Annotated in this window: 51 protein-coding genes (2 of these 51 cut by a window edge); 18 read left to right on the top strand and 33 right to left on the bottom strand. The window is 76.2% G+C overall.

Annotation, left to right across the window (positions count from 1 at the left end; translation table 11 throughout):
* Window positions 1–1,080: the 3' portion of an FAD-dependent monooxygenase gene (locus ACH5AR_RS00565; protein ID WP_396299143.1), read on the top strand. It extends 54 nt beyond the left edge of the window; the window shows 1,080 of its 1,134 coding nt (coding positions 55–1,134); the start codon falls outside the window, past its left edge; its stop codon occupies window positions 1,078–1,080.
* Window positions 1,081–1,215: 135 nt separating this feature from the next.
* Here ACH5AR_RS00565 and ACH5AR_RS00560 read toward each other — a convergent pair whose 3' ends face one another.
* From ACH5AR_RS00560 to ACH5AR_RS00550, 3 genes are all read right to left on the bottom strand, one after another.
* The gene (locus ACH5AR_RS00560; RefSeq protein ID WP_396299142.1) at window positions 1,216–2,427 is read right to left on the bottom strand and encodes a transferase; all 1,212 of its coding nucleotides are present in this window, start codon (window positions 2,425–2,427) and stop codon (window positions 1,216–1,218) included.
* A gap of 115 nt (window positions 2,428–2,542) precedes the next feature.
* A complete protein-coding gene (locus ACH5AR_RS00555; protein WP_396299141.1) occupies window positions 2,543–3,352 on the bottom strand; it encodes a serine hydrolase in 810 nt (269 codons plus the stop codon).
* A gap of 105 nt (window positions 3,353–3,457) precedes the next feature.
* Window positions 3,458–4,111, bottom strand: a complete 654-nt coding sequence (locus ACH5AR_RS00550; protein ID WP_396299140.1) for a DUF1707 domain-containing protein — start codon at window positions 4,109–4,111, stop codon at window positions 3,458–3,460.
* Window positions 4,112–4,537: 426 nt separating this feature from the next.
* On the opposite strand from ACH5AR_RS00550, the gene ACH5AR_RS00545 reads away from it, so the two are divergent.
* Complete coding sequence (locus tag ACH5AR_RS00545) at window positions 4,538–6,139, top strand: hypothetical protein (protein WP_396299139.1); 1,602 nt, start codon at window positions 4,538–4,540, stop codon at window positions 6,137–6,139.
* 119 nt (window positions 6,140–6,258) lie between these two features.
* Here the strand turns inward: ACH5AR_RS00545 and ACH5AR_RS00540 are convergent, their stop codons facing one another.
* Window positions 6,259–6,540: a hypothetical protein gene (locus tag ACH5AR_RS00540; protein ID WP_396299138.1), complete on the bottom strand. Its 282-nt coding sequence runs from the start codon at window positions 6,538–6,540 to the stop codon at window positions 6,259–6,261.
* A 209-nt stretch (window positions 6,541–6,749) separates the two neighbouring features.
* Entirely contained in the window at window positions 6,750–7,322 is a 573-nt protein-coding gene (locus tag ACH5AR_RS00535) for a TetR family transcriptional regulator (RefSeq protein ID WP_396299137.1), read from the bottom strand.
* 217 nt (window positions 7,323–7,539) lie between these two features.
* Between ACH5AR_RS00535 and ACH5AR_RS00530 the strand changes: the two genes are divergently transcribed.
* Window positions 7,540–8,730 carry an MFS transporter gene (locus ACH5AR_RS00530; protein WP_396299517.1) on the top strand — a complete coding sequence of 397 codons (1,191 nt, stop codon included), beginning with the start codon at window positions 7,540–7,542 and terminating at the stop codon, window positions 8,728–8,730.
* A 93-nt stretch (window positions 8,731–8,823) separates the two neighbouring features.
* Window positions 8,824–9,213 (top strand): nuclear transport factor 2 family protein, encoded by a 390-nt coding sequence (locus tag ACH5AR_RS00525; protein ID WP_396299136.1) that lies wholly within the window; start codon window positions 8,824–8,826, stop codon window positions 9,211–9,213.
* A gap of 892 nt (window positions 9,214–10,105) precedes the next feature.
* On the opposite strand, the gene ACH5AR_RS00520 is transcribed toward ACH5AR_RS00525, so the two are convergent.
* From ACH5AR_RS00520 to ACH5AR_RS00485, 8 genes are all read right to left on the bottom strand, one after another.
* The gene (locus ACH5AR_RS00520; protein WP_396299135.1) at window positions 10,106–10,555 is read right to left on the bottom strand and encodes a nuclear transport factor 2 family protein; all 450 of its coding nucleotides are present in this window, start codon (window positions 10,553–10,555) and stop codon (window positions 10,106–10,108) included.
* A 103-nt stretch (window positions 10,556–10,658) separates the two neighbouring features.
* Window positions 10,659–11,426 (bottom strand): HAD hydrolase family protein, encoded by a 768-nt coding sequence (locus ACH5AR_RS00515; protein ID WP_396299134.1) that lies wholly within the window; start codon window positions 11,424–11,426, stop codon window positions 10,659–10,661.
* Between the two features lie 295 nt (window positions 11,427–11,721).
* Window positions 11,722–12,192 (bottom strand): DIP1984 family protein, encoded by a 471-nt coding sequence (locus ACH5AR_RS00510; RefSeq protein WP_396299133.1) that lies wholly within the window; start codon window positions 12,190–12,192, stop codon window positions 11,722–11,724.
* Between the two features lie 561 nt (window positions 12,193–12,753).
* A complete protein-coding gene (locus ACH5AR_RS00505) occupies window positions 12,754–13,275 on the bottom strand; it encodes a hypothetical protein (RefSeq protein WP_396299132.1) in 522 nt (173 codons plus the stop codon).
* Window positions 13,272–13,757 (bottom strand): hypothetical protein, encoded by a 486-nt coding sequence (locus ACH5AR_RS00500; protein ID WP_396299131.1) that lies wholly within the window; start codon window positions 13,755–13,757, stop codon window positions 13,272–13,274. Before ACH5AR_RS00500 ends, ACH5AR_RS00505 begins: the two co-directional genes overlap by 4 nt.
* Window positions 13,758–13,869: 112 nt before the next feature.
* On the bottom strand, window positions 13,870–14,130 hold the full coding sequence (locus ACH5AR_RS00495; protein ID WP_396299130.1) for a hypothetical protein: 261 nt from the start codon (window positions 14,128–14,130) through the stop codon (window positions 13,870–13,872).
* A 126-nt stretch (window positions 14,131–14,256) separates the two neighbouring features.
* Complete coding sequence (locus tag ACH5AR_RS00490) at window positions 14,257–15,024, bottom strand: leucyl/phenylalanyl-tRNA--protein transferase (protein WP_396299129.1); 768 nt, start codon at window positions 15,022–15,024, stop codon at window positions 14,257–14,259.
* Window positions 15,021–18,467, bottom strand: coding sequence for an amino acid adenylation domain-containing protein (locus ACH5AR_RS00485; protein ID WP_396299128.1), 3,447 nt, complete (start codon window positions 18,465–18,467; stop codon window positions 15,021–15,023). The genes ACH5AR_RS00490 and ACH5AR_RS00485 overlap by 4 nt, the downstream gene beginning before the upstream one ends.
* 229 nt (window positions 18,468–18,696) lie before the next feature.
* Here ACH5AR_RS00485 and ACH5AR_RS00480 point away from each other — a divergent pair, with 229 nt between their 5' ends.
* Entirely contained in the window at window positions 18,697–21,930 is a 3,234-nt protein-coding gene (locus ACH5AR_RS00480) for a putative bifunctional diguanylate cyclase/phosphodiesterase (RefSeq protein ID WP_396299127.1), read from the top strand.
* A gap of 9 nt (window positions 21,931–21,939) precedes the next feature.
* Here ACH5AR_RS00480 and ACH5AR_RS00475 read toward each other — a convergent pair whose 3' ends face one another.
* Both ACH5AR_RS00475 and ACH5AR_RS00470 read right to left on the bottom strand, forming a co-directional pair.
* Window positions 21,940–22,173, bottom strand: coding sequence for a hypothetical protein (locus ACH5AR_RS00475; protein ID WP_396299126.1), 234 nt, complete (start codon window positions 22,171–22,173; stop codon window positions 21,940–21,942).
* 115 nt (window positions 22,174–22,288) lie between these two features.
* Window positions 22,289–22,717 (bottom strand): CocE/NonD family hydrolase C-terminal non-catalytic domain-containing protein, encoded by a 429-nt coding sequence (locus ACH5AR_RS00470; protein ID WP_396299125.1) that lies wholly within the window; start codon window positions 22,715–22,717, stop codon window positions 22,289–22,291.
* 167 nt (window positions 22,718–22,884) lie between these two features.
* Between ACH5AR_RS00470 and ACH5AR_RS00465 the strand changes: the two genes are divergently transcribed.
* A complete protein-coding gene (locus ACH5AR_RS00465; RefSeq protein ID WP_396299124.1) occupies window positions 22,885–24,003 on the top strand; it encodes a DUF3592 domain-containing protein in 1,119 nt (372 codons plus the stop codon).
* Entirely contained in the window at window positions 24,000–24,878 is an 879-nt protein-coding gene (locus ACH5AR_RS00460) for a DUF3592 domain-containing protein (RefSeq protein ID WP_396299123.1), read from the top strand. The genes ACH5AR_RS00465 and ACH5AR_RS00460 overlap by 4 nt, the downstream gene beginning before the upstream one ends.
* A 22-nt stretch (window positions 24,879–24,900) precedes the next feature.
* Here ACH5AR_RS00460 and ACH5AR_RS00455 read toward each other — a convergent pair whose 3' ends face one another.
* Complete coding sequence (locus ACH5AR_RS00455; RefSeq protein WP_396299122.1) at window positions 24,901–25,284, bottom strand: VOC family protein; 384 nt, start codon at window positions 25,282–25,284, stop codon at window positions 24,901–24,903.
* 234 nt (window positions 25,285–25,518) lie between these two features.
* On the opposite strand from ACH5AR_RS00455, the gene ACH5AR_RS00450 reads away from it, so the two are divergent.
* Window positions 25,519–26,340 carry a methyltransferase domain-containing protein gene (locus ACH5AR_RS00450; RefSeq protein ID WP_396299121.1) on the top strand — a complete coding sequence of 274 codons (822 nt, stop codon included), beginning with the start codon at window positions 25,519–25,521 and terminating at the stop codon, window positions 26,338–26,340.
* Between the two features lie 52 nt (window positions 26,341–26,392).
* Here ACH5AR_RS00450 and ACH5AR_RS00445 read toward each other — a convergent pair whose 3' ends face one another.
* On the bottom strand, window positions 26,393–26,659 hold the full coding sequence (locus ACH5AR_RS00445; protein ID WP_396299120.1) for a hypothetical protein: 267 nt from the start codon (window positions 26,657–26,659) through the stop codon (window positions 26,393–26,395).
* Between the two features lie 247 nt (window positions 26,660–26,906).
* Here ACH5AR_RS00445 and ACH5AR_RS00440 point away from each other — a divergent pair, with 247 nt between their 5' ends.
* On the top strand, window positions 26,907–27,875 hold the full coding sequence (locus tag ACH5AR_RS00440) for a phosphatidylinositol-specific phospholipase C (RefSeq protein ID WP_396299119.1): 969 nt from the start codon (window positions 26,907–26,909) through the stop codon (window positions 27,873–27,875).
* A gap of 122 nt (window positions 27,876–27,997) precedes the next feature.
* A complete protein-coding gene (locus ACH5AR_RS00435; protein WP_396299118.1) occupies window positions 27,998–29,272 on the top strand; it encodes an acetylhydrolase in 1,275 nt (424 codons plus the stop codon).
* A gap of 88 nt (window positions 29,273–29,360) precedes the next feature.
* Here the strand turns inward: ACH5AR_RS00435 and ACH5AR_RS00430 are convergent, their stop codons facing one another.
* The 3 genes from ACH5AR_RS00430 to ACH5AR_RS00420 form a co-directional block, all read right to left on the bottom strand.
* Window positions 29,361–29,534 (bottom strand): hypothetical protein, encoded by a 174-nt coding sequence (locus ACH5AR_RS00430; RefSeq protein ID WP_396299117.1) that lies wholly within the window; start codon window positions 29,532–29,534, stop codon window positions 29,361–29,363.
* Window positions 29,535–30,000: 466 nt separating this feature from the next.
* Window positions 30,001–30,768 (bottom strand): hypothetical protein, encoded by a 768-nt coding sequence (locus ACH5AR_RS00425; RefSeq protein WP_396299116.1) that lies wholly within the window; start codon window positions 30,766–30,768, stop codon window positions 30,001–30,003.
* A gap of 186 nt (window positions 30,769–30,954) precedes the next feature.
* Window positions 30,955–33,000: an FAD-dependent oxidoreductase gene (locus ACH5AR_RS00420; RefSeq protein ID WP_396299115.1), complete on the bottom strand. Its 2,046-nt coding sequence runs from the start codon at window positions 32,998–33,000 to the stop codon at window positions 30,955–30,957.
* A gap of 266 nt (window positions 33,001–33,266) precedes the next feature.
* Here ACH5AR_RS00420 and ACH5AR_RS00415 point away from each other — a divergent pair, with 266 nt between their 5' ends.
* Entirely contained in the window at window positions 33,267–34,562 is a 1,296-nt protein-coding gene (locus ACH5AR_RS00415) for an FAD-dependent monooxygenase (RefSeq protein ID WP_396299114.1), read from the top strand.
* 40 nt (window positions 34,563–34,602) lie between these two features.
* On the opposite strand, the gene ACH5AR_RS00410 is transcribed toward ACH5AR_RS00415, so the two are convergent.
* Both ACH5AR_RS00410 and ACH5AR_RS00405 read right to left on the bottom strand, forming a co-directional pair.
* On the bottom strand, window positions 34,603–35,178 hold the full coding sequence (locus ACH5AR_RS00410) for a TerD family protein (protein WP_396299113.1): 576 nt from the start codon (window positions 35,176–35,178) through the stop codon (window positions 34,603–34,605).
* A gap of 113 nt (window positions 35,179–35,291) precedes the next feature.
* Window positions 35,292–35,711, bottom strand: a complete 420-nt coding sequence (locus tag ACH5AR_RS00405; protein ID WP_396299112.1) for a hypothetical protein — start codon at window positions 35,709–35,711, stop codon at window positions 35,292–35,294.
* A gap of 92 nt (window positions 35,712–35,803) precedes the next feature.
* On the opposite strand from ACH5AR_RS00405, the gene ACH5AR_RS00400 reads away from it, so the two are divergent.
* Window positions 35,804–36,097 (top strand): hypothetical protein, encoded by a 294-nt coding sequence (locus ACH5AR_RS00400; RefSeq protein WP_396299111.1) that lies wholly within the window; start codon window positions 35,804–35,806, stop codon window positions 36,095–36,097.
* A 57-nt stretch (window positions 36,098–36,154) separates the two neighbouring features.
* Here ACH5AR_RS00400 and ACH5AR_RS00395 read toward each other — a convergent pair whose 3' ends face one another.
* Together ACH5AR_RS00395 and ACH5AR_RS00390 are read right to left on the bottom strand one after the other, a co-directional pair.
* Window positions 36,155–37,723, bottom strand: coding sequence for a glycerol-3-phosphate dehydrogenase/oxidase (locus ACH5AR_RS00395; RefSeq protein WP_396299110.1), 1,569 nt, complete (start codon window positions 37,721–37,723; stop codon window positions 36,155–36,157).
* Complete coding sequence (locus ACH5AR_RS00390; RefSeq protein ID WP_396299109.1) at window positions 37,720–38,328, bottom strand: TetR/AcrR family transcriptional regulator; 609 nt, start codon at window positions 38,326–38,328, stop codon at window positions 37,720–37,722. The genes ACH5AR_RS00395 and ACH5AR_RS00390 overlap by 4 nt, the downstream gene beginning before the upstream one ends.
* A gap of 74 nt (window positions 38,329–38,402) precedes the next feature.
* Here ACH5AR_RS00390 and ACH5AR_RS00385 point away from each other — a divergent pair, with 74 nt between their 5' ends.
* The 3 genes from ACH5AR_RS00385 (at window position 38,403) to ACH5AR_RS00375 (ending at window position 42,309) form a co-directional block, all read left to right on the top strand.
* The gene (locus ACH5AR_RS00385; RefSeq protein ID WP_396299108.1) at window positions 38,403–39,971 is read left to right on the top strand and encodes an FAD-binding oxidoreductase; all 1,569 of its coding nucleotides are present in this window, start codon (window positions 38,403–38,405) and stop codon (window positions 39,969–39,971) included.
* Window positions 39,968–40,876, top strand: coding sequence for a diacylglycerol kinase (locus tag ACH5AR_RS00380; RefSeq protein WP_396299107.1), 909 nt, complete (start codon window positions 39,968–39,970; stop codon window positions 40,874–40,876). Before ACH5AR_RS00385 ends, ACH5AR_RS00380 begins: the two co-directional genes overlap by 4 nt.
* 278 nt (window positions 40,877–41,154) lie before the next feature.
* Complete coding sequence (locus ACH5AR_RS00375) at window positions 41,155–42,309, top strand: Cmx/CmrA family chloramphenicol efflux MFS transporter (protein WP_396299106.1); 1,155 nt, start codon at window positions 41,155–41,157, stop codon at window positions 42,307–42,309.
* Window positions 42,310–42,586: 277 nt separating this feature from the next.
* On the opposite strand, the gene ACH5AR_RS00370 is transcribed toward ACH5AR_RS00375, so the two are convergent.
* The 4 genes from ACH5AR_RS00370 to ACH5AR_RS00355 all read right to left on the bottom strand — a co-directional run bounded on the left by ACH5AR_RS00370 (window position 42,587) and on the right by ACH5AR_RS00355 (window position 47,781).
* The gene (locus ACH5AR_RS00370; protein ID WP_396299105.1) at window positions 42,587–45,112 is read right to left on the bottom strand and encodes an FtsX-like permease family protein; all 2,526 of its coding nucleotides are present in this window, start codon (window positions 45,110–45,112) and stop codon (window positions 42,587–42,589) included.
* Entirely contained in the window at window positions 45,109–45,933 is an 825-nt protein-coding gene (locus ACH5AR_RS00365) for an ABC transporter ATP-binding protein (RefSeq protein WP_396299104.1), read from the bottom strand. The genes ACH5AR_RS00370 and ACH5AR_RS00365 overlap by 4 nt, the downstream gene beginning before the upstream one ends.
* 104 nt (window positions 45,934–46,037) lie before the next feature.
* Entirely contained in the window at window positions 46,038–46,832 is a 795-nt protein-coding gene (locus ACH5AR_RS00360; RefSeq protein WP_396299103.1) for an aminotransferase class IV, read from the bottom strand.
* Window positions 46,825–47,781 carry a GNAT family N-acetyltransferase gene (locus ACH5AR_RS00355; RefSeq protein WP_396299102.1) on the bottom strand — a complete coding sequence of 319 codons (957 nt, stop codon included), beginning with the start codon at window positions 47,779–47,781 and terminating at the stop codon, window positions 46,825–46,827. The genes ACH5AR_RS00360 and ACH5AR_RS00355 overlap by 8 nt, the downstream gene beginning before the upstream one ends.
* A gap of 283 nt (window positions 47,782–48,064) precedes the next feature.
* Here ACH5AR_RS00355 and ACH5AR_RS00350 point away from each other — a divergent pair, with 283 nt between their 5' ends.
* Window positions 48,065–49,261, top strand: coding sequence for a glycosyltransferase family 4 protein (locus ACH5AR_RS00350; RefSeq protein ID WP_396299101.1), 1,197 nt, complete (start codon window positions 48,065–48,067; stop codon window positions 49,259–49,261).
* On the opposite strand, the gene ACH5AR_RS00345 is transcribed toward ACH5AR_RS00350, so the two are convergent.
* The 4 genes from ACH5AR_RS00345 to ACH5AR_RS00330 form a co-directional block, all read right to left on the bottom strand.
* Window positions 49,233–49,595 carry a hypothetical protein gene (locus ACH5AR_RS00345; protein ID WP_396299100.1) on the bottom strand — a complete coding sequence of 121 codons (363 nt, stop codon included), beginning with the start codon at window positions 49,593–49,595 and terminating at the stop codon, window positions 49,233–49,235. The genes ACH5AR_RS00350 and ACH5AR_RS00345 overlap by 29 nt on opposite strands.
* Window positions 49,596–49,663: 68 nt before the next feature.
* Window positions 49,664–50,320: a LuxR C-terminal-related transcriptional regulator gene (locus ACH5AR_RS00340; protein WP_396299099.1), complete on the bottom strand. Its 657-nt coding sequence runs from the start codon at window positions 50,318–50,320 to the stop codon at window positions 49,664–49,666.
* Window positions 50,305–51,603: a sensor domain-containing protein gene (locus ACH5AR_RS00335; RefSeq protein ID WP_396299098.1), complete on the bottom strand. Its 1,299-nt coding sequence runs from the start codon at window positions 51,601–51,603 to the stop codon at window positions 50,305–50,307. Before ACH5AR_RS00335 ends, ACH5AR_RS00340 begins: the two co-directional genes overlap by 16 nt.
* A 9-nt stretch (window positions 51,604–51,612) precedes the next feature.
* Window positions 51,613–52,530: a DMT family transporter gene (locus ACH5AR_RS00330; protein WP_396299097.1), complete on the bottom strand. Its 918-nt coding sequence runs from the start codon at window positions 52,528–52,530 to the stop codon at window positions 51,613–51,615.
* Window positions 52,531–52,626: 96 nt separating this feature from the next.
* Between ACH5AR_RS00330 and ACH5AR_RS00325 the strand changes: the two genes are divergently transcribed.
* Both ACH5AR_RS00325 and ACH5AR_RS00320 read left to right on the top strand, forming a co-directional pair.
* The gene (locus ACH5AR_RS00325; protein WP_396299096.1) at window positions 52,627–53,520 is read left to right on the top strand and encodes a LysR family transcriptional regulator; all 894 of its coding nucleotides are present in this window, start codon (window positions 52,627–52,629) and stop codon (window positions 53,518–53,520) included.
* Between the two features lie 265 nt (window positions 53,521–53,785).
* Complete coding sequence (locus ACH5AR_RS00320; RefSeq protein ID WP_396299095.1) at window positions 53,786–55,075, top strand: carbohydrate-binding protein; 1,290 nt, start codon at window positions 53,786–53,788, stop codon at window positions 55,073–55,075.
* A gap of 107 nt (window positions 55,076–55,182) precedes the next feature.
* On the opposite strand, the gene ACH5AR_RS00315 is transcribed toward ACH5AR_RS00320, so the two are convergent.
* Window positions 55,183–55,547, bottom strand: the end of a protein-coding gene (locus ACH5AR_RS00315; RefSeq protein ID WP_396299094.1) for a hypothetical protein. The gene runs 2,686 nt beyond the window's last position; the window shows 365 of its 3,051 coding nt (coding positions 2,687–3,051); its start codon lies off the right edge, out of view; the stop codon is at window positions 55,183–55,185.

Here is a 55,547-nt window from a genome sequence, read left to right as displayed (position 1 = left end):
CTCGCCACCGCCCTGGCCCGACGCGGCCACCAGGTCGACGTCGCCGAGCTGCGCGAGCAGCTGGAGGCCCTCGGTGTCGGCATCATCCAGCCGTCCAACGCCCTGCACGTGATGCGCGAGATCGGCGCGCTGGACGACTGCCTCGCCGTCGGCTTCGAGTGGGAGGTGCTGACCATCTGCGACCCGGCCGGCGCCACCCTCGCGAAGATCCCGCAGCCCCGGATGGGCGACGCCCCCGCCAACAACGGCATCCCGCGCCCGGCACTGGCCCGCGTCCTCGCCGACGCCGCCGCGAAGGCCGGCGTCACCGTACGCTTCGGCACCACCATCGGCACCCTGTGCGAGGACGCCCACGGCGTCGAGGTCGCCCTCACCGACGGGCACGCCGGCCGCTACGACCTGGTCGTCGGCTTCGACGGCATCGGTTCCCCGCTGCGCCGCCACCTGTACGGCGACGCGTACGTCCCCGAGTACACCGGCTTCGCCAACTGGCGTGTCACGCTGCCGCGTTCGCCCGAGGTGCAGGGCGTGGTGATGTCCTCCGGCAACCTCCGGGCCAAGGCGCTGCTCACCCCGATCAGCGCGGAGCAGATGTACCTGGGCGCGGTCTTCGCCGAGGCCGAGGACTTCCGCCCGGACCCGGAGCGCGCCCACGAGCAGCTGCGCGAGCGGCTGGCCGGCTTCGGCGGCCCGATCGCCGAGGCGCTGGCGCAGGTCACCGACCCGGCGGACGTGGTGTACTCGCGCATCTCCCAGGTCACCGTCGAGGAGCCCTGGCACGTCGGCCGGATCGTCCTGGCCGGCGACGCCGCCCACGCCTCCACCCCGCACCTCGCCCAGGGCGCCGCGATGGCCGTCGAGGACGCCCTGGTGCTCGCCCAGAGCCTGGACGCGGAGGACACCGTCCCGGCCGCCCTCGCCGCCTGGGAGGAGCGCCGTCGCCCGCGCGCCATGTGGGTCCAGGCCCTGTCCCGGGCGATCCTCAAGCAGGAGACGGGGACCGCGACCACGCCGGAGGAGGACGAGCTGCTCAAGGTCGGCATCCCCGGCGCGGCGCACGTCCTGGTCCAGCCGTACTGACGGCGGCCGGGCTCAGCGGTGCGCCCCGGCGCGCCGCTGGGCCTGCCGGCTGCCGACGCGGTGGATGGCGTAGCGGACGATCACACCGGCGACCACGTCGCACACCCGTGCTTCCCACCCCTCAGGGCCCCGGCGTCACCGCAGACCGGCCAACTGCAGAACCCGATAGCCCAGCCAGCCCGCCAGGAGCACCGGCACGCCCAGCCGGAGCCCCAGCAGGGCCGCCCTGCCCACCCCGAGCCGGGACCTCCAGACCATCGTCCGGTGCCGGCGCCCCGTCGTGGCCAGCGCGGTCCGGATCGCCTGGGCGACCTGGGCCGTGGGCGTGTCCGTCCCGGCGAGCCCCGTCCTGGCGATCCGGGCCCGCAGACCGTTCCCCTGCGGCCCCACCGGGAACACCCGGGGCGTCCAGCGGTCGTCGAAGGCGATCACCGTGGAGACCCAGTGCTCCCCCTTGGCCAACGCGCCGTCCGGCACCGGGGTGGACAGGTGCTGGTTCAACCGCTCGGCCAGGTCCGGCAGATGGCCCGGCGCCAGCAGGATCAGCTTCCGGGCCGGCTGGGTGGCGCGCGCCTGCTCGACCTCCCACCACAGCCCCTCCCCCTGCCCGAGGCGCAGAACGATGAGCTGGGACAGCTCCATCAACCGCAGCACGGTGGACTGCCAGTCGTCCAGCGGGAGGTAGAACCGGGCCGCTCCCACCAGCGGTAGCGGCTCCCCCGGCCGGCCCACCGCGATGACCGGGCCGATGGCGCCCAGCGCGCTCGCGAACTGCTCCTCGCGCGTGTGGAGGTTGATCTCCGCGCCGTCGTCGATCCGGGCGGCGATCCGGTCGTCCTCGAAGCTGCGGAGGTAGAGCACCGGACGCCGGCCGTCCGCCAGCAGGGTCTGCGCCGCTCCGCGCGCCGCGCGCACCCAGGTGCGGCGGATGACGAGATAGCCGACGCCCGCCGATGCCAGCCCACCGCACAGCAGGAGGAACTGCCGCTCCACCGGCAGCCTGTCGGCCTGCCGCTGCACGCCGAACACGGCCACCACGCCGGCCGCGAAGAGCACGCACCCGAGGCCGTTGGCCACCACGACCGGCCGCCGCCAGGACGGGCGCAGCGGGCTGAACCAGCTCACCAGCCCGACGAGTTCGGCGACCCCTGCCCGGCGCCGGTGGCGCAGCCACAGCGCGGGCCCGGCCAGGAGGAGCGCCACCGCCCCGCACCACAGCGCGCCCGCTCTGCTGCCGTCCACCTGCCGCCCCGTGCCGACGTTGACCAGCAGGTGCAGCGCCACGTAGGCGGCCGAGACCGCGACCACCGTGATCCACCGGGCGAACATCCGTAGACGGGACGACATGGCAGTCCACCCCCGACCGCTTGAGCAGGACGCCTCAATCCGATACCGCAACTGACCGGTCTTCATGCCTGTGCGACCGGTAACGGTTTGGAGGCGAACGCTCGATCCGGGACCGTCAGGCGTCCCGACCCGCCGGACGGAGCGGCGCCGCCGGGACGACCGGCGCCGGACGGCTGATCTGGTCCCGGCGGTCCCACACCGCCCGGGACACCCGGGCGAGCAGGCGGGCCGCCGGATCGGTGCGGTCGGTGCCGTCGGCGAGCGGGCCGGTGTAGCAGACGGCGATCAGGTACGGCGGGCAGTCGGCCGCCTGGACGAGGCCGACGCCGAGCCGGGTGCCGGGGATCCAGCCGTTCTTGAAGGCGATCCGGGTGTTGGCGGGCAGGCCGGCGGCCAGGTCGACACGGAACTCGTTGCACTCCAGGAGGGCGAGGAGCTCCGGCTCCCCGGCGAGCGAGCGCAGCAGCCGGACCAGGTCCCGGGCGGTCACCCGGTTGTGGACGCCCCGGGCACGTGCCGCGCGGTCCTCGATCCCGCGCGGGGTGGAGCTGTGGGTGGCCCCCGCGCGGCGCCACACCTCGGCGACGGCCTGCCGGGTGGTGCGGGCCAGGCAGAGGTTGGTGGCCAGGTTGGAGGAGTGGGTGATCATCCGCTCGGCGAGCAGCCGCAGCGGCACGTGGGTGCCGAGCAGTTCCCAGGGCAGCGGATCGCTGTCCCCGTCCGGGTCGTTGCCGAACTCGCCGCCCACCACGGACTCGAAGCGGTTCACCACCGGCACCTCGGCGTCGAGGTCCACCCCGCTGCGGCAGAGTGCGGCGAGCACCGCGACCTTCATCGTGCTGGCGGCGTCGTGCAGTTCGTCCGGGTTGTGGACGAACACCGGCTCCGCGTTTCCCGCCCAGGGGGCCACCACCACAGAGAGCATGGGGGAAGGGTAGGGGAGTCCGGGGTCGGAACTCGACGGTTGCGGCGTGCGACACGAACCCTTCGCGAGGTCGGCGACACGGACCCGCACGGGGTTGACGAGCCGTCAGTACCCGGGCGGCAGCGCCTCGGGGCCGCGCCGGCGCCAGCGGCCGACCGTCCGGCGCGGCGGCCGGACGACCACCCGGCCGTGGCGCTTGCGGCCGACCAGCTCCACCCGCAGCACGGTCGGCGCCCCGTGGTCCGGCGCCCGGCGGTTCCTGACCCTGCTGAACTCCAGGGCCAGGCCGTCGGTGTCGACCACGACGCCCGGACGGGTGATCAGCGTCAGGGTCTTGCCCTCCATGTCCAGGTCGATCCGCAGGGTGTCCTGGGTGATCACCGCCTGGGTGAAGTCGAGCGTCACCTCGCACCACTCCACGTCGAGCTCCAGGCGGCGCGGCACCACCCAGCGCCCCTCCCGCCGCACCGGGCTCCAGCGCTGGTCGATCCGCAGGACGTCCTTGACCTCGGCCGCCACCCCGTCGGCGGAGCAGGCCACCGCCGGGAGGTCCGCGGTGAGCCCGGCCAGTTCGTCGAGCATGCGGGCCGACAGGGCGGCCTCCAGGCGCTCGTCCAGTTCCTCCGGGGTCAGCCGGCCGTCGCCCGCCGCCACCCGCAGCAGTTCGGCCACCCGGTCGCGGTCGGCATGGGAGGCCCGCAGCCCGGGCTGCGGGCCGGGGCCGGTCGGCTTCCCGGCGGGCACGATCTCTCCCGACATGATTCCCGTCCCTGAGCGTGGCGAAGGTCGTCGCGCGGCGGCCGGCGACGCGAACGGTCACTCACGCTATATCGCGATAGGGCTCGACGCCAGCCCCCGGCAGCCATCCCGGGGCGGGCGGACGGCGCGGCCGAACACGGCGGGCGAAAAGCGGCACCAATTCCCCCATTGCCGCCGGAATGCGCATCAACCGCGGACCGGGCCCCCGACGGTCCGCCCCGGAAAAACCCGGTCCCGGGTGTCGTAGCCGAGCTGTACGCTGAACGCTCATTCGAACTGTGTCGAATCCGTTCGACTATTGATGAAATCGTGGGGGAATCGGTGCACAATCGCCGACTTGTGGTCCTCGCTGCCCTCGTGGCGGCCGGTGTCGGTATCACCTCGTCCGGAATCGCCCAGGCAGCCGCTCCCGCCGCGGCGCCCTCCTTGCCCGCCGCCTCCGTGGCCGGCATCGACGCGGCGAAGAAGCTCCCGGGCAAGACCTTCAGCAGTTCCGCCGAGCACACGGTCGCCGCGCCGAAGGCCGGCGAGCCGGCCGTCGCCGCGGCCCCCGCGCAGGGCGCGACGCCCCGTGACGCGCCGGCCGTGCAGAGCGCCGCCGTCGGGATCGACCTCCAGGCCGACGCCTACAGCGCCCACGGCTTCCAGCTCCAGACCAAGCTCACCTCCGCCGACAACTCGCAGGTCAGCCTCACCGTCAACTGGGGCGACGGGGCCTCGACCACCTACCCGGCCCTCGGCAACTCGACCAGCCACGACCTCCACACGTACGCCGCCGTCGGCGCGTACACCATCACGGTCACCGTCAAGCGCGGCACGGACGTGGCCACGAACCAGGTCCAGGTCGTCACCGCCGGCGCCGAGTTCACCCCGCACGCGCCCGCCCGCCTGCTGGACACCCGGGCGGGCATCGGCGCCGCCAAGGCCCAGGTCCCGGCCCGCGGCACGGTGGCCCTGAAGGTCGGGGGCGCCGCCGGCATCCCCGCCGACGCCGCCGCGGTGGTCCTCAACGTCACCGTCACCAACACCGCCGGCTCCGGCCACATCTCGGTGGCGCCCACCCAGGACCTGGCCGAGAACGCGACGACGTCGAGCCTCAACTTCGTCCCCGGCCAGACCGTTCCGAACCTGGTGGTCGCCTCGGTCGGCCCGGACGGCTACGTGTACCTGTTCAACTCGGACTGGGCGCCGGTCGACCTGCTCGCCGACGTCACCGGCTACTTCACGAACACCACCGCCAGCGGCTACACGTCGGTGCCCCAGACCCGCATCGTCGACTCCCGGGCGGGCCTCGGCACGGCCCAGGGGCAGGTCCCCGCGACGTCGAGCTTCGACGTGGCCGTGGCCGGCCGCAACGGCGTGCCGGCGGGCGTCACCGCCGTGGCGCTCAACCTGACGGTCACCAACCCGCAGGCGGACGGCCACCTGATCGCGTTCCCGACCGGGCAGGCCGTCCCGAGCACGTCCAACGTGAACTTCACGGCCGGCCAGACGGTGGCCAACGCGGTGATCGTCCCCGTCGGCCAGGACGGCAAGGTCTCCGTGCGCAACGGCAGCTGGCTGCCGGCGGACGTGGTGGTCGACGTGGTCGGCTACTACAGCCCCGCCAGCCGCTCCGCCCTCGTCCCGCTGGTGGTGCCGGAGCGCGTCCTGGACACCCGCGAGACCACCCCCGAGCGGGTGGGCGCCCCTCTGGCGGGCCGCTCCTTCTTCGCCCTGGGCATGGAGGGCGACACCACCAGCCCGCAGGTCGAGGGGTGGGTGCTGAACACCACCGTCACCAACACCGCCGGGGACGGCTTCCTGTCGGTCGACTCCGACCCGAACTACTGGTCCGCCTACAAGAACGGCACCGCGACCGTCCCGCCGCGGCCGGTCTCCTCGACGCTGAACTGGACGGCCGGCTCGACCGTGCCGAACCTGGCGCAGGCGCCGGGCGGCAAGGGCGGCATCATCGACTTCTGGAACCAGAGCTGGTCGAACGCCGACCTGCTGGTCGACCTGCTCGGCTTCTACCAGTCGAAGTGACCCGCCGGACGACGGCGGCGCGAGCCTGACGGCGTGAAGGCCGGGGCGGTGATCCGTACGGAGCCCGCCCCGGCCTTCGTGCTGCCGGCCCCGCGTCGACCCCGCCGCCGGCCGGCGGGTCAGTGGACGAAGTAGCTGAACCCGACGGTCGCGGCGGACATCCCGGCCGCGATCTGCCGTGTCACCGTGCCCTGGCAGTCCGCCCCGGAGTACACGTCGACCTCGGTGTCCGTGAGGTTCTGGACGAGCACCGGCGACAGCGTCGGGTAGCACCCCCGCGCCGGGTTCTGGCGTGCCAGGCCGTTCACCACCAGGGTCCCGGTGGCCGCCCGGGCGGGCACGGCGAGCGCGAGTGCTCCGGCGGCGGCCAGCATTCCGACCGCGGCAATCCGACGACGCATGACTGTTCTCCCTTCCGAGGGCGCACGACGGTTGGGGCGCCCTTCCGGGGCATGAATTCCCCCGCCGCCCTGTTCATGTCAGAAATGCCGCCGCACATCCCCCGAACCGAGGACACGCCCCGCCCCGGTACTTCGTCCACGGCCCACCGGAAGCGGGATGCCGGGCCCGGCCGCTTGGGCGAACCCGAGCGGCCGCCCGCGCACGGCGGCTACGACGCCGGCCCGGTTCCGGCGGGCAGTGCCCGGACGGCGGCGGCGATCTCGGCGCGCAGCCCGTCGAGGGTGTGGTCGGGGCCGAGGACCATGCGGCGCAGCTGGGGCATGGCGAGGCTCCAGCCGACCATGCCGAGCGTCAGGAACAGCCGCGCCCGGGCGTCGTCGCCGTCGCCGTCCGCGGACCCCGCCGCCCGGATCTTGTCCTGGTAGTGCCGAGTGCGGGCCTCCTCGCCCGGCACGGGCTGGTCCCCGAGTTCGAGGGCCTCCCACAGGAGCAGCCGCAGGGCCTGCGGGTGGTCGCGGTGGTAGTCGAAGAGCCGCTCGGCGTACGCGGGGAGGTCCTCGTCGCCGGGCGGGACGGCCCGGGCGAGGTCGGCCATGAGGCGCTCCAGGACGGCGGCGAAGAGCCTGCCCTTGTCGCCGAAGTAGTCGTAGATCGCCCGCTTGTTGGCCTGCGCCTGGGCGGCGATGCGGTCCACCCGGGCGCCGGCGACGCCGTGCGCGGCGAATTCGGCGGCCGCCGCCGTGAGGATCCGCTCTTTGGTCGCCGTCGAGTCGTAGGCCATGGATCGATGGTAACGAACCGGTTCGTTTGACGAACCCGCGAGGGTCTGCCACGCTCGCCTCGAGCATCCGAACCATCTAGTTCGTTCGATTGGAGCCATGATGCCCCGGACCGATCCCGCCGCCCTGCCAGCCCCGCCCGAGCCGGCGCCGCCCGAGGAAGCGCCCCCGGGGCCCGCCGCTCCGCGACCGGCCCCGGGCCGCCGACTGCCGCTGGTGATGGCCCTGGCCTGCGGCGTCGCCGTGGCCAACGTCTACTTCCCGCAGGCCCTCACCCCGCTCGTCGCCGACGGCCTCGGCATCGCGCCGGGCACCGCGGCGACGCTCGCCACCGTCACCCAGCTCGGCTACGCCGCAGGGATCTTCCTGCTGGTGCCGCTCGGCGACCGGCTCCCCCGCCGCCCCCTGATCACCGTGCTGCTGGCCGTGACGGCCTGCGCCCTGCTGGCCGCCGGGCTCGCCCCGGCCACCGGCCCGCTGGTGGTGGCCGGCGCGGTCGTCGGCCTGGCCACCGTCGTCCCCCAGCTGCTGCTCCCGCTGGCCGCCGGCCTGGCCGCGCCCGAACGGCGCGGCGCCGTGATCGGCACCCTCCAGGGCGGCCTGATCGGCGGCATCCTGCTGGCCCGCACCTTCGGCGGTGTCCTGGGAGAACAGCTCGGCTGGCGCGCCCCCTACCTGGCCGCCGCCACCCTCACCGGGCTGCTCGCACTCGTCCTCGGCGTGGCCCTGCCCACCGCCCCGCCCGCCGTCCGCGACCGCTATCCGGCCCTGCTCGCCGGCACCGGCCGGCTGCTGCGCACCGAACCGGGCCTGCGCCGCTCCGCACTCGGCCAGGCCGCGCTCTTCGGCGGCTTCAGCGCCGCCTGGACGGCGCTCGCCCTGCTGCTCACCGGCCCGTCCTACCGGCTCGGCGCCCAGGCCGTCGGCCTGCTGGCACTGATCGGGGCGGCGAGCATGTTCTGCGCCCCGGCCGCCGGACGCTGGGTCGACCGGCACGGCCCGGACCGGGTGAACGCCTGGTGCACCGGCGCCACCCTCGCCGCGGCCGCGGTGCTCGCCGCAGGCGGAGCGGGAGGCCCGGCGGGCCTGGCCGCGCTGGCCGTCGGCCTGCTGCTGTTGGACCTCGCGGTGCAGTGCGGCCAGGTCGCCAACCAGGCCCGGATCTTCGCGCTGCGCCCCGAGGCCCGCAGCCGGCTGAACACCGCCTACATGACCTGCTCGTTCCTCGGCGGCAGCGCCGGCTCCTGGCTCGGCGTCCGGCTCCACGCCGGGCTCGGCTGGCCGGGGGTGTGCGGGCTGCTCGCGGTCGCCGCTCTGGCGGCGCTGGCCGCCCTGCGGGCCGGAGCCGGGGCCGGGCCCAGGGCCAAGGCCGGGGCCGGGGCCAAGGCCGGGGCCGGGGCCGGTCGCTGACCGCACCACTCCACCGTCACACCACCGACCCGCCCCGTCGACACGTCACCGCATCGACACCTCACCACGTCACCACGTCCCGTAGGAGTTCCCATGACCTTCCCGGCCATGCCGCCCGCCGTCCTCCGGTTCTTCCGCGCCTCCCAGGAGGGCGACGCCGACGCCTGGGCGGAGTCCTTCGCCGAGGACGGCGTCTTCCACGACCCGGTCGGCACGCCGCCGATCACCGGGCGCCCCGCGATCCACGCGTTCATCGCCTCCGTCCTGCCCGGTTTCCGCCCCTTCCTCGGGCTGACGCCCCTGGAGGCGCACACCGTCGGCAGCCACGTCGCCGTCTCCTGGCGGGGCGCCGCCGTCGCCCTGGACGGCCGGCCGGTCAACTGGTCCGGCATCAACGTCTACGAGCTGGACGACTCCGGCGTGATCCGCGAGGCCCGGGCGTACTTCAACAGCGCCGTCTTCCGGGCCCAGCTCACCGACTGACCCGCCGCCCCGCGGCGACGGCCCGGCCCGGCGGCTTCCCGGCCGGGCCGTCGCCGCGGGTGCCGCCGACCAGGCACGGGCCCTGCCGCAGGCCGTGCGCGGCGATGCCCGCGCTCGCCTCACGGGCCGGGGAGCCGGCGTCCGGCAGGCGTGGCGGTCCGGCCGGTCTTCGTCCAGGCCGCCCGCCGCCGGCGGCCGGTGGTCGTACGGATGCAGGCGGACCCGCAGGAAGGCGTGCTCCCACTCGGCGTCGACGTCCATCGCGCCCTCGGCCTCGATCAGCCACGGGCCGCCGTCCGCGACCACCGGCACGTGGGCGGGCCCGAGTTCACCGTGCACCACCGAAGTGCCCGGCGCCCGGCCGCACCGCCGCCGCCAGGGCGTGCAGCCGGTCGGCGAGCCGCTCCCGGGCGGCCGCGATCCGCTGGCCGCGAGGCCGCGCCGGCGGGGTCGCACAGGGCGCGGTCCAGCACGGCGCCCTCGCAGGACGACCGCCAGGGCCGGGGTCGCGGACCTGCGGTCACGGGCGGCCAGCGCCTCCGGGACCTCGCCGGGGACGTCCTCGACGATCGCGGGGCCGGCGCCGTCCGGGCCACCGGCGCGTTCGCCGTGGCGCAGCGCCGGGGTCCGGACGCCGAGCGCGCCCAGCCGGGCGGGTGCCGCCTCGACCGGGTCGAGCCCGGAGCCGGGCGAGAAGGGGTCGGCGCCATCCTCGTCGTCCTCGGCCGCCGGTCAGTGGTCCTCGCCACGGGCCCAGCGGTAGGCGATCGCGTCGTCCCGTCGTCCGTCCGCAGGCGGTGGACGCCCTTCCGGCTGCCGCCCGTCAACCGTTCGACCGCGGCCGGCCGCCGCCCGGCGCGGCCCCGCCTCTGGTCACCCCGGCCGGCGCGCCCTACCGCCGCAGGTGGCGGCTCACGTCACCGACCAGCGTGATCCGCACCCGCCGTTCCGAGAACCGCCACCGCCCGTCCGCGTCCCGCGCGAAGCGGTCGTGGTACCGGCCGGCGGCGATGGTCTGGAGCGGCAGCCCGGGCAGCGCCTGGAGCACGGTGACGTACGAGCGGGCGACGGCCGTCCCCGCCCGCTCGTCGACCTCGACGGCGAGGTTGCCGGTGACGTGCTGGGTCCTCGGCGTCCCGTCCTCGTGGACGATCAGCAGCTCGCGGAACATCGCCTCGATCGCCCGGCTCCCGCGCACGGGCTCGCCGCCGCCGACGAACACGGCGTCGGCCAACAGGGCGCCGAGCCCCGCGAAGTCCCCGTCGTCGACGAGTTCGGCGTAGCGCGCGATCAGGTTCTCGATCGCCCGGTGGCTCGGCATCGGCTCGGCGGGCACGGACATGGTCTCCCCCTGCTCTGGACGGTCCCTGGCTGCGCCGACTCTTCCAGGCCCGGAGCGGACGGCGGGACGGCGGGACCGGCGGGGCCGGGCAGTGCGCCGTCGGCTACCGGTCGGCGGCGACGGCCAGCCGGGCGATCTCGGCGGCGACGGCCTCCGGTTCGGCGGCGACGCTCACCCGGGCGACGCCCTCCAGGCCCGGGTGGCTGCCGACCCGGACCGAGTGCCGGGCGTTGCGCAGCAGGTCGAGGTCGTTGACGTCGTTGCCGAAGGCGTCGTACGCGTCGATGCCCAGCGAGACCAGCGCCTCCCACTTGTTGGTGGTGCCGGGGGCGAAGTCGACGATCGCCTCGTCGAGGTGGTGGTTGACGGTCATCCCGAGCGCGCGGCCGGCCTCGGCGAGGGCCCCCGGGTCGGTCGCGTGGACCACCAGGAACTTGACGACGGCGGGGAGTTCGGCGAGCTCCACCCGCCGGGCGAGGCCACCCTGGTCGACCCGGCCGAGGATCGGGTGGTCGGCGGGGCCGGTGTAGGCGTAGTCCCACGGGCCGTCGGCGAGGAAGCCCGCGCGGAACCGCTCGGCCTCGGCCATCAGCCGCTGGAACCCCTCGGCCTCGAACGAGGCCCGTGCCCGCACCCGGCCGTCGACGGAGACCAGGCTGCCGTTGCCGCCGATCAGCGTGGCGGCGGGGAAGGCGCCGCCGAGGACGGGCAGCAGGTCGCGGACCGGCCGGGCGGAGGCGAAGACCAGCTGGTGCCCGGCCCGTTCGCAGGCGTCGAGGGCGTCCAGGATCCGGCGGTCGATCGTCCGCCCGTCGAAGCAGAGCGTGCCGTCGATGTCGAAGACCATGGTGCGGGCGCTGGGAGTGATCATCGGATGATGCTACCCAGCGGGTGCCGTCCACGGTCCACCGCCCGCCCCGGTGCCGTGGTGCGACGACGTGGAGAGCCCCGAACCCGCCCTCGCCGCCCCGGATCTGCACGTGGTGGTGTGCTGTGTGCTGTGCACCGTCACCTGTGCGCGTTGCTGAGCTGCGCTGTCGATGGGGAGTCGAACCCCGACGTTGCTCTTCACGTGCCAGGAGTGGGCCGGAAAACCGCCGGCCCTCGGTGTGTGCACGCCTCCGAGGCAGCTACCTGCTCCACGTCGTCGCCACCGGCCGGGCCGGTCAGTCCATCAGGTCGACCTCCCAGTTGGTGCGCTGGATCCGCACGTCGACCTCGCGGATCTCCCGGGCGAGCGCGTCGGCCCGCCCGCGCAGCTCCGCGACCGGGAGCGCGGCGAGCATCACCAGCTCGGAGCGCAGCTGCCGGCCGTACGACCGCTCGCCCTTGCCCGCCGCGGCGTCCGCGGCCGCGGTGACCACGGAGTGGCGCAGCCGCAGGACGTCCCGGCGCGCGAGGGCGTCGGTGAGCGTGCCGTCGGGCCCCATGTCCACGGTCGCGTTGGTCCGGTTGATCCGCCGGATCAGCGTCTCCAGCGTGTCCAGCGCCTCGTCGGCCTCGGCCAGCAGCAGTGCCGCGTCCTCGGCGGGCGCCTCCCCCTCCTGGTAGCGCGCGCTGCTGGTGACGCGCTCCCGCAGCTGTTCCACCCGGCGCGTCGCCGCCGCGCGTTCCGCCAGTGCCTCGGCAAGCTTCACCGTCTCGACCTCCTCCGCCGTGATCTCGCCGAGTATCGGGTACCGCCAGGGCCGTGCGCACCCGGTTTACGGAGCCGACCGCTCCGGCCCCCGCAGGAGGGACGCACCCGCCGGCCTGCCGGAACGGGCCTCGGTGGGCGCGGGGAGGGCCCGGGAAGGGCCCGGGGAGGGCCCGGGGAGGACGCCTCCCCCTCCCGGCCGGGGCGGCGGGCCGCCGGGTGGCGCCCGGCCTGATCGACGAGACGCCCCCGGGCGGTGCCCGGTCCCCGGTCCGGACGGCGCCCGGGGCTCCGTCCTGGTGGCCGCCCTGCCCGCCGGGGGGGCGGCGGCTACGTGGTCTTCGACGGCGGTGCGGACGACGGCCCGGCGGCCCCGGGCGTCTCGGTGCCGGACCGGATCCTGCTCGGCGCCGGGAAGGACGACGCCTCCGCCGACGGCGCCCGGCCCGCCGCCTCCGGTCCGGTCCCCTGGCCCCGAAGGACGCACCGCAGGCACGCGCCGCAGACACGCGCCGCAGGCACCCGCCGCCGAACTCGTGCCGGGCCGGCAGGCGCAGTGCGGTCAGGCCGGCCGCTCGCCCGGGAGCCGGTCCGGGTCGACGGGCCGCGGGAGCACGCGCGAGCCGGCGGCGGGGCGGTCGGCGCGGCGCAGTACGAAGACCACCGGCAGGGCGATCAGGCTGGGGCCGGCGAGCAGGCCGGCCAGCCACTGGCGGCCGTCGAGTCCGACGAGCACCGAGCCGGCGAGCATCCCGGCGGCGAGCACGAACCCGGCCACCAGGCCGCCGAGGTAGAGCTGGTGGGCCCGCTGGTCCCTGCGATCCTGGGCAGCGATCCGGGCCCGCTCGGTCGTGTACTCCTCCCGCATCCGGGCCACGTCGAGGCTCGACGCCGACAGCGCCCGGTCGCGTTCCAGCGCCGCCTGGTGGCGTTCCCGGGCGCTCTCCCGCGCGTGCTCGCGCTGGAGCTCCAGTTCGAGGTGCTCCAGGGCCGCCCGCAGGTGCTCGGGCGGGAGCCGGGCCCACTGGATGGCGATCTCCAGGGCCGTCGGACGGCGGGTGCGGCTCTCCTCGGGGGTGGTCACCGGTCGTCACCTCGGGGTGCGGGGGCGGCTTGGTCGGAGCTGCGGGCGGCGCCGGGCGGCGGGCCGAGGCGCAGGAAGAGGCGGTCCAGTCCGGCGGCGACGGTCTCGGCGGCCGCCGGGGTCAGCGGGTCCTCGGCGTAGTCGAGCAGCGGCCGGTGCCGGGACGCGAGGCGGGGCGGCAGCGGGGGCGCGGCGTCCAGCTCGTAGACGGAGGCGCCCCGGCCGGTCGGGTACCCCGGGCTGCCGCCCGCCGGCCCCACGGCCTGGCCGAGTCCGACGAACTCCGCCGCGCCGTCGGGAGCCGCCGACGGGGCGGGAGTACCCACCGGGAACCCCCTCACCCGGGTCCGCGGCCCCGGCACCAGCACCGCCACCACCGCGAGCCCGGCCGCCGCCCCGCCCAGCAGGTACGCCGCGACCACCCAGCCGGTCGCCCTGAAGAGCGCCGCCACCGCGCCCGCCGACAGGACCAGCACCCCCACGGCTCCCACGGTCCGCCTGATGCCCCTCACCTCCTCCGGCCCGATCCGAGCCTACCGACGGCGGGGCCCCTCGGCCGGAATTCCGGTCAACGGAGCCGGTTCTGGCGCCACGTCAGTCGCGGACGGCCGGCGGCGAGGGCAGCGCCGCCGAGCCCGCGAGCAGCGGCCGCTCCCGGTGGAAGGGCGGCAGCGGGAGCTTGCCCTCGACGACCGGGGTGCCGAACACCTTCAGGCGGGCGAGCAGCGAGCCGTTCAGGTCGACACCGCCGACCAGCGACCGACTCCCTCGCGCCTGCGGCGGGTTGCCGGAGGAGTCGGCCGCCAGCGAGCCCTCGGCCCGGGCCCGCAGGGAGGGGGCGACGGTGGCCTCCACGCCGACGTGCCGTACAGCCCGAGGCTGATCCCGGCACCGAGCGCGGTCCGGACGCCCGCCGTGCCGGAGAGCCACAGGTATCCGAAAGAGCCCGTCAGGTCAGGTTCAGCCGCAGGTCAGAGGCGGTCAGCCCAACCGTGCCGCAGGCAGTGGCGCCCCCTGCGGCACGACGGCCGCGCCCCGGCCCTCCGACAGCACCGCGAGGTACCGGGAGCGCTCCACCGGCCCGGCCCCGAGGCTCCGCACGTGCGGTCCGTCCCACTGGGCGTCCAGCAGCCGCCCGCCCGCCGCCGCGAACCGCGCCCCGAGGTCCGCGACGGCGACCCGCGCGGCGTCCGGGCGGCGGTGGAACATCGAGTCCAGGCTCAGCACCGGCCCGACCGCGATCCCGAACACCCCGCCGATCAGCTCCTCCCCCTCCCATACCTCCCCGCTGTGTGCCGCCCCCAGCTCGTGCAGCCGTACCAGGGAAGCTGCCAACTCCTCGGTGAGCCAGACGGGTTGACGGCCCTCGGCGCAGGCCGCCAGCACCCGCCCGAAGGCGCGGTCCGCACTCGTCCACCACCCGGAGCGGTTGCGCAGCCGCCGCGCCAGCCGGCTCCCGAGCCGGACGCCGCCGGCCGCGACCACCGGCCGGGGGTCGGGCGACCACCACGCCAGCGCGTACGGGTCCGGCCCGCCCGGCAGCAGCGCCACCTCGCCTGCCGCCACGGCGTCCCCGTACACCGCCTCGTTGTACGCGCTCGCGTACACGTCCGCCGCCGGCAGCGGGAACAGCCCGCGCCGGTACGCCGCCAGCAGCGCTTCGGGCCCGAGCGAGCCCCCGAAGGCCACCGGGCCGTCACCGGGCCCGTGCCGCACGTCCAGCGCGCCCAGCGCTTCCGGCAGGCTCACCGGGGCGCCGCCCGCAGGAAGCCCTCCCGCTCCAGGCCCGCCAGGTAGTGGTCGATCAACCCGGCGTCCACCGGCGGCAGTTCGATCCCGCTCCCGGCCAGCGCCGCGTCCGCGTTCGTCCGCTCGAACAGCGGGAACGTCGGCCTGAAGTACATCTCGCTGACCGACAGCTCGGTACCCGGCGCGCGGTCCACGAACAGCGGGACGAACGGCGCGACCGGGTGCGTCGGGTGCCCGGCCGCGAACCGGACCAGCCCCCGCACCCAGTCGCCGTACGGGACCCGGGCGATCCGGTGGCCGCGCGCCCGCAGCCGCTCGGCGAGGTCGGCGAGGACGCCCGGCCCCGGGGAGGTGAGGTGGTAGACCTCGCCGGCGGCGGGCGCGTGGGCGGCGATGTGGGCGACGGCACGGGCGAAGCGGTCGGCGGGCACGAAGTCGAGCAGCAGCCGCACGTCCGGGCAGGTCCCGCTGTCGGCGAGGTAGGCGATCAGCGCGCACAGTTCGGTGCCGGTGTTCATCACCCCGTCCCCGAGGTCCCCGGTGACGTCGTTGGTGCGCAGCACGGTGACCGGCAGCCCGGCGGCGGCCGCGTTGTGCAGCAGCTGCTCGGCGACCCACTTGCTCTCCACGTAGCCGACGCCGAGCCGCTCCGGGTGGGCGAGCGGGGTCCGCTCGGTGACCTTCGGGACACCGACCGCGCCGAAGCCGGCCAGCACCGCGAGGGTGGAGAGGTAGTGCACGGGGATGCCCCGGCTGTGCCCGGCGAGCCGGACCACCTCCCGGGTGCCACCGACGTTGGCCTGCCGCACCTGGTGGTACGGGTAGAGGAAGTTGACCTGCCCGCCGAGGTGGTGGACGGCGTCCAGGCGCCCCGCCAGCCAGTCGTACTGACGGTCCGTCAGCCCGAGTCGCGGCCGGGTGAGGTCGCCGACCAGCGGCACCACCCGGGGGTCGGCGAGGTCGTGCCGCAGGAAGCGCTGCTGCGCCGCCCGCAGCCGCTCCAGCGCGTGCTCCTCGTCGGGTGCCCGGACCAGGCAGTGGATGCGCGCCCGGGTGGTGGCGAGCAGCGCCCGCAGCAGGTGGGCACCGCAGAAGCCGGTGGCGCCGGTGAGCAGGATCTCGGCCGGGTCGGCGCGGGAGGGCGCCGGGCTCCAGGACTGCCGGAGCTCCTCGGTGAGCCGGGCCTCCGCGAACCAGTCGACGGCGGCCTCCGGGACGGCGCCGACGGTACCGGTGCTGCCGCCGGTGGTGCCCGCGGGGGCCTCGCCGCGGGCCGCCCGCAGGGCCGCCGCGAAGGGCCGCAGGACGGGCTCGCGCAGCAGGGCCCGGGTGAGCGCCCGCACCTGCCCGACGTCGATGCCGAGCGTGATCCGGGCCCGCGCCAGCATCTCCATCGCGAGCAGCGAGGTGCCGCCGAGGGCGAAGAAGTCGTCGTCGGGGCCGACGTGTTCGACACCGAGCAGTTCCGCCCACAGCTGCCCGACCGCCGCCTCCACCGCATCCGCCCGGGCCGGACCGGGCACGGCGGCGGGGGCCTCGGCGGCCGTCGCGGCGGCAGACGGCGGCGCCGACGGCACGGTGCGCACCGGCGCGTGCGGCAGCCGCCGCCGGTCGATCTTCCCCGCCGCCGTGAGCGGCATCTCCTCCAGCGGCACGAACGCCGCCGGCACCAGGTACTCCGGCAGCCGTTCGGCCAGGAACGCCCGGAGCCCGCGCGCCCCGGCGGGCGCCCCGGCGGCGGGCGTGTAGTACGCGGTGAGCGTGCGGCTGCCGTCCGCCGCCTCGCCGTCCGCCGCGACCCGGGCCTGCCGGACGTCGGGGTGCTCGGCCAGGACGGCCTCGACCTCCGCCGGGTCCACCCGGTGCCCGCGCACCTTCACCTGGTCGTCGAAGCGCCCGAGGATCTCCAGTTGCCCGTCCGCGCGCCACCGCCCGGCGTCGCCGGTGCGGTACATCCGCTCGCCGGGCAGCGGGGCGTACGGGTCGGGCAGGAAGGACTCGGCGGTGAGCCCGGGCTGCCGCCAGTAGCCGCGGGCCAAACCGGGCCCGCCGAGGTGGATCTGCCCCTTCTCGCCGGGGCGGACGGGGCGCAGCCGGGCATCCAGCACGTGCACCCGCACGCCGGGCAGCGGCCGCCCGATCGGCACCGGCGCGGCGGTGAGGCCCCCGCCTCCCCCGATTCCGCCTCCGCTTCCCCCCACTCCCCCGCCCCCGCCTCCGCTCCCGAGCAGCTCCGCGGTGACCTCGCAGAGCGTCGAGGTGACGGCCGCCTCGGTGACCCCGTACGCGTTCAGCAGCCGGGCGCCGGGCAGCCGCTCCAGGCAGCGGCGGCAGTCGGCCGCGTGCACGGCGTCCCCGCCGACCACCACCAGCCGCGGCCCCCGGGGGCCGGGCCCGCCGGGCGGGAGCAGGTCGAGCAGGTGGTGCCAGTAGGCGGGGGTGAAGTCGGCGACGGCCAGGCCCAGCCCGGGCAGCCGGCCGGCCAGCTCGGTGGGCGCCCAGGTGCCGCCCGTGCTCCCGCCGCCGCCCAGGACCACCGTCGCGCCGGCCAGCAGTGCGCCGAACACCTGCTCCAGCGCCGTGTCCGAGCCCAGCGCGGCCAGTTGCAGCACGCGTTCGCCCGGGCGCAGCCGGTAGGCGTGGATGATCCGGTCGAGGGTGAACAGCAGGGCACGGTGGGCGACCGGGACGCCCTTGGGGCGGCCGGTCGTCCCGGAGGTGTAGATCAGGTAGGCGAGGTCGTCGGGGGTGGCGCCGTCCTCGTGCGGCACCTCCCCGGCCTCCGGGGTCCCCGCAGGGTCCTGCCCGTCACTGCGGCCCCCCCTCGGCCCGAGCACCGACACGGCCGCCCGGAGCTCCGCCGGGAACCCGTCACCGTCCGCGACCACGACCCGCGCCTCGCAGTCCTCCACCAGCCCGGCCAGTCGTCGCCGCGGGTGGGCCGGGTCCAGCGGCAGGAAGGCGCCGCCGGCCTTGAGCACGGCGAGCCAGGCGGTCACCAGCCCGGCCCCGCGGTCGAGGCAGACCGGCACCACCTGCTCCGGCCCGGTGCCGCGGGCGCGCAGCGCGGCAGCCAACCGGTCGCTGCGCAGATCGAGTTCGCGGTAGCTCAGGGTGGCGTCCTCGGCGACGACGGCGACCGCCTCCGGGTCGTGCGCCGCCCGCGCGCGGAACAACCCGTGCACCGTGTCGGCGAATCCGGCCGCCGCCCCCCGGACGGGCGTGCCGCCGGGCAGCCCCAGTTCGGCGGGGCGCCACTCCCGCTCCACCCGGGCGCGGCACTCGGCCCGCGGGGCCGGGCCGTGGACCTGCCGCCACCCGGCCGGGACGGTCAGGTCCCCGGGCCAGATCGCGTACTGACCGTTGTCGTTGCGGACCACGGCGTGACGGTCGGAACCCGCATCCGTTCGTACGCCCTGTGCGCTGTCTACTGCGTCGTCCACCGGCTTGACCTCGTGCTGTGGCGGCAGAATGCTGGGGAGTGCGACATTTCCGACTATACGCACTCCCGTCCCGTCGAGGCCGTCCGGTCGCACCCCCACCGGGCGCCTCACTGCTGCGCGGAAGCGCACACCCGCCCCACCGGGCCGACCCTCCCGCCAGGCCCGGCCAGTCCTCACCCGAACTCCCCCGCCCGACCGGCGGGGTGGTGTCGCGGAGGAGGTAGCCTCGTTGACTCGCCGGCGCCAACACCTGATGGTCTGTTACCTGCTCTGGATGGTGCTGTTCACCGGCATCTACTACGCGAACCCCGGCCAGCGGATCATCTGGTGGACGGGCATCGGCCTCGGTGGCGTCGCCGCCATCGTGGTCGGCGTCCGGCTCAACCGCCCCGCGCACGCGAGGTACTGGTACGTGCTGGCGCTGGCCAACCTCAGCTTCACGGTGGGCGAGGTGGTGCAGGCCGTCCAGCTGGACATCCTGCACCTGCCCAACCCCTTCCCGTCCGTCGCGGACGGCTTCTACCTCGCCGAGTACGTGCTGTACGCGGTCGGCGTGCTGGGCTTCATCCGCTGGCGCACGGCCCGTCAGGACCGGGCCGGGCTGCTGGACGCGCTCATCCCCACCATGGGGCTGGCCCTGCTCGCCTGGATCTACCTGATCCTCCCGTACGCCCGCAACCCGGACCTCGACTGGTTCCAGAAGGCCGTCTCGATCGCCTACCCGCTCGGCGACGTCGTCGTGCTCGCCCTGCTGCTGCGGCTGCTGACCCCGCGCGGCGGCAGCTCCCGCGCGCTGCGGCTGCTCGCCGTCGGCTCGCTCGGCATCATGGTCTCCGACGTGCTGTACGGGCTGATCCAGCTGCACGGCACCTGGCACATCGGCACCCCGGTGGAGCTCGGCTGGGCCGCCTTCTACACCGCCTGGGGCGCTGCGGCGCTGCACCCGTCGATGGTCGAGCTGACCCGGCCGGTGCCCACCCAGCAGCCCGACCTGAGCACGGCCCGGCTGGTGCTGCTCACCCTCGCCTCGCTGATCGCCCCGGCGATCCTGATCATCGAGTCGCTGGCCGGCAACACCAGCAACGCGGGGGTGATCGGCGCCTTCTCCGCGGTGCTCTACCTGCTGGTGCTGGCCCGGCTGGCGGTGGTCGTCTCGGCCCGCCGGCAGGCCGTGGCCCGGGAGCGGGCGCTGCGCGAGGCGGGCGCCCGGCTGACGGCGGCCGTCACCGTGGAGGAGGTCGCGGACGCCGTCCAGGCGGCCGCCTCGGCGCTGATGCCGGCCGAGTCCGGGCACGTCGCCCTGCTCGCGGTGACGGAGGACGGCGTGCTGCACGTGCGGCACGCCGGGCGCGGGACGGCCCGACGGCTGCCGGGCGACGCCGTCCCGTCCGGCCAGGTGCTCGACCTCGCCACCGCCCGGGAGACCCTGCTGCTGCCGGTGGCCGCCCTCGGCCTGGCCGCCCACGGACCGGACGCGGCCGCGGGGCCGGGCGCGACCGCTGGGCCGGGCGCGGAACGGGCCGGCGCCGAGCGCCCCGAGGGCGAGCGGCGCTCCGGCCTCGGCGGCATGCCGCACGCCCTGGTCTGCCCGCTCACCCTCGCCGAGCGCCCCTCCGGCGACCCGCTGATCGGCGCACTCGTCGTCACCGGCACCGAGCACGAGCTGACCAGCCTCTGGAGCTCGCTGGAGATCCTCGCCGCCCAGGCGGCCCTCGCCGTCGAGCGGGTGGTGCTGAGCCGGGAGGTCACCCGCCGCAACAGCGAGCTGTACTTCCGCACCCTGGTGCAGAACTCCAGCGACGTCATCCTGATGCTCGACGCCGACGACGGCGTGCGCTACGCCTCCCCCTCCGCCGCCTCGGTGCTCGGCCGCCCGGACCTGGCCGGCACCCTGCTGACCGACCTCGTCCCGCCCGAGGACAGCCGGGAGGTCGGCAAGGCGCTGGCCCGGATGCGCGAGGCGGCCGACGAGCTCCGGGGGGAGCAGCCGCGCGAGCACTGGCGGCTGCTGCGCCAGGACCGCACCCCGATCGAGGCCGAGGTCCGCTTCAACGACCTGCGCGCGGACCCGACCGTCGGCGCCCTGGTGCTCACCCTGCGCGACGTGACCGAGCAGCGGCAGATGGAGCGCGAGCTGACCCACCGGGCCTTCCACGACTCGCTGACCGGGCTGGCCAACCGGGTGCTGTTCCTGGACCGGGTCGGGCACGCGCTGTCCCGGGGCGAGCGCAGCGGCGCCGTCACCGGGGTGCTCTTCATCGACCTGGACGACTTCAAGGTGGTCAACGACACCCAGGGCCACGCGGTCGGCGACGAACTGCTGGTCGCCGTCTCGCTGCGGATCGCCACCGCGCTGCGCGCCTCGGACACCGCGGCCCGGCTCGGCGGGGACGAGTTCGCCGTCCTGGTGGAGGACGCGCGCCGGCCCGCCGACGTGGACACCATCGCGGCCGCGGTGCTGGCCGTGTTCGCCGAGCCGTTCCAGCTCGCCTCGGGTGCGGTGCGGGTGACGGCCAGCATCGGCGTGGCGACCACCGAGGACAGCGTGGACGCGACCGAGCTGCTCGCCCACGCCGACCTCGCGCTCTACTCCGCCAAGGCGGCCGGCCGCCGCCAGTGGCGCCACTACCGGCCGGCCCTGCAGACCGGCATGGTGGAGCGGCACGAGCTCAACGAGCACCTCGACTCGGCGATCGCGGAATCGGCCTTCCAGCTGTACTACCAGCCGATCGTCGACCTGCGCTCGGGCGACCTGGTCGCCTTCGAGGCGCTGGTCCGCTGGCCGCACGACCGGCGCGGCATGGTGCTGCCGGACGAGTTCATCGCCCTCGCCGAGGAGAGCGGCCAGATCGTCCCGCTCGGCGCCTGGGTGCTGGAGCGGGCCGCCCAGGAGGTCGCCGCCTGGCAGGCCGCGAGCTCGACGGCCCGGACGGCGGCCGGCCGGCCGCCGCTGCGGGTCAACGTCAACGTCTCCGCCCGCCAGTTCCGCGACGCCGGCTTCGTGGACGTCGTCCGCCGGGCGCTGGCCACCACCGGCATCGACCCGCACACCCTGGTCCTGGAGCTCACCGAGTCGGTGCTGATGCGCCGCGACGAGCGCGTCCACGCCGACATGGCCACCCTGTCCGGCCTCGGCGTCGGCATCGCCATCGACGACTTCGGCACCGGCTACTCCTCGCTGTCGTACCTGCGCGAGTTCCCGATCTCCCTGCTCAAGATCGACAAGTCCTTCATCGACGGCCTCGGCCACTCGCCCCAGCAGTACGCTCTGGTCGAGGGCATCACCCGGATCGCGCAGACCCTGGGCGTCCAGGTCATCGCCGAGGGCATCGAGCACCCCGAGCAGCGCGACCTGCTCGCCGCCATGGGCTGCCCGTTCGGCCAGGGGTACCTGTTCGCCCACCCGATGGACTCCCCCCGGGCGCGCGCCCTGGTGAGCGGGACCTCCTACGAACCCGCCTGAGCGCCCCGGCTACTCCTCGCGCAGGGCGTGCGACAGCACCGTGAGCAGCGCCAGCGTCGGCAACGCGTGCCCCGCCTCGACGGCCCGGACGTCCGCCTCCGGCAGGGCCGCGCGGGCCGCGAGGTCGGGCAGGGTGAGGCCCAGGGCCAGGCGGCGGGCCCGCACGGCACGGGCCAGCGCGTCGGCGGGGTCGCCGTCCGGGTGGGCGGGGAAGTCCTCGATCAGGGGGCGCGCCAGATCCACCGGAGTCTCCTCGTCGGCCTGCGGGGCGCACAGTCTGGCACGCGTCCGGCTCCGGACGCCCCCAAGCGGGGGTCAAGCTTCCTTGACCTCCGCTTGGGGGCGCACACCCCCGCCCTCAGCCCAGCGGCAGCTCCAGGACCGACTCCTTCCCACCCGGCGAGCCGACGGTGGTGGTACCGCTCCCGGTGGCGTAGGAGTACAGCCGGTCACGGCTGTTGACGACCACGGCGAGGCGGTGGCCGTCCGCCAGGTCGTACGCGGCGGGCTGGAGCTTCCAGCCCACGGTGACGTCCTGCCCCGGGGCCAGGTCCAGCACGGTGTACGGCTCGTGGGTGATGATCCGCGCGTCGCCGTCCGGGCCCACGTCGAACAGGTACGCGACCAGGGTGGCGGCCTCCTCGGTGCTGCGCACCGTCAGCCGGAGCGAGGCGGCGCCCCGGATGCGGCGGGCCACCCCGTCGCCGCCGGTCAGCGGGGCGGTCGACCAGACCAGCAGGTTCTCCCGCTCGAAGTCGCCCAGGACGTACCTCCGGGGGCCGGCCAAGCGTAGCCGCGGGCCGTCCGTCCTCCCGAGCCGATTGCAGCCGCGGGCAACCGAGTTGGGACCGGCTGCCCCCGGCCGGGGCCGTCGTCCGCCGTGAAGTGGCCGGCCTCCCGTCGATGTCGGCGTTCGGCCTACCGCCGTCACACCGACCCGGCACAATCACCGGTATGACGATCACCACCGGTGCCCGGCCCCGGCGCGCCCCTCCGGTCGCCCTCGCCCTCGGGTTCCTGACGGGCGCCGTGGCGGGGGGAGCGCTCGCCGCGGTCGTCGTCGGCGTCGTCGTCCGGAACGCGCCCCTGTGCGTCGCCGGGATCGCCCTCCCCTTCGCCTACGGCCTGCTGCTGCACCTCGCCGGCCTGCCGCGGCGCGCCCGGGAGGCGGCGCTCGTGCCGAGGACGGCACTCGCGGTGATCGAGAGCCTGGACGTCCCCGAGAACGGGATGACCGACCGGCCGGTGCGGTTCGACCTCACCGTCGCACCGCAGGACGGGCCCGCGTTCCGGGTCGAGTTCACCCAGGACGTCCACGTCGCCGACCTCCCCGACTACCGGCCGGGCGGCACCCTGGTCGTGCGGTACCCGCCGGACCGCCCGGCGGAGGTGAGGATCGTGAAGCGGCCGACCCCGGAGTGGGAGGAGCGGGCGGCCGGCGCGCGGCTCGACTCGGCGCCCGAGTCGACCAGGGTGGGCGAACCGCCCGCCGGTCGCGCCGTCGGCTTCCTCGGGGGCGTCGGCCTGCTGCTCGCCGCGGCGGGGGTGGTCCTGCTGTTCCGCGCGGACCTGGCCCAGCGGGACGCCGCCGAGCCGCCCTCCTCGTCCTCGTCCTCGTCCTCGTCGACCAGGGTGGTGACGGGAGGCTCCGGCAGCGTCGAGCTCGGCCCCGGCCGCTCGTTCCTCAGCGAGGGCGAACTGCGCTCCGGCATCGACTCGGTGACCCAGCACGGCGAGCGGACCACGGCGACCGACCTCGTCGTACAGGACCGCCTGCTGCTGGTGACCTTCGCCCCGGACGACGCCCCGGACGGAGCGTTCCCGCTGTCGACTCTGCCCTACGAGCGCTTCCCCGCCCTGGTCGAGGACGCGCGGAGCAGCCTCGGCGTCCACCGCCCGCAGGCCTGGAACATCACCGTCTCCCGGCTCGGCGGGGCCGTCACCGTCACGGTCGCCGTGAGCGGGCCCGAGGGCTCCGCCCTCCTGCTGGCGGACGACCGGGGCCGGGTGCTGGGGCGCACCCCGGCGCTCCCCGGCACGCCGACCACCGAACGGGCGGGGGACGGCCGATGAGCTGGAGCTGGCACGGAGTTCTGGTCCTGTGGTGCGGGGTGTTCGGCGCCTTGGCGGTGCTCGGGTACGGCCTGTCGCTCGCGGGCCTGACCAGGGCGCAGCGCACGGTCCGCGTGCTGGGGCGGATCGAGCGGGTGGACCCACCGCGGGACGGTGGCTCCGAGAAGGACGGGATCGGGGTGCTCGTCCGCTTCCGGGAGCCGTCCGGCGGCGAGGAGTTCGTCGTCACCAACGACGGCGAGTGCGGCGACGCGATCACCGCGGCCTGGGTGGGCCGGGAGGTCGGGATCCGCTACCCGCCCGGCAGGCCGCACGCGTTCCGGTTCACCGACGACGTCCGGGCGGGCCGGCGCGGGCTCGGCCGGCCGACCCTCTGGGTGTTCCTGGTCTACTGCGGCCTCGTCGCCCTCGCGGCGGTCGACTGGTCCTGGCCGTGGGCGCTGGTCGGAGCGGCCGCGCCGGTGGCCCTGCCGACCGCGTTCCACCTGCCCGGGACCAGGCGGCGAATCAGGGCCCGCCTCGCCGAGCTGTCGGCGATGACGGCGGTACCGGGCCGTGTCGTGGCCGTCCTGAAGACCGTCGAGACCGACGCGGACGGCGACGTCCGCGCCACCCGGCGGCCCGTCGTCGCCTTCACCACCCGCACCGGCACGGCCGTCACCGCCCTCTACCCCGTGAATCTGCCGAACGAGGCCGTCCGGTACGGGCAGGAGCTGACGGTCCACTACTCCCCCGGGGACCCGAGCGACTTCACCCCGGACCTCGCGGCCACCCGCGCAGCCGTCCCGGGCGACTTCGGCTGCGCGATCGCGGCGCTCGTCGTCATGACGGGCACGGCGGTCGCGGGCGGGGTGCTGCTGTGGCTCCAGCGGTGACGCGCCGACCGGACGGCCGCCGTCAGGGGTGCGCGGCGGCCCGGTCGGACTCGCTGCGCAGGACGCAGAACTCGTTGCCCTCCGGGTCCGAAAGGACGGCCCAACCAGTCCCGTCCGGTTGCCGGTGATCGCCGACGAGGGTGGCGCCGAGGGCGACCAGCCGCTCCACCTCCGCGTCGCGCGAGGTCTCCGGCCGCAGGCACAGGTGCACCCGGTTCTTGACCGTCTTCGGCTCGGGCACCTCGTTGAAGTACAGCACCAGGCCGCCCGTGAGCAGCACCTGCGTCTCCCGGTCGCCCCGCCGGCAGTCGGCCTCCAGCGGGCGGCCGGTCACCGCGCTCCAGAACCGCGCCAGCCCGTAGGCGTCCGCGCAGTCGATCGCCACGTTCTGCACCACTGAGACCATGCGGGTGAGTCTTCCCGATCTCCGGCCCGCTCGCCACCGGCGTGCGGGCGGGCCGGCCGCCCGGAGTGGGACCTCGGCCGGGCCGGCGTCCCGCTCCCCGGGTGCGCATCACCCGGCCGGCGTGGTGACCGGCCCGGGCCCGACGCCCTCCCGATCCCGCCGACCGCGGTGGGGCGGCAGCCGATCGCCCGTCATTCCGTCCTGTGGTGCCCATTCCGTCCTAGGGTGTCCGCCATGACCGACCCGCGCCCCACCTCGGCCTTCCACGCCGCCAACGCCGACCCGGCCACCACCGACCGGCTGGTCGCCGCGCTGGACGCCCAGGCCGCCGTCCCGGGTGTACGGCGGCTGCGCGCGTGGGCGCACGCCCGACTCGGCGCACGCCCCGGGGAGCAGGCGCTGGACGTCGGCGCCGGTACCGGTTCGGAGACCCAGGTGCTCGCGGCGGCGGTCGGAGGGCAGGGCCGAGCCGTCGGTATCGAACCCCACCCCGGGCTGCGCGCCGTCGCCGAGCAGCGCGCCGCCGACGCCGGCAGCCGGGCCCGCTTCCTGGACGGCGACGCGCTCGCCCTGCCCCTGCCCGACGGCGGGTTCGACGTGGTGTGGTGCGAGCGCGTCCTCCAGCACCTCACCGATCCGGCGGCGGCCGTCGCCGAGACGGCCCGTGTGCTGCGCCCGGGCGGCCGGATCGCGCTGCTGGACACCGACTGGTCCACCTTCGTGCTCCACCCGGTCGCCCCCGAGGTCCGCCCTGCGCTGGCCACCGTCGTCCGGGGCACGGCCGCCACCCCGGACGCCGGACGCAACCTCGCGGGCTGGCTGGTCGCGGCCGGGCTGTCCGTCGACCACCTCGGCGCCGACGTCCTCCTGCACGACTCCCACGCGGTCAGCCTCCCGGTGGTCCGCGGTCTCGGCGCGGCGGCCGTCGGCCGGGGCCTGATCACCGAGGAGCAGCGCGACCGGCTCTACGCCGACCTCGCCGAGGCCGCCGGGCAGGGGACGTTCCACCTGGCGGTCACGGTCTTCGCCGCGATCGCCCACCGGCCGGCGCACTGACGGACGGCCCACCGACCGACGGGGCAACCGGGCACGGCGGTCCGGCGCGGGCTCAGAGCCGGTGCAGCGCCGCCTCGCAGAGCCGGCACCGCTGCTGCTCCAGCTCCGGCGGGTACCACGGCTCGCCCGGGCGGGCGGGGCGGTAGTGGGCGTGCTCCATGGGGGCGGTGTCCAGCCCGCAGAGGGTTCGCGCCTGCGGGTCCTCCGGGACGTCCGGATCCTGGCCGGCGGCGTGCACCGCGACCACGCCCGGCCCGACGCCCTCGGCGCCGAGGGCCTGGTCCGGGCCCAGTTCGAAGAGGACGACGATCGAAGCCACGGTCCCACCGTGCTGGGCGGCGGCCGCCCCCGCATTTCGATCTTCACCCGGCCGGGGCCTCCCGGCCCCGGGATCGTCACGTCGTGCACCTGCCAAAAGAGGGGCCGGATGCTCCAAGATGACACCGCACCCCCCCGAACGACCGACGCACCGACCGAAGCACCGACCGGCCCGAACGACCGAAGGACCGACCGCACGACCGCACGACCCACACCGGACGACCGGACGAACCCCGAGGAGCCGCACCATGGGCATCGCACGTCGTGACCTTCTCACGTGGGGCGCGGGAGCAGGCGCCGCCGCGCTCACCGCCGGCCTCCCTCTGCCCCGCACCGCCCTCGCAGCCACCGCAGCCACCGCAGCCACCACCCCGCGCGGCCTGCCGACCGACAGCTGGATGGCCCGCCTCGACGGCGGCCTGTCCCTGCTCGACCTCACCGTCCCCGGCACCCACGACTCCTGCTGCCAGAACCCCGCCTACGGCACCGAGTGGTCCCACACCCAGAACTGGGGCCTGCCCCAGCAGTTGGCCGAGGGCGTCCGCTTCCTCGACATCCGCTGCAACGGCCTCCAGGGCGCGCCCGACGAGCTCGGGATCTACCACTCCGACGCCTACCAGCACATCCGCCTCCAGGACGTGCTCGACCAGTGCCGGGCCTTCCTCCGCTCACAGCCCGGCGAGACCGTCCTGATGCGCCTGCGCAACGAGCGCTCCGGCGGCCAGTCGCTGGACGACGCCGAGTTCATGCGGCGGGTCAACCACTACCTCGACGGGCTGGGCTACCGCGGCCTGTTCCACCTCTACGGGTGGCCGACCCTCGCGACCGCCCGGGGAAAGGTCGTCCTGATCGCCGACTTCGCCAACCCGTGGGGACTGATCGACTGGTCCAGCGGCGAGAACGGCTACTTCGACACCCAGGACCTCTGGCAGACCGGCGGCCTCGACCCCCTCGGCACGAAGGGGCAGCGCATCGTCGCCCAGTTCGACGAGGCCTTCGCCAACCCGTCCTACCCGAAGATGTTCGTCAACTTCCTCTCCTACGCCGGTGGTTACTGGCCCAAGACCAGCTCGCAGTCCCTGATGGACCGCACGGTCTACCCGTACCTGAGCGCCCGCACCCAGCAGCGCGCCCGGTTCGGCATCGTGCCGATGGACTTCCCCGACTTCCACGTCAACGTGCTGCAGATGCTGATCGACAAGAACGTCGTCCCGTAGGACGGCCCGAGCCCGCCTCCGCATCGGCCCGGGGATGTAAACCCACGGACCGATGCGGGGTGACGGTTGATCAATCCACGGACCGATGCCCGCCGTACACCCCGCGTGACAGCGTTCCGCACATGGACACCACGCCACCGGGCACCCCGTCTCCGGGCAGCACCCGGACCGCCCGTCCCACCGGACCGACCCGCCGCCGCATGCTGGGCTCCGCGCTCGCGCTCGGCGCCGTCGCGCCGCTGGGCCTCGCCCGCGCCGCCTCGGCCACCCCCGTTCCCGCCCCCTCCACCGTCGGCACCCCGACGGCCGCCCCCGCACGGCTCACCCTGCCCGCGCCCACCGGCCCCTTCCCGGTGGGCATGGTGCCCCTGCACCTGCGCGACGAGTCCCGGCTCGACCCGAACGCCCGGCCCGGGCGGTTCCGCGAGCTGATGGCCACCGTCTGGTACCCGGCCCGCACCGCCGACGCCGACGCGTACCCGCTGGCCCCCTGGATGACGGAGGGCGCCCTGAGGGCGTTCCTCGACGACGCCGGCTTCCCGCTGCCCCCCGCGCTCGGCCCGCTCACCGCCGGCCACCAGGGCGCACCCGTCCACCGGGCCGGCCGGCCCCTGCCCGTCGTCCTCTACTCGCACGGCGCGGGCAGCCACCGCGGCGACCACACCATCGTCTGCCAGGAGCTGGCCAGCCACGGCTTCGCCGTCGTCACCGTCGACCACACCCACGACGGCGTCACGGAGTTCCCGGACGGGACGGTCGTCACCCGCGACGGCGTCGCCCCGGGCCTCTACCCCCGGGACTACGCCGCCGACCTGCTCTTCCTGCTCGACCAGGTCGTCGGCCTCGCCAACGGCCGCAACCCGGACGTCGACGGCCGCACCCTGCCGGCCGGCCTGCTCGGCGGCCTGGACGCCCGGAACATCGGCGCCTTCGGCTGGTCCAAGGGGGGCACCGCCGTCGGCCTCGCCATGGCCGCCGACCAGCGCATCCGCGCCGGGCTCACGCTGGACGGGCGGATGGAGTCGAACCCCGCCGTCACCGCCGACATCGACCGTCCGTTCATGATGATGACCGCCGTCTACACCCGGGCCGCCAGCCCGTACGTCGAGGCCTTCTGGGGCCACCTGCGCGGCTGGCGCCTCGACGTCCAGGCCACCGGCGCCGTGCACTCCTCGTACGGCGACAACATGACGCTGGTCCCCCAGGCGGGCCGGCTGCTCGGCCTGACCGAGCAGCAGATCCGGTCCCAGGTCGGCACCCTCGACCCCGACCGCGGCGTCCTCGTCCAACAGGCCTACCCGCGCGCCTTCTTCGACCTCCACCTGCGCGGCCGCCACTGCGGCGACCTGCTCGACGGCCCCTCCGCCGCCTTCCCCGAGGTCGTCTACCACCCGTAGCGGCCCACCCGTACGGCGGGCGGCCCCCACGGGGGTGCGGCCGCCCGCCCCTGCCCTCACACGTCCCGACGCTCATCCGACCGTCCGATCAGCACCGCACCGGATCGGCGACCTTCTCCATGTCGAGCGTCACCCGGTCCTCGGCCGGCTCACCGCCCCGCCGGACCACCACCCGGTACTCGCCCTGGAGGCCTCGCGGCGCCACCACCGTGTAGACGGTGCGGGGCACGCCCTCGACGTCGAGCGAGTACACCTTCCGCACCGGAAGGCTCCGCCCGGCACGTGAGCCGATCGACGGTCTCCCCGCTGGACACCAGCCGGGCCGACCACTGCCCCTCGTACAGGCCGGCACCGGTGAAGGTTCCGACCCCGGGGTCGGGCCGACACGCTGTACTCGAAGTCACTCGGGCGCGCGAAGTCGTCCGAGGCAACGTCCGTCCCCGCTGCACCGAGGATCACCGAGTTGGGTTGCGCTTCCGGAGCGCCCGCGTTCGCCGCTCGGGGCTTCTCATCCGTCTTCGGGTGCCCGGTGCCAGGAAGGCCTGATCCACCGTCAACTTACGGGTTCTCCGGTCGGGTTGTGCATGACCCGGCTTCGTGCGGTTGCCCACCGCGTCGCAGGTGCAGTCCCGCCAGTTCGCGCGCTTCCGCCCGACGAGCTGCGGCCCCCCGTCGAACGCTCCGTGCGTTCGGCGGGGGGCCACGGTGCCGGGGCGGCGGGCGGGGCGTCAGACGTGCTGGCCCGTCGGGGTGGCGGGGGTGGCGGCGGTGGTGCTGCCGGCCTTGGCGCCGAGGGTGCGCTCGACCTTGGCGACGGCGGTGCGGTACTGCATGGCGGCGGTCTGGGCGGAGGTGCCCTGGCGCTCGAAGTAGCCGAAGGCCATGGCCGTGTTGCCGAAGCGTTCGATGCCGACGTAGCCGTTGAGCTGGACGCCGGCCAGGGTGCCGTCGAGGTGGACGGCGGGGGCGTCCTTGCGGTCGCCGAGGGTGATCGGGGTGACGGTGAAGGTCACCTGGTCGCCGTTGCCGCCGTTGAAGGTGATGCTGTGGCAGGTCTTCAGGGCGTCGGCGGCGGTGTTGTAGTCGGCGGTCAGCCGGTCGGGCGCCTCGGCCGCGAGGGCCTGGGTGACCATCGGGTTGTCGTTCGGGCCGTCGAGCGCCACCGCGGCCTGCGGGACCTGCCGGCCGGTCTGGGTGGCGTGCATGTTGATCAGCGCGCTGAGCGCGGCGCAGCCGGTCACCGGGGACGGGTTCTCGCCGGGGCTGGGGCTCTGCGTCACCGGCGTCGCGGTGTAGCCGGGGCCGAGGTCGGCCGCGGTCAGCAGGGCCGACTGCAGTTGGTCGGAGGTGGGCAGGTCCTGGGTGGACGGGCCGGCCCCCGGGGCCGCGGCGGACGCCGGCAGGGTCGCCGGGCCCAGGGCCACCGCCACGGCGGCGGCCGCGGCGGCGAGGACGTGGACGGGCCTGGGACGGGAGATGAGCCTGGGAGAGGACATACGGGACCCCCGGTCGGGAGTTCGGGGAAGGGACGAGGCCACCAGTGTCCCACCGGGCGGCGGGGGCGGCGCGCGGACGGGGGTTCCCGCAGGTCAGGCGCCGCTTCGCCGGGCGGACGGCGGGCCGACGGCGCCCCGGCGCGTACCGGGAGCACCGGGGGCCGCCGACCGGCGCCGGCGGTGGGCTCAGAGCGCGGCGGCCAGCTCGGTGCCCTGCTTGATGGCGCGCTTGGCGTCCAGTTCGGCGGCCACGTCGGCGCCGCCGATCAGGTGCACCGCCAGGCCGCGCTCGCGCAGCGCCTCGTACAGCTCGCGGCGCGGCTCCTGGCCGGTGCAGAGCACGACGGTGTCCACCGGCAGCAGTCGGGGCTCGCCGTCCACCGTGAGGTGCAGGCCGGCGTCGTCGATCCGCTCGTAGGTGACGCCGGGGACCATCGCCACGCCGCGGTGCTTGAGCTCGGTGCGGTGGATCCAGCCGGTGGTCTTGCCGAGGCCGGCGCCGACCTTGCCGGCTTTGCGCTGGAGCAGGTGGACGCTGCGCGGGGGCTTCGGCCGCTGCGGGGCGCGCAGGCCGCCGCGCTCGCGGTACTCCGGATCGATGCCCCACCGCGCCTGGAAGGCCCACGGGTCGAGGGCGGCCTCGTCGCCCGGGTCGGTGAGGAAGGCGGCCACGTCGAAGCCGATGCCGCCCGCGCCGAGGATGGCGACCCGCTCGCCGACCGGCGCGCCGTCGCGCAGCACGTCGAGGTAGCCGAGCACGCTGGGGTGGTCGACTCCCTGGATGTCGGCGGGAGTTCGCGGCGTGACGCCGGTGGCGAGGACGATCTCGTCGTGGCCCTGCTCGGCCAGCTGCTCGGCGGTGACGGTGCTGCCGAGCCGCAGCGTCACCCCCGTCTCGGCCAGCCGGGTGCGGAAGTAGCGCAGCGTCTCGCCGAACTCCTCCTTGCCGGGGATGCGCCGGGCGGTGTTCAGCTGCCCGCCGATCTCCTGCGCCGCGTCGTACAGGGTGACGTCGTGGCCGCGCTCGGCGGCGGAGACGGCGCAGGCGAGGCCGGCCGGGCCCGCCCCGACGACGCCGATCCGCTTGCGCACCCTGGTCGGGCCGAGGACGAGCTCGGTCTCGTGGCACGCGTGCGGGTTGACCAGGCAGGAGGTGATCCGGAGGTTGAAGGTGTGGTCGAGGCAGGCCTGGTTGCAGCCGATGCAGGTGTTGATGGCCTCGGCGCGGCCGGCCGCCGCCTTGGCGACGAAGTCGGGGTCGGCGAGCAGCGGGCGGGCCATCGAGACCAGGTCGGCGCTGCCCTCGGCGAGCAGCCGCTCGGCGGTCTCGGGGGTGTTGATGCGGTTGGTGGTGACGAGCGGGATGCCGACCTCGCCCATCACCTTCTTCGTCACCCAGGCGAAGGCGCCGCGCGGCACCGAGGTGGCGATGGTCGGGATGCGGGCCTCGTGCCAGCCGATGCCGCTGTTGATGATGGTCGCCCCGGCGGCCTCGACGGCCCGGGCGAGCTGCACGACCTCGTCGAGGGTGGAGCCGCCGGGCACCAGGTCGAGCATGGACAGCCGGTAGACGATGATGAAGTCCTCGCCGACCCGTTCGCGGACCCGGCGGACGATCTCCACCGGGAAGCGCATCCGCCGCTCGTACGGGCCGCCCCACTCGTCCTCGCGGTGGTTGGTCGCGGCGACGACGAACTCGTTGACCAGGTAGCCCTCGGAGCCCATGATCTCGACGCCGTCGTACCCGGCGCGGCGGGCGAGGGCGGCGCAGCGGGTGAAGTCCTCGACGGTCTGCTCGACCTGCTCGGCGGTGAGCGCACGGGGCGTGAAGGGGCTGATCGGGGCCTGGAGCGCACTGGGGGCGACCAGGTCGCGGTGGTAGGCGTAGCGGCCGAAGTGCAGGATCTGCAGGGCGATCCGGCCGCCGGCGGCGTGCACCGCGTCGGTGACCACGCGGTGCCGGTCGGCCTCCTCCTCGGTGGTCAGCATCGCGCCGCCCTCCCAGGGGCGCCCGGCCTCGTTGGGGGCGATGCCGCCGGTGACGATCAGGCCGACGCCGCCGCGGGCGCGCTCGGCGTAGAAGGCGGCCATCCGCTCGAAGCCGCCGGGGGCCTCCTCCAGGCCGACGTGCATCGAGCCCATGATCACGCGGTTGGGGAGGGTGGTGAAGCCGAGGTCGAGCGGGCTGAGCAGGTGCGGGTAGCGGCTGCGGCCGGGGCGGGCGGCGCTCATCGACGTCTCCTGGGGCGCGGGCGGGGCGTTGTTACCGCAGAGTAGGGGACGGGTGGCGGAGTATGCAACAAGTTGCATAGGGGGAGTCGGGCCCTCCGCCCAGCCCTCAGGACGAACTGCCCGACCGGCCCCCTCCGGACGGGCTCCGAATGGCGCGAAACGCGCCGCCGGGCCCCGGGCACCCGCGTATCGTCGTGTCCCGGACATCGCGGCCCGCCGCCATGGCGCGACGGGCCCGCGACGCGGAGCTCGGGAGAGGAACGACCGTGCGGGGTGGCTCGGTGGCCGTGGTCGGGGGAAGCATCGCCGGGAGCGCCTTCGCCGGCGCGGCCGTCCGGCTCGGCGCGCAGCGGGTGGTGGTACTGGAGCGCAGCCCCGGCCGGCTGGAGGACCGCGGCGTGGGGCTGTGCACCCACAACGACCGCTTCGAGGAGCTGGTGCGCGCCGGGCTCCTCGACGCGGACACCCGCCGCCACCGCCTCACCGTCCGCCGGTGGGTCACCCGGGGCGGCGCCGGCGACGGCGACGGCCCGGACGGCTGCGGGCGGCTGCTCTGGGCGCAGCCCTTCCCGTTCCACTCGCACCACTGGGGCGTGCTCTGGCAGGCGCTGCGGGAACGGGCGCCCGAGCAGGTGGAGTTCCGCCTGGGTGCCACCGTGACGGCCGTCGGCAACGAGGCGGGCGGCACCGGAACCGAGCCCGGCACCGGCACCGGACCGGAGGGGCCCGGAGCGGCGGGCGCCTGGATCGAGACGGGCGGCCGCCGCGAGGCCTACGACCTGGTGATCGGCGCCGACGGCTACCGCTCGGTGGTCCGCGAGGCCGTCTGTCCGAAGGCCGAGCCCGCGTACGCCGGGTACGTGTGCTGGCGCGGCAGCTACGACTCCGCCCTGCTCGCCGAACTCCCCGGCGGCGCGGCGCCCTGGCCGCAGGAGCAGTGCATCACCGTCTGCTATCCGGGCGGTCAGGTGGTGATCTACCGCATCCCCGGGGTCGAGCCCGGCCGCACCCAGGTGAACTGGGTGTTCTACACCCCCACCCCCGGCTGGCTGCGGCTGGACGGCCCGACCAGCATCCCGGCGGGCAGCCTCGCCGCCGCCCGGCTGGACGAGCTGCGGCAGCTCGCCGAACGGCACCTGCCGCCGTACTGGGCCGCCCTCGTCGCGCTGACCCCGCGCGAACGGACCTTCCTCCAGCCGATCTACGACCTGGCGGCCCCGCGCCGCACGGCAGGGCGGCTGCTGATCTGCGGGGACGCGGCCACCGTGGTGCGCCCGCACAACACCAGCGGCGTGGTGAAGGCGGTGCAGGACGCCCACGCCTTCGAGTCGGCGGGGCGGCAGGCCGGCGCCTGGCCGGCCCTGCTGGCCGCCTACGACCGCGAACGGACGGCGGCCGGGCGGGAGTTGGTGGAGCTGGGCCGCACCCTCGGCCGGGCCCAGGTCACCGCGGCGCCGGACTGGTCACGGATGGACGAGCCGGCCATGACCGCCTGGTGGCAGCAGCAGTTCACCGGCGACGACCAGGGGTTCGGCGGCCACGCGCTCGGCCGTACCGGCTGAGCACGCGTCCGCCGAACCCCTGCCGGCTCGCCGCGGACCGTCAGACGTTGACGCCGTAGTCGGTCGCGATGCCGCGCAGGCCGGAGGCGTAACCCTGGCCGATGGCGCGGAACTTCCACTCGGCGCCGTTGCGGTACAGCTCGCCGAAGACCATCGCGGTCTCGGTCGAGGCGTCCTCGCTCAGGTCGTAGCGCGCGATCTCCTGGCCGTTGGCCTGGTTGACGATCCGGATGAACGCGTTGCGCACCTGGCCGAAGTTCTGCAGCCGGGCGTCGGCGTCGTAGATCGACACCGGGAAGACCACCTTGGCCACGTCGGCCGGGACGCGGTCCAGGTCGACCTTGATCTGCTCGTCGTCCCCGCCCCCGCCGCCGACCAGGTTGTCGCCGCTGTGCTCGACCGAACCCTCGGGGCTGCGGAGGTTGTTGAAGAAGACGAAGTGCTGGTCCGAGACCACCTTGCCCAGCGCGTTGCACAGCAGCGCGCTGGCGTCCAGGTCGTAGTCGGCGCCGGTGGTGGTGCGCACGTCCCAGCCGAGACCGACGATCACGGCGCTCAGACCGGGCGCCTCCTTGCTCAGCGAGACGTTGCCGCCCTTGGCCAGCGAAACTCCCACAATGCCCTCCTCGGATCTCTCCCTGTGGACGAATCTACAACACTGTAGAGATCACGAGAATCCGTCTGCGGGTGGGCCCTGCCCCGGATATCCCTGCGGGCCCCGGCTCCCGGTCACCGGCCGGCGTCGATCTCGATGCGCAGCGCGCCGTTCTCGGCCAAGGCCCGGCGGCCCCAGTCCAGCAGCAGCTCCAGCACCTCGCGCTCGGCGGCCGGGAGCCGGCCCCGGTCCGTCCGCTCGACCTCCCGGACCAGCGCCGCCATCGACGGCTGCCCGATCCGGCTGCTGAAGTCCTGGTCCGGCTCGTGGCGGGCCAGGGTGGGCAGGGCCCGCGCACCCAGACGGCGCAGCACGGACCGCAGCGCGCCGCCGTCCGCGCAGGCCGCCACCCGGCCGGGCAGCGGCGGCGGGCCGGCCCTGCGCCCCGTCCGCGCCTTCACGGACACCCGGTACAGCCCCAGGACGTACTCGTCCTCCGCCACCTCGACGTCCGGCCCGTACGGCCGCGGGCCGGCGCCCGTCGCACTCCCCATGCCGAGCACCCTAGCGGCCGGTCGCCCTAGACTTGCAGGGGATTGCCCTCGCCGGACTCCCCCACGCCCCAGACCCTGCGCCGGAGGTCCCGATGCGCCAGCGGTACAGCTTCCACCTCGACCAGGGCGGGCACTCGGTGACCGTCAACGTCCGGTCCGGCCGGATCACCGAGACCGAGCTGCTGGTCGACGGCAAGGAGTGCGCCTTCCACCGCGTCCACGGGCACGGCGTCTACCCGCTGACCCTCGCCGCCCGGATCGCCGAGGAGCCGCCGAAGCCGGTCGCGGTGCGGCTGGAGCGCACCGGCCGGGCCGACCACCCGCTCTCCTGCGTCCTGGAGCTGTCCGGCGCCGAGCACCCGGTGCCCGAGCGCACGGCGCGCTGAGCCCCAGCCGCGGCGTCCGCACGGCGCCGCACCGCGTCAGCCGTCCCGCCCCTCGCCCTACCCCTCCCCCGGCCCCCGCGCCAGGCTCTCCGCCACGATCTCCTCGACGGCCTCCCGGGCCCGCTCGGCGTCCTGCGCGACCAGCCCGATCCTGGTGCGGCGGTCCAGCACGTCGGCCGCGTCCAACGCGCCCTCGTGGCTGACGGCGTGGGCGATCTCGGCGCGGGTGACGTCCAGACCCTCCGCGACCGGCGTCAACCCGCCCGCCGCCGCCACCTCGTGGGCCGCGCCGCCGTGGCGGGCGAGCAGTGCGGCGGGCAGCCCGGCCGCCGGCGGGCGACTGTCCCGGTGGCCGGGGGCGCCGATCAGCGGCAGCCGGGCCGTCCAGCAGGCGCGGGCGGGCAGGCCGCGCAGCCGGACGGCGGTGTCCACCGCGTCCTCGGCCATCCGGCGGTAGGTGGTGAGCTTGCCGCCGACCACGGTGATCACCCCGTCGGGGCTCTCCAGCACCGCGTGCTCGCGCGAGATGTCGGCGGTGCTGCCGTTCCCGGTGTCGATCAGCGGGCGCAGCCCGGCGTGGGCGCCCAGCACGTCCGCCCTGGTCAGCCCGGTGGCGAGAGCGGCGTTGACGGTGTCGAGGAGGAAGCTGAGCTCGGCCTCGGTGGGCTGCGGCTCGTCCGGGATCGGCCCCGGGGCGTCCTCGTCGGTCAGGCCGATCGCGACCCGGCCGAGCTGCTGCGGCAGGGCGAAGACGAAGCGGCTGGTGGAACCGGGAACGGGCACGGTGAGCGCGGCGGTCGGGCCGCCGAGCACCCGCGCGTCCACCAGCAGGTGGGTGCCCCGGCTGGGCCGCAGCCTGATCGAGGTGTCCACCTCGCCGGCCCAGACCCCGGTGGCGTTGACCACCGCGTCGGCCCGGACGGCCAGCTCCTGGCCGGTCAGGGTGTCGACCAGCCGGGCCGAGGTGCCGGTGACCCGCTCGGCGCGCACCCTGGTCAGCACCCTCGCCCCGTACTGCGCGGCGGTCCGGGCCAGCGCCACCACCAGGCGGGCGTCGTCCACGAGCTGCCCGTCGTGGGCGACCAGCGCGCCGCGCAGCCCGTCGGTCCGCACGCCCGGCACCAGCCGGCGGGTCCGCCCGGCGTCGATCCGGCGCACCCGGGGCAGCAGCGCGCCCGGGGTGCCGGCCGCCAGGCGCAGCGCGTCGCCGGCGTGGAAGCCGGCGCGGATCAGCGCGGCCTGGCCCGGGCGCAGCAGGCCCGGCAGCAGGGGGACGAGCTGGGGCAGCGCCCGGACCAGGTGCGGGGCGGTGCGGGTCATCAGCACGCCGCGCTCGACGGCGCTCTCCCGGGCCACCCCGATCCGCCCGGAGGCGAGGTAGCGCAGCCCGCCGTGCACCAGCTTGGAGCTCCAGCGGCTGGTGCCGAAGGCGAGGTCGCGGGCCTCGACCAGCACCGTGCGCAGGCCGCGCGAGGCGGCGTCCAGGGCCACCCCGGCGCCGGTGACGCCGCCGCCGATCACCAGGAGGTCGATCCGGGCGTCGTCGCCGAGCGCTTCGAGTTCCAGCCTGCGCCGGGTGGCGTCGAGCCGCCCGGTACCGGCATAGGGGCCTGCGGTGGGGGTCATGGCGCGAGGTATCCGTTCAGTGCTCTGGCCAGTTCGCGCCGCCAGGCCGCCTCGGGCAGCAGGGAGGCGACCATGCGGTGCGACTGGACGGTGGACTGGGCGATCAGCAGGACCATGGCGGCCAGTTCGAGCGGTTCGCCGGCCCGGATCGAACCGTGCGCCTGGCCCTGCCCGATGCCGGTGACCAGCGCCTCCAGCAGGCCGCGCTGGCTGGCGCCGAGCCGCTCGACGACGTACTCGAGCAGCAGGTCGGAGTCGTCGGAGCGCAGCAGCGCGCCGATCACCGGGTGGTCGCGCAGCCGGACGGCGATCTCCACCGTCCGCTCGACGAAAGCCTCCCGGTCGGGGCCGGCCGCCGCGGTGCCCTCCAGGGTGGCCAGGACCTCCCGGGTGAGCAGGGCGCCGATCACCGCCCGGACGTCCGGCCAGCGGCGGTAGACGGTCGGTCGGCTGACCCCGGCGCGGCGGGCGATCTCGGCGAGCTGGGTGCGCCGGACGCCGAGGTGGACGACGAGGTCGGCGGCGGCGTCCAGGATCGCGTCGTCGGTGGAGCGGGCCCCGGGGGTCTGGCCCGGCGTCTCGGGCTCGGCGTTACTACTTGACATGATGTGTGAAACTGTAACGCATGGCACCTGAGACGCAAGCGGGACCGGCCGGCGCCGCCCTTCCGCTCCCCCCGATGAAGTGGGACGCCTGGGGCGACCCGGCCCTGGCCAAGGAGCTGTCCGCCGACATCAAGGGACTGCTCGCCGCGGCCCTCGGCGTCACCGGTGACGCCGTGCCCGGGCCGGGTGCCGACGGGGTCGTGCTGCGGGCGTCCCGGATCTCCGCCGACGGCCTGAAGGCGCTGGCCGGCGCCGTCGGCGAGGCGCACGTGAGCACCGCCGACGCCGACCGGCTGCCGCGCGCCGGCGGCAAGTCCACCCCCGACCTGCTGCGCCGCCGCAGCCGCGAGCCGCAGGACGCGCCCGACGCCGTCGTGCTGCCCGGGACCGAGCAGGAGGTCGCGGCCGTCCTCGCGGTGTGCGCCGAACACCGCCTCGCCGTCGTCCCGTTCGGCGGCGGCACCAGTGTCGTCGGCGGCCTCGATCCCGAGCGCGGCCCCTTCGACGCCGTGGTCTCGCTCGACCTGCGCCGCTTCGACGGGCTGCTCGACCTGGACGAGACCTCCGGCGAGGCCGTCCTCGGCGCGGGCCTCACCGGCCCGGACGCGGAGGCCCTGCTCGCCGAGCGCGGCTGGGAGCTCGGCCACTACCCGCAGAGCTTCCGCTACGCCACCATCGGCGGCTTCGCGGCCACCCGCTCCTCCGGCCAGGACTCCGCCGGGTACGGGCGCTTCGACGAGATGGTGCGCGGACTGCGGGTCGTCACCCCCGCCGGGGTGCTCGACCTCGGCCGCGCCCCCGCCTCCGCCGCCGGCCCCGACCTGCGCCAGCTCTTCCTCGGCTCCGAGGGCACCCTCGGCGTGATCACCGCCGTCCGGCTGCGCGTCCACCCGCTGCCCGCCGTCAAGGCGTACGAGGCGTGGAGCTTCCCCGACTTCGCCACCGGGACGGCCGCGCTGCGCGCCGTCGAGCAGCAGGGCACCGGCCCGACGGTGATCCGGCTCTCCGACGAGGCCGAGACCATGGTCAACCTGGCCATGACCGAGCAGATCGGCGGCGCCCCCGCGGTCAGCGGCTGCCTGGCCGTCACCGTCTTCGAGGGCGGCGCCGCCCAGGTCGCCGCCCGGCAGCAGCTCACCCGCGACGCCCTGCTCGCCGCCGGCGGCACCTCGCTCGGCGAGGCTGCCGCCCGCGCCTGGGAGCACGGCCGGTTCGACGCCCCCTACCTGCGCGACTCCCTGCTCGGCGCGGGCGCGCTGTGCGAGACCCTGGAGACGGCGGCGAGCTGGAGCCGGCTGCCCGCCCTGCGCACCGCCGTCACCGAGGCGCTCACCACCGCCCTGCCCGGCTCCCTCGTGCTCTGCCACATCTCGCACGTCTACCCGACCGGCGCCTCGCTCTACTTCACCGTTGTCGCCGCCCTCGGCGAGGACCCGCTCACCTGCTGGGGCGCCGCCAAGCGCGCCGCCGGGGACGCCATCCTCGGCGCCGGCGGCACCATCAGCCACCACCACGCCGTCGGCGCCGACCACCGCCCCTGGATGACCGAGGAGGTCGGCGAGCTGGGCGTGCGCATCCTGCGCGCCGTCAAGGCCGAACTCGACCCGGCCGGCATCCTCAACCCGGGGAAGCTGATTCCGTGAACGACGTGAGAACCGTCCGCAGGGTCGCCGTTCTCACCAACCCGGCGGCGGGCATCGGCCACGCCGAGCCCGCCGCCCACCGGGCCACCGCCCGGCTGCGGGCCCTCGGCGTCCAGGTCGAACCGCACGCCGGGCGCTCCCCCGAGGACGCCGTCCGGCTCGCCCGCGCGGCGGCGGCCGACGGCGTGGACGCGGTGGCCGTGGTCGGCGGCGACGGCATGGTCAACCTCGCCCTCCAGGCCCTCGCCGGCACGCCCGTCCCGCTCGGCGTGGTCCCCGCGGGCACCGGCAACGACCACGCCCGCGCGTACGGGCTGCCGCTCGGCGCCCCCGAGGCCGCCGCCGACGTCATCGCCGCCGGGCGCACCCGCGGCGTCGACCTCGGCCGGATCACCGGCCCGGACGGGGCCGTCCGCTGGTACGGCTCCGTCCTCGCCACCGGCTTCGACTCGCTCGTCAGCGACCGCGCCAACCGGCTGCGCTGGCCGCACGGCCGGATGCGCTACAACCTCGCCATCCTCGCCGAGTTCGCCAACCTGCGCCCGCTGCCGTTCCGCCTCACCCTCGCCGACGGCACCGTCATCGAGCGCGACCTCACCCTGGCCGCCGTCGGCAACACCCGCAGCTACGGCGGCGGCATGCCGATGTGCCCCGCCGCCCTGCCCGACGACGGGCTGCTCGACGTCACCCTCGTCGACGCCATGCCCCGGCTGCGCGTCGCCCGCTTCTTCCCGGCCCTCCTCAAGGGCACCCACACCGCCCGCCCGGAGGTCACCACGCTGCGCACCGCGTCGCTGCGCATCGAGTCCCCCGGCATCACCGCCTACGCCGACGGGGAGTTCATCGCCCCGCTCCCGGTGGAGGTCTCGGTGGCCGAGGGCGCCCTGCGGCTGCTGGTGCCGTGAACGGGCGGCGCGCCGCGGGCCGCCGGGGGGCGGGGGGCAGCGGGGGGCGGCGGAAAACCGGGTGCCCCGAGGGCAGGGGGCCGGGTAGCCTGCGAAGCGTGTCGAGCCCTGAGGCATCCAGGGCGGGGGCTTTCGGTCACGCGCCGTCAGCCCCCTGAAACCCGGATGCACTGAACCACCGAGGTCCGAGCGAGCGCCGCGCCTGCGCCGCCCGGGGGTTGAGCGTGCGGTGACGAGACGTCCCCTCCTCGTTCGCGCCCTTTCCCTCGGAGCCCTCGATGCCCCTGCCCCTCTATCTGCTCGCCCTGGCCGTGTTCGCCATGGGCACCTCGGAGTTCATGCTCGCCGGGCTGCTGCCCGGCCTCGCCGCCGACCTCGGCGTCACCGTCGGCACGGCCGGCGGGCTCACCTCGGCCTTCGCGGTCGGGATGGTGGTCGGCGCCCCGCTGACGGCCGGGCTCGTCCGCGGCCGGCCGGGGCGCGGCAGCCTGCTCGGGTTCGTGCTGGCGTTCGCGGCGGCGCACGCCGTCGGGGCGGCCACCGGGAGCTTCCCGGTGCTGCTCGCCACCAGGGTGGTCGCCGCGCTCGCCGACGCCGGGTTCCTGGCCGTGGCGCTGAGCACCGCCGCCGCGCTCGTCCCGGCCGACCGCAAGGGGCGGGCGCTCGCCGTGCTGCTGTCCGGGACGACGGTGGCGACGGTGGCCGGCGTCCCGGGCGGGGCGGTGCTGGGCGCGCTGTTCGGCTGGCGCGCCGCGTTCTGGGCCGTCGCGCTGCTCTGCCTGCCGGCCGCCGTCGGCATCGCCAGGGGCCTGCCGCCGCTCTCCCCGGCGGCCGACCGGTCCGCGGCGCCGGCCCTGCGGGCGGAGCTCGCCGCACTGCGCCGGCCGCCGCTGCTGCGCGCGATGCTGATCGCCGCGCTGGTGAACGCCGCGACCTTCGGCGGATTCACCTTCCTCGCCCCGGTGGTGACCGGCCGCGCCGGGCTGGGCGCGCTGTGGGTGCCGGCGGCGCTGGTGCTGTTCGGCGCCGGCTCGTTCCTCGGCGTCAGCGTCGCCGGGCGGCTCGCGGACCGGCACCCCGGCCGGGTCCTCGCCGTCGGCGGCCCGCTGCTGCTGGCGGGCTGGCCCGCGCTCGCCGTCGTCGCGGGCGCTCCGGGCGCGCTGCTGCCGCTGGTGTTCCTGCTGGGCGCGCTGTCCTTCGCCGTCGGCGGCACGCTGATCACCCGGGTGCTGTACGAGGCGGCCGGCGCTCCCGCCCTGGGCGGCGCCTACGCGACCGCCGCGCTCAACCTGGGCGCGACCGCCGGCCCGCTGCTCGCCGCCGCCACCCTCGGCACGGCGGCCGGAGACCTCGGGCCGTTCTGGGCCGGCGGCCTGCTGGTCGCCGCCGCCCTGCTGGTCGCGGCGGCGGGGCAGGCGGCAGGCCGACGGTAGGTGACGACCCATCGGGTCACCACGACCCGCTTCGGCAGACCTTCGCTCCGAGGTGCGGCCGGCGGGCTCGGGGGCTGCTCAGGTCGGGCCGCTCCCTGCGCCCACGGCCTGGCGGGGCGGGCGCGCGCGTGGCTGACGCAGCATCACCACCCGCTCCGCCCGGAGCCGTCGGACCGTCAAGTGGTCCCCGGGCACCCCACTGGGGCCCGTCACCCGCACCCGAAGGGAGGGGGCGCGCCCGGACCGTCCCGAGCGCGCCCCCTCCCCGACCGGCCCGCTACTGGCGCGCCGCTCCCAGCGCGGCCGGCCGGGTCCGCAGCAGCGCCCGGACGGGCACCCCGGTCGCACCGAGGCAGAGCAGGACGGCTCCGGCGGCCAGCGGCAGGGCGAGCGTCGCCGGGACGTAGGGGGCGGAGTCGGCCACGCCCCGGGCGACCGGCACCAGGGTGACCGCGGCGATCGCCGAGCCGACCGCCAGCCCGGTGGCGGCCACCAGCAGCGCCTCCCAGCGCATCATGCCGCGCACCTGGCGCCGGGTGGTGCCGGCCAGCCGCAGCAGGGCGACCTCGCGGCGCCGGTCCAGCACCGTCATCACCAGCGTGTTGGCGGCGCTGACGGCGGCGAACCCGCCGAGCACGGCGGCCATCACGGTGTTGGCCCAGCCGTTGAGCTCCAGGTCGCGGTCGGCCTGGGCGGCGAACCCGGCCCGGTCGGTGACGGCCGTCCCGGCCGTCCCGCCCAGGGCGGCGGCCACCGCCGCGTGGTCGGCGCCCGGCGCGTCGGCGACCAGCACCTGGCTGTCGTACCCGGTGGTGACGTGCCCGGCCACCGCGGCCCGGGGCAGCAGCGCCTGGCCGACCCCGAGCCCGCGGTCGTACACCGCGACGACGGCGGGCCGGGCGGCGGTGCCGTCGCCGAGCCAGAGCGGGACGCGGTCGCCGACCCGGGCGCCGAACGCGTCGGCCAGGGTGGTGCTCAGCGCGATGGTGTCGGGCCCGCGGCCGAGGTCGGCGAGCGAGCCGCTGCGCACGCCCAGGTCGAGCACCTTCGGCAGCCGGGCCGGGTCGCCGTCGACGCCGAGCGCCGGGGCGGTGCCCAGCTGGCCGCCGTCGCGGTAGACGAGGCCGGTGCGCAGCACGCCGACGGCGGTGTCCACGCCGGGCAGCCGGGCGGCCCGCTCGGCCGTCCCGGCCGGCAGGCCGGGGCCGGTGGCGCCGACCACGTGGTCGGCGGTGACGCCGGCCCGGACGTTCTCGCCGCCGGCGTGGCGCACGGTGCTCTGGAGCACCAGCAGGGTGCCGCAGAAGGCGGTGACCAGCACGATCGGGGTGATCGCGGAGGCCAGCCGGCGGGCGTTGGCGCGGGTGTTGTCGGCGGCCAGCGAGCCGGGTGCGCCGCCGGCCCGCAGCGGGGCGCCGAGCAGCACGGCGGCGGCCCGGGCCAGCCAGGGGCCGAGCAGGGCGACGGCCAGCATGAGGCACATCACCACGCCGAGCGCGGTCTGGGCGGCCTTGCTGCCGTCCAGGGAGGTCGCGACGCCGGCCGCCACCGCGCCGCCGACGGCGAACAGCAGTCCGAGGACGGTGCGCACCCGGCCCGGGCGGGGCGGTTCGACGGCGGCCTCGCCGAGTGCCTGGGCGGCGCGCATCCGGGACGGCCGGCGGGCGGCCAGGAAGCCGGCGGTGAGCGCGGCGAGGGTGCAGGCAAGGACGGCGGCGAGCGCCGGCAGCGGGCCGACGTCCAGCCGGACGTCCGCCGGGACGGCGCCGCGCTCGACCAGCTGGCCGAACCACCAGCGGGCGAGGGCGAGTCCGGGCAGCACGCCGAGCGCCGCGGCGAGCGGCGCGACCAGCGCCGCCTCGGCGGCGATGGTGCGGCGGATCTGGCGCGGGGTGGCCCCGATGGCGCGCAGCAGGGCGAACTCGCGGGCCCGCTGGCCGGTGGCGAGGGCGACGGTGCTCATCACCACGAAGACGGCGGTCATGGTGGCGTAGCCGCCGAAGGTGCCGCCGAGCGCCGTCAGCAGGCTGCGGGCCTCGCCGAGGGCGGGGTGCTCGACGGCGCCCCGGTCGTCGCCGGTGAAGGTCCGGGCGTCGCCGCCGACGGCCTGGCGGACCTGGGCGGCGAGCGCGGCGGTGCCCACGCCCTCGCGGGGCTGCACGGCGACGGCGTCGATCCGGCCCGGGTGGCCGGAGAGGCGGTCGGCGGTGGCGTCGGCGAACCAGGCGGTGGGGCCGGCCTGCTGGGCGGCGGCCAGGCCGGAGACCCGGTAGTCCGCGGTGCCGCCGGGCGCGGTGAGCGTGAGCTTCGCGCCGGGCGCGAGGTTGGCGGCACGCGCGGTGTCGGCGTCCAGCACCACCTCGTTCGCGCCGGGGGCGCGGCCCTCGACCAGCCGGTCGCCCGGCCCGGCGATGCCGAGCGCGGCGAAGCCCCGGCCGGTCAGGGCGGGCACCGGGCCCGCGGCGGGCAGCGGGAAGGCGGTGTCCGGCCGGGCGGCCGCGACGCCGGGCAGCACGGCCAGCCGGCCGGCCAGCGCGGCGTCCGTCCGGGCCCGCTCCGGGGTGGTCTGCTCCACCGTCTCGGTGTCCTCGCCGACCTTCTGCCGCACCGTCACCGCCTGGTCGGCCGCGACCACCACCGGGGCGGCGGCGTACCGGACGGGTTCGAGGCGGGCGGTCAGGCCGGTCTGCAGCAGCACGCCGCAGGCCGTGACCACGGCGGCGCCCAGCACCAGGGCGACCAGGGTGCCCACGAAGGACGCGGGCCTGAAGCGCACCGAGGAGCGCGCGAGTCCGTTCGTCATGCCGCCGCTCCGACCGGCCCGGCGGTCAGCGCGACCATGCGCTCCGCGACGGCCTGCGGGCTCGGGTGCGGCAGTTCGTCCACGAGCGCGCCGCCGGCCAGGAACAGCGCCCGGTCGGCGAAGGAGGCCGCCACCGGGTCGTGGGTCACCATCACCACCGTCGCCCCGAGGGTGTCCACGGCCCGGCGCAGCAGGGCCAGCACCTCGTGCGCGGTCCGGGTGTCCAGGGCGCCGGTCGGCTCGTCGGCGAAGACCACGTCCGGGCGGGTGATCAGCGCGCGGGCGATCGCCACCCGCTGCTGCTGGCCGCCGGAGAGCTGGCCGGGGCGCCGCCCGGCGTGCTCGCCGAGGCCCACCCGTGCCAGCAGGTCCCGGGCCCGGGCGCGGTCCTGGCGCTCCCCGGCGAGGCGCTGCGGCAGCAGCACGTTCTGCTCGACGGTCAGCGAGGGCAGCAGGTTGAAGGCCTGGAAGACGAAGCCGATCCGGCTGCGGCGCAGCTCGGTGAGCCGGTTCTCGCTCAGCGCGGTGATGTCCTCGCCGCCGAGCCGGACCTGGCCGGCGTCCGGGCGGTCCAGCCCGGCCGCGCACTGGAGGAAGGTGGACTTGCCGGAGCCGGAGGGGCCCATCACCGCCGTGAAGGTGCCGTGGTCGAGCGCCAGGTCGATCCCGCGCAGCGCGTGCACCGCCGCCTCGCCGCGCCCGTAGGTCCGGCGCACCCCGCGCAGCTCGATCGCGGGGGCCGTCCGCGGGGCGGGGGCGTACGGGCCATACGGGTCCGTCCCCGACTCCTCGGTCCTGCGGCGGTCTTGGCGGCGTGCCATGGGGGGCCTTCCTTCGGTTCTGCGTCGTCCGTGCTCAACGCGCTCCAACCTAGGCAGGACGGGCTCCGCGGACCATGGAGGTCTCCGGCGGACCGGGGGTGGGGTTATCCCCCCACCGTCTCGCCGGGAATCCCCAGGTAGGCGGCCCGCAGCCGGGCCAGCGCCGGGTGCGCGGGGTCGAAGGCGGTGCCGTCCACGGCCGCCAGCGGGCGCACCCCGACGCCCGCGTTCACCGCGAAGGCGGCGGTGAAGCGGCCCAGCCCGGCGGCGGGCAGCACCTCGCGGGACTGCGGCCCCCGGTAGGCGGCCGACAGCAGCGCCTCGGTCACCCCGGGCAGGCTCGGGCCCTGCGGCCAGACCAGCGCGTCGCCGGCCAGGAAGCCGACGTTCCAGGTCGCCCCCTCGACCACCCGCCCGTCCTCGCCGACCAGCAGCACGTCGTCGTAGCCGGCCAGTTGGGCCTGCCGGCGGTGGTGCACCAGGCCGAACAGGCCGACGTGCTTGACCTCGGGCAGCTCCCGCCGGTAGGCCGCGGTGCGGACCCGCAGCGGGGCGGGCGCGGCGGAGGCGGCCGGGCGGGTGGTCACCAGCAGCGCGGGCGCCGCCGGGGCGGCGGGGCGCTCCAGGCCGAGCGCCGGGTCGTACACCGTCACCCGGACGACCACCGGGGCACCGTCGGCGGGCAGCACCGCGGCGATCCGCTCCCGCACCGCGGCCCGGTCCAGCTCGGCGCCGAACAGCACCCGGCAGTCCCGGACCAGCCGGTCCAGGTGCAGCGCCAGGCCGCGCACCCGGCCCGCCTCGGCGCGCAGGGTGGTGAAGTGCCCGTAGTTGAGCAGCCCCAGCGCGGCCAGCCGTGCCGGGTCGGCGGGGGCGCCGTCGATCTCGATCTCAGCCATCCCCCGAGTCTGCCAGCTGCGGGGAGGCCGGCTGCGCCTGCTCCGGCAACGGCACCGGGCGGTACGGGCTCGCCACCGGGCGGCCCGCCGTGCGCGCCGCGCGTTCGAACTCCTCGATCCGGTAGGCCAGGCCCTCCGGCTCCCCGGCGTCCGACCAGCGCCAGGCCTCCGCCCACCACTGCGGGCCGCGCACCAGCGGGCGGCCCGCCAGCGCCAGGTGCAGGGCCAGCGTGGAGCGGGCGTACGCGTGCACCCAGCCGTCACAGCCCCGGTACTCCGCCGTCTCGTCCAGCCGCAGCCAGCGGCCCTCCTGCCCGGCGGCCAGTATCGGCACCCAGCCGTGCAGCCGGTCGGCGACCAGCAGGAGCAGCCGGCCGTCCTCCTCGCGCACCCGGTGGGCGGGGAGCTGGGGCATCCGGGCGAAGGCCAGCGAGCGCTTCCAGCCCACCACCCACAGGCCCCGGCGCAGGTAGTAGCGGACGGCCGGCTGCCAGCTCCAGTGCGCCTCCAGCCGGAACCCCGGCAGGCCCTCGGCGGTGGCCGCCGCGTACACGGCGTCCAGCGCGGCGGCGGCCAGGCCCCGCCCGCGCGCGGCCGGGGCCACGTAGAGGGAGGAGACGGCGAGCTGGCTCGGGCCCTTGGTCCAGTTGTCCACCGCGACGGTGCCCACCACGGCGCCGTCGTCGTTCCGGATCCAGTAGCGCCGCCGGTACAGCTCGCCGCCCGGCCACTCGCGCCCGCTCTCGCCCAGCCGTTCGCGCCATCCGCGCTCGGCCGGCGGCGCCAGCCCGTCCGGGTCCACCAGCTCGCCCAGCTCGCCCTCCACCAGGGACGCCAAGTCCCAGAGCGCGAACCGCCGTTCCTCCCCCGCAGCGGCCGCCCGCAGCCGCGGCCCCGCCGCCAGCCGGTCCTGCGCCCGCTCCACCGCCGCATCCCACGACCTCAGCACAGGGCGAGGATAGCGGTGCGGCGGGGACGATCAGTAATCCGCCCGCCACCGAACGTCAGCCCGGCAGGCGGCTCCTCCCGCCCGCGCCCGAGCCGCGCGCCGGGGCCGCCGTCGGGCGGGGTGGGGGAAACCCGACCACGGGACTCGACCTGGCCGTGATGACCCGGCCGGCCTGCGGCGATGCAATGAGGGGGCGGCGCAAGGGGCGTGGTGGCGGTGCCGCCCGCCCCCGCCCGGCCCTCCCTTCCTCTTCCTCCCCGACCCGCCTTCCGAAAGGCCTGCCATGGGCACCACCCTCGTCGTCACCAACGACTTCCCGCCGCGCCAGGGCGGCATCGAGACCTTCGTCCGGGCCATGGCCGACCGCGTCCCCGGCCACGACGTCGTGGTCTACACCTCGACCGAACCGGGCGCCGGGCGCCATGACGCCGCTCTGCCCTACCCGGTGCTCCGCGACCGCGCCCGCACCCTGCTGCCGACCCCGCGGGTGACCCGCCGGGCCGCCGAGCTGGCCCGCGCCCACGGCTGCGACCGGGTCTGGTTCGGCGCCGCGGCCCCGCTCGCCGCGATGGCGCCCGGCCTGCGGCGGCTGGCCCCGGGCATCCGCCGCACCGTCGCCACCACGCACGGCCACGAGATCTGGTGGGCCCGCACCCCGGGCGCCCGCGCCCTGCTGCGCCGGATCGGCCGCGGCACCGACGTCGTCACCTACCTCGGCGGCTACACCCGCGCCCGGATCGCCCCCGCGCTCGGGCCGGACGCCCGGCTGGCGCGGCTGGTGCCGGGGGTCGACCCGGCGCTCTTCCGGCCGGCCGGCGACGCCGGGGGCCCGGCCGGCGCCCCGGTGGTGCTGTGCGTGGCCCGGCTGGTCCCGCGCAAGGGCCAGGACGTGCTGATCCGCGCGCTGCCCGCGATCCGCCGGGCCGTGCCCGGGACGACCCTGGTGCTGGTCGGCCGGGGCCCGGACGAGGACCGGCTGCGGGGCCTCGCCCACCGCCTGACCGAGCCGGGCAGCGTGGTGTTCACCGGCGGCCTGGACCACGCCGGGACGGCCGCCCACTACGCCGCGGCGGACGTCTTCGCGATGCCCTGCCGCACCCGCCGGCTGGGCCTGGAGGCCGAGGGCCTCGGGATCGTCTTCCTGGAGGCGGCCGCGGCCGGCCTGCCGGTGGTGGCCGGCCGCTCCGGCGGAGCCCCGGACACCGTCCTGGACGGAGTCACCGGGACGGTCGTCGACGGCCGCTCGCTCGCCGGGGTGGCCTCGGCCCTGACCGGGATCCTGCTCGCCCCGGCCGCCGAGCGCGCCCGGATGGGGGCGGCGGGGCGGCGCTGGGCCGAGGAGCACTGGAGCTGGGAGGCCTCGGCGCGGCGGCTCACCGACCTGCTCGACCCGGCGGTGCCCCTGCCGGGCGGGGCCGCCCCGGTGCCGTCGGGCGCTGCGGCCGGCCCGGTCACTCCGGCTGCCCCCGCAGGCGCCTGACCAGCCGCGCGATCGCGGGCGCCCCGCCGTTGGCCCGCACCGCCGTCACCCAGTTGCGCGCCTGGCCCGGCAGGTCCTCCCGGCTCGGGCAGGAGAAGCTGAACAGCCAGACGTGGGCGGACAGGTCGCGCTCCGGCAGCAGCCGCCACTCCTCGCCTCCGGCCGCCGCCAGCACCTCCTGGCAGGCCGTCAGCGCCGTGTCCCCGTCGCCCGCCCACTCCTGCCGCAGCCACAGCAGGAAGTTGGCCTGGGCGGTCGTGGTGTCGTCCTTGGTCGCCTCGCCCTTGAGCAGTCGGTTGACGATCGCGCTCTGCGGTTCCGGTGTCCTCGCCATGCCGCCATCGTTCCGGCACCGCGACCGCCCTGACAAGGGGGTCGGCCCGCGCGGGCCGACCGCCCCGGTCACTGCCCGCGCAGGTGCGCCAGCACCGCGAGCACCCGCCGGTTGCCCTCCGTCGGGTCCAGGTCCAGCTTCATGAAGATGTTCCCGCAGTGCTTCACCACCGAGGCCTCGGTGATGCCCAGCCGGGCCGCCACGGCCTGGTTGTTGAGGCCCTCGGCCATCAGCCCGAGCACCTCGCGCTCGCGCGGGGTGAGGCGGGCCAGCGGGCGGTCGGCGGACCGGCCGCGCAACAGCACCCGGACCACCTCCGGGTCGATCACCGTCTCCCCGTCGGCGACCCTCCGCAGCGCGTCCAGGAAGTCCGCGACGTCCCCGACCCGGTCCTTCAACAGGTAGCCCAGACCGGCCGGTTGGGCTCCGGCGGCGGCCAGCAGCCGGGTCGCGTACGGGGTGGCCACGTACTGGGAGAGCACCAGGACGGGCAGGCCCGGGTGGCGCTCGCGCAGGGCGAGGGCCGCGCGCAGGCCCTCGTCGGTGTAATCGGGGGGCATCCGCACGTCGGTGACCACGATGTCCGGCCGGTCGGCGTCGACGGCCGCGGCCAGCGCCCCGGCATCGCCCACCGCGGCGGTTACCCGGTGGCCGCCGAGGGCCAGCAGTTCGACCAGTCCGGCGCGCAGCAGCACCGCGTCCTCGGCGATCACGACCCGGAGCACGGCACCTCCACCCGCAGCGTCGTCGGGCCGCCCGTCGGGCTCGTCACCATCAGTCGTCCTCCCAGCAGTGCCACCCGGTCGGCCAGGCCCGCCAGTCCGGCCCCGGCGGCCGGGTCCGCCCCGCCGCGGCCGTCGTCGGTCACCTGGACGACCAGCCGGCCGCGCGCGACCCGCCCGTGGACGGTGATCGCGGTGGCCCCGCTGTGCTTGGCGGCGTTGGTGAGCGCCTCGGTGACGGTGAAGTAGGCGGTGGTCTCCACGGCGGGGTGCAGCCGCCCCGGGAGCTCGATGTCGGTGGCCACCGGGATCGGGTGGCGCTGCGCGACCTCGTCGACGGCGGCGGCGAGCCCGTGGTCGGTGAGCACCTGCGGGTGGATGCCGCGCACCAGCCCGCGCAGCTGCTCCAGCGCCTGCCGGGCCTCGCCGCGCGCCCGGGTGACGAGTGCGGCGGCCCGGCCCCCGCGGTCGCGCAGCTCGTACTCGGCGAGGCCGAGGGTCATGCTGAGCGCGACCAGCTGCTGCTGCGCCCCGTCGTGCAGGTCGCGCTCGATCCGGCGCCGCTCGGCCTCGAAGGCGTCGGCCAACCGGGCGCGGGAGCGGGTGAGTTCGAGCACCTGGCGGCCGAGGTCGTCCTCCCGGGGCCCGAGCAGGAAGCGGGCCAGCGCAACCTCGGCGGCGGTCAGCAGGGCCCCGGCGTACGCGCAGAGCAGCAGGCCGGCCAGCCCGGCGGCGGTGAACGGCAGGGCGGCGAGCGGCCCGGGGACGGCGTGCCCGGGGATCAGCATCACGCTCTCCGGCGCGAGCGCCCAGACCACCAGCGGGGACGCCGTGGCGAGGCAGGAAACCAGCAGCAGCGCGGTGAAGCCGAGCGCGGCGGCGGCCAGCACCGTCGCGGCGAGCACGGCGTGGGCGAGTTCGCGCCGGGTGGCCCGCTCGCGCAGCCGGGTGCGGACGCGGGCGCGGCGGCCCGCCCCGGGCAGGCTCCGGTGCGGGTCGGGCACCGGGACCGGCTCGACCAGCCGCAGCCGCCACCGGGCCGCCGTGGCGCTCGGAACGCCGGCCAGCGCCAGCGCGACCAGCAACGGCAGCCCGATGCCGACCACCGACAGGCCCAGCCCGAGCACCAGCAGCACCGCGAGGACCGCCAGCAGCACCGGGCCGAGCAGCGCGCTGCCCAGCAGGTACGCCCAGCAGCGGGGCACCCAGCGGGTGAACGGGAAGCGCAGGGGGGCCGCCCGCAGCGCCTCGTGCACGGCGCCCGGCCGCTGCTCCCCCTCGCTCACCCGTCCACCCTAACGGACTTGCTGACGGGCCCTCGGGGCCCGCACGGCCGCCGGGCGCGGCCTGGCCAGGACGACGGCGGCGACCACCAGGGCCCCGCCGGCCAGGGCGTTCCAGCCGACCGGCTCGTGCAGGAGGGCCGCGCCCAGCACCGTCGACCACAGCGGCATCACATAGGTGACGGCGGAGGCCACCGCCGTCCCCGCGCCGCGCACCAGCGCCAGGTTGAGCAGGTACGCCAGGCCGGTGCCGACCACGCCGAACACCAGCAGGGCGAGCGCCGGGCCGGCCCCCGGCCAGTGCGGGGCGCCCGCGGCGAACGGCGTCACCAGGGCCAACTCGGCGGCGGCGCAGGTAATCTGGAGGGCGGAGAGGGTGGTCACCGACTCCGGGCGGCCGGACAGGAAGCGGCGCAGGTAGGCGAAGCCGGCGCCGTAGCAGCAGGCGGCGGCCAGGCAGGCGAGCGCGCCGGCCGTCGCCCCGGCACCGAGGCCGCGCCAGACCCCGAGCACGGTGAGCACGCCCAGGAAGCCGAGCCCGAGGCCGACCAGCCGGCGGGCGCCCGGGCGGCGCTCCTCGGGGACGGTCAGCACCGCGAACAGCAGGGTGAACAGCGGGGTGGTGGCGTTCATCACCCCGGCGAGCACCGAGCTGACCCTGGTCTCCCCGAACGGGAAGAGGGTGAACGGCACCGCGTTGAGCAGCACCGCCACCACCGCCGAGTGCCCCCACAGCGCCCGGTCGCGCGGGGCCCGCTCACCGCGCACGGCGAGGATCGCCCACAGGGTGGCCGCTCCCAGCAGGCAGCGCCACAGCGCCACCCAGAGCGGCGGCACCCCCGCGTCGACCGCCACCTTGATCAGGGCGAAGCTCGCGCCCCAGATCGCCGACAGGGCCACGAAGCCCGGCAGCCAGCGCCGCACCCCCACCACCTCCGTCCTTCCCCGCGTCGTGTGGACAGAGCGTGGCCCGGCGGCGGAGCATGAGTCCAACAAGTGGCAGTGCACGCGTGATGAGGAAGTCTCATGGCCCCGGACGTCAACCTGGCCCAGCTCAGGGCGCTGGTCGCGGTCGCCGACACCGGCGGCTTCGGTGCGGCCGCCGACGAGCTGGGCCTCAGCCAGTCCGCGGTCTCGCACGCCGTCGCCGCGCTGGAGCGCGCGCTCGGCGCGCCCGTGCTGCGCCGCGGCAGCCCGTGCCGGCCCACTCCGCTGGGCGAGCAGGTCCTGCCGCACGCCCGGACCGCCGTCGCCTCGGCCGCCGCCGTCCGCGCGATCGCCACCCGGCACTCCGGAGGCCCCGAAGGAACGGTGCGGCTGGCGGCGCCGACCACGGTCTGCCAGGCGCTGCTGCCCGGGCTGCTGAAGGACTGGCGGGCGGCCTTCCCGCAGGTGACCGTCCGGGTCTTCGAGGGCGAGGACGAGGAGCTGGCGGCCTGGCTGGAGGCGGGCACGGTGGACGCCGCCGTCCTGGTGGACGCCGGGCCGCTGCCGCCCGGCGCCGTCCCGCTCGGGACCGACTCGATGCACGCCCTGCTCCGCCGCGACCACCCGCTCGCCGGCCAACCGAGCATCCACGTCGCCGAGTTGGAGGACGACGACTTCCTGCTCTCGGAGGGCGGCTGCGAGCGCCACATCCGCGAGGCCTTCCGCCGGGCGGGGGCCCGCTTCACGCCCCGGCACCGCATCCGCGACCTGAACACCCTGATCGGCATGGTGCACGCGGGCGTCGGGGTCTCGGTGATGCCCGCGCTGGCGCTGACCATGCTCCCGGCCGACTGCGTGCTCGTGCCGATCCGGCCCGCCGTCCACCGGACGCTGACGCTGACCGGGCCGACCGGCCGCCCGTGGTCCCCGGCGGTCGGCGGGCTGCTCGCGGGGACGGGCTCAGGGGCAGGCGCGGGGGCGGGGACGGCGTAGGAGCGGGACGGAGGAGCGGGGGGCGTAGGGAGCGGCGGGGCGGCGTGGACCTGCGGCCCCACCGAACGCGGCTTGACCTCTTTGGGGTTGACCGCCCTTCCCCGACAGGTCTATACCAGTGAACACCTTCGGCAACCACCCGCCGCCGACGGTCCGTTCGGCCGTCACGCCACCCCCACACCTGGCGTGACCAGGCCTGCTTCCCCGGTGCCCGGAGCGACCAGGCCTGCCTCCCCCTCACCGCCGTTTCCTGGAAAGGCCTCCGATGGAACGCGCTCTTCCCCCACAGCACACCGTGCGCCCGCCGCTCGGGCGCCGCGCCGCCCTCGCCGTGGCCGCCGTGCTCGGCCTGGTCGCCGGCGGCGTCGCCGCCCTGGCCGGCTCCGGCCCCGCCGTCGCGGAGCCCTCCGGCGCCACCGCCGCCGCAGGGCTCGGCAGCAACTGGTACGCCTCGGCGCCGTACCTGATGCCCGAGGACAACAGCCCGCCGGACGCCGCGGCCGTCATGGACGCCACCGGCCAGAAGGCCTTCCAGCTGGCGTTCGTCCTGGCCCAGGGCACCAGCTGTTCGCCCGCCTGGGGCGGCACCTCCCCGATCGACACCGACACCACCATGCCGAGCGTCATCCGGACGATCCGCGGCAAGGGCGGGGACGTCTCGGTGTCGGTCGGCGGGTACGGCGGCACCAAGCTGGGCCAGGTCTGCGGCACCCCCGAGGCGACCGCCGCCGGGTACCAGAAGGTGATCACCAAGTACGGCCTCAAGGCGATCGACTTCGACCTGGAGGAGCCCGAGTACGAGAACACCGCGGCGATCCACAACGAGATCGGCGCGGCGCGGATCCTCCAGCAGGACAACCCCGGCCTGTACGTGTCGGTCACCACCGCCGGCACCAACGCGGGCACCGGCTGGTTCGGCACCCAGATGCTGGGGGAGGCCAAGTCGCAGGGCTTCACGCCGGACAACTTCTCGATCATGCCGTTCGACGGCGGCTTCACCGGCGCCGCGGCGCAGACCGACGCCCTGGTGAAGTTCAACCAGATCCTGCAGAACGTCTTCGGCTGGAACGAGGCCACCGCGTACGCCCACGAGGGCGTGTCGATGATGAACGGCCGCACCGACGCCGCCGAGTACTTCCGCCAGGCCGACTTCCAGGCCGTGCTGGACTTCGCCACCGCGCACGGGCTGGCCCGGTACACCTACTGGTCGGTCAACCGGGACCGCCAGTGCGCGGGCAACGTCGACCCGGGGCTGTCCGGCTCCTGCTCCAGCGTGGTGCAGAACGACTGGGACTTCACCAGGTACACCGTGAAGTTCGCCGGCGCGACCCCGCCCACCACGCCGCCCACCACACCGCCGACGAATCCCCCGACCACCCCGCCGACCAACCCGGGCAGCTGCACCGCCCCCGCCTGGAGCGCGGCCACCACGTACGGCGGCGGCGCCAAGGTCTCGTACAACGGGCACAACTACCACGCCAAGTGGTGGACAGTGAACGAGGTGCCGAGCGCCAGCGGCCAGTGGGGCGTCTGGGCCGACGACGGGCCCTGCTGACGGAGCCTCCGCCGGGAGCGGGATCCGGGGCCGGGGGCCGGGGGCCGGGGGCCGGGGCCGGGGGCGTACGCGTCCCCGGCCCCGGCTCCGGCCGGCGCCAGGTCCGCTCACTCCGCCGCGAGACGCTCCCGCAGCTCCGCCAGCACCTGCGCGGCCTGCGCCAGCCCGACTTCCTCGCAGCGCGCGATCCCGGCGGTCAGCCGGGCCACCGCCGCCTCGGTGCGGCCGAGGTCGCTGCCCTCGATCAGCGCGGCCAGCCGGACGGACTCCGCCCTCGGGGCCTCGGCCGGCCGCCCGGCCGCCCCGTACACCAGGACGGCCCGCTCGACCTCCGCCAGCGCCTCCTCGTGCCGACCCGCGACGGCCAGCGAGCGCGCCCGCTCGTAGTGCGAACCCCCGCGCAGGTACCAGGAGTTGTACTCCTCGCCGCGCTGCTCGGCGGCATCCCCGACGGCGTCCGCCTCGGCCAGCA

This window comes from Kitasatospora sp. NPDC018619 (assembly GCF_044391605.1).
Classification (GTDB): domain Bacteria; phylum Actinomycetota; class Actinomycetes; order Streptomycetales; family Streptomycetaceae; genus Kitasatospora.
This window is presented reverse-complemented; position numbering and strand designations above follow the sequence as displayed.

What these genes read in the sequence shown, in the direction of transcription:
- ACH5AR_RS00560 (WP_396299142.1), bottom strand. Translation starts at nt 2,427, where the DNA reads ATGTCGTCCCGTCTACGGATGTTCGCCCGGTGGATCACGGTGGTCGCG.
- ACH5AR_RS00555 (WP_396299141.1), bottom strand. Translation starts at nt 3,352, where the DNA reads ATGCTCTCTGTGGTGGTGGCCCCCTGGGCGGGAAACGCGGAGCCGGTG.
- ACH5AR_RS00550 (WP_396299140.1), bottom strand. Translation starts at nt 4,111, where the DNA reads ATGTCGGGAGAGATCGTGCCCGCCGGGAAGCCGACCGGCCCCGGCCCG.
- ACH5AR_RS00540 (WP_396299138.1), bottom strand. Translation starts at nt 6,540, where the DNA reads ATGCGTCGTCGGATTGCCGCGGTCGGAATGCTGGCCGCCGCCGGAGCA.
- ACH5AR_RS00535 (WP_396299137.1), bottom strand. Translation starts at nt 7,322, where the DNA reads ATGGCCTACGACTCGACGGCGACCAAAGAGCGGATCCTCACGGCGGCG.
- ACH5AR_RS00530 (WP_396299517.1), top strand. Translation starts at nt 7,540, where the DNA reads ATGGCCCTGGCCTGCGGCGTCGCCGTGGCCAACGTCTACTTCCCGCAG.
- ACH5AR_RS00525 (WP_396299136.1), top strand. Translation starts at nt 8,824, where the DNA reads ATGACCTTCCCGGCCATGCCGCCCGCCGTCCTCCGGTTCTTCCGCGCC.
- ACH5AR_RS00520 (WP_396299135.1), bottom strand. Translation starts at nt 10,555, where the DNA reads ATGTCCGTGCCCGCCGAGCCGATGCCGAGCCACCGGGCGATCGAGAAC.
- ACH5AR_RS00515 (WP_396299134.1), bottom strand. Translation starts at nt 11,426, where the DNA reads ATGATCACTCCCAGCGCCCGCACCATGGTCTTCGACATCGACGGCACG.
- ACH5AR_RS00465 (WP_396299124.1), top strand. Translation starts at nt 22,885, where the DNA reads ATGACGATCACCACCGGTGCCCGGCCCCGGCGCGCCCCTCCGGTCGCC.
- ACH5AR_RS00460 (WP_396299123.1), top strand. Translation starts at nt 24,000, where the DNA reads ATGAGCTGGAGCTGGCACGGAGTTCTGGTCCTGTGGTGCGGGGTGTTC.
- ACH5AR_RS00455 (WP_396299122.1), bottom strand. Translation starts at nt 25,284, where the DNA reads ATGGTCTCAGTGGTGCAGAACGTGGCGATCGACTGCGCGGACGCCTAC.
- ACH5AR_RS00450 (WP_396299121.1), top strand. Translation starts at nt 25,519, where the DNA reads ATGACCGACCCGCGCCCCACCTCGGCCTTCCACGCCGCCAACGCCGAC.
- ACH5AR_RS00440 (WP_396299119.1), top strand. Translation starts at nt 26,907, where the DNA reads ATGGGCATCGCACGTCGTGACCTTCTCACGTGGGGCGCGGGAGCAGGC.
- ACH5AR_RS00435 (WP_396299118.1), top strand. Translation starts at nt 27,998, where the DNA reads ATGGACACCACGCCACCGGGCACCCCGTCTCCGGGCAGCACCCGGACC.
- ACH5AR_RS00425 (WP_396299116.1), bottom strand. Translation starts at nt 30,768, where the DNA reads ATGTCCTCTCCCAGGCTCATCTCCCGTCCCAGGCCCGTCCACGTCCTC.
- ACH5AR_RS00420 (WP_396299115.1), bottom strand. Translation starts at nt 33,000, where the DNA reads ATGAGCGCCGCCCGCCCCGGCCGCAGCCGCTACCCGCACCTGCTCAGC.
- ACH5AR_RS00405 (WP_396299112.1), bottom strand. Translation starts at nt 35,711, where the DNA reads ATGGGGAGTGCGACGGGCGCCGGCCCGCGGCCGTACGGGCCGGACGTC.
- ACH5AR_RS00400 (WP_396299111.1), top strand. Translation starts at nt 35,804, where the DNA reads ATGCGCCAGCGGTACAGCTTCCACCTCGACCAGGGCGGGCACTCGGTG.
- ACH5AR_RS00395 (WP_396299110.1), bottom strand. Translation starts at nt 37,723, where the DNA reads ATGACCCCCACCGCAGGCCCCTATGCCGGTACCGGGCGGCTCGACGCC.
- ACH5AR_RS00390 (WP_396299109.1), bottom strand. Translation starts at nt 38,328, where the DNA reads ATGTCAAGTAGTAACGCCGAGCCCGAGACGCCGGGCCAGACCCCCGGG.
- ACH5AR_RS00385 (WP_396299108.1), top strand. Translation starts at nt 38,403, where the DNA reads ATGAAGTGGGACGCCTGGGGCGACCCGGCCCTGGCCAAGGAGCTGTCC.
- ACH5AR_RS00375 (WP_396299106.1), top strand. Translation starts at nt 41,155, where the DNA reads ATGCCCCTGCCCCTCTATCTGCTCGCCCTGGCCGTGTTCGCCATGGGC.
- ACH5AR_RS00370 (WP_396299105.1), bottom strand. Translation starts at nt 45,112, where the DNA reads ATGACGAACGGACTCGCGCGCTCCTCGGTGCGCTTCAGGCCCGCGTCC.
- ACH5AR_RS00365 (WP_396299104.1), bottom strand. Translation starts at nt 45,933, where the DNA reads ATGGCACGCCGCCAAGACCGCCGCAGGACCGAGGAGTCGGGGACGGAC.
- ACH5AR_RS00360 (WP_396299103.1), bottom strand. Translation starts at nt 46,832, where the DNA reads ATGGCTGAGATCGAGATCGACGGCGCCCCCGCCGACCCGGCACGGCTG.
- ACH5AR_RS00350 (WP_396299101.1), top strand. Translation starts at nt 48,065, where the DNA reads ATGGGCACCACCCTCGTCGTCACCAACGACTTCCCGCCGCGCCAGGGC.
- ACH5AR_RS00345 (WP_396299100.1), bottom strand. Translation starts at nt 49,595, where the DNA reads ATGGCGAGGACACCGGAACCGCAGAGCGCGATCGTCAACCGACTGCTC.
- ACH5AR_RS00325 (WP_396299096.1), top strand. Translation starts at nt 52,627, where the DNA reads ATGGCCCCGGACGTCAACCTGGCCCAGCTCAGGGCGCTGGTCGCGGTC.
- ACH5AR_RS00320 (WP_396299095.1), top strand. Translation starts at nt 53,786, where the DNA reads ATGGAACGCGCTCTTCCCCCACAGCACACCGTGCGCCCGCCGCTCGGG.